Annotated in this window: 44 protein-coding genes, 1 tRNA gene and 1 rRNA gene; 19 read left to right on the forward strand and 27 right to left on the reverse strand. The window is 56.1% G+C overall.

From position 1 onward, the window contains the following. A 23S ribosomal RNA gene (locus D8M41_RS10265) occupies positions 1 to 238 on the forward strand; the annotation flags it as partial. Positions 239 to 516: 278 nt separating this feature from the next. Next, positions 517 to 954, forward strand: coding sequence for a putative immunity protein (locus D8M41_RS10270; RefSeq protein WP_037286124.1), 438 nt, complete (start codon positions 517 to 519; stop codon positions 952 to 954). Between the two features lie 141 nt (positions 955 to 1,095). On the opposite strand, the gene D8M41_RS10275 is transcribed toward D8M41_RS10270, so the two are convergent. Next, complete coding sequence (locus D8M41_RS10275) at positions 1,096 to 1,341, reverse strand: hypothetical protein (protein WP_006886998.1); 246 nt, start codon at positions 1,339 to 1,341, stop codon at positions 1,096 to 1,098. Positions 1,342 to 1,641: 300 nt separating this feature from the next. Between D8M41_RS10275 and D8M41_RS10280 the strand changes: the two genes are divergently transcribed. Beyond that, a complete protein-coding gene (locus tag D8M41_RS10280; protein WP_006886995.1) occupies positions 1,642 to 2,562 on the forward strand; it encodes an ArgP/LysG family DNA-binding transcriptional regulator in 921 nt (306 codons plus the stop codon). A gap of 543 nt (positions 2,563 to 3,105) precedes the next feature. Here D8M41_RS10280 and D8M41_RS10285 read toward each other — a convergent pair. Both D8M41_RS10285 and D8M41_RS10290 read right to left on the reverse strand, forming a co-directional pair. Continuing rightward, on the reverse strand, positions 3,106 to 3,318 hold the full coding sequence (locus tag D8M41_RS10285; protein ID WP_037234061.1) for a hypothetical protein: 213 nt from the start codon (positions 3,316 to 3,318) through the stop codon (positions 3,106 to 3,108). Positions 3,319 to 3,323: 5 nt separating this feature from the next. Beyond that, positions 3,324 to 3,689, reverse strand: coding sequence for a cell division protein CrgA (locus tag D8M41_RS10290; protein ID WP_126926967.1), 366 nt, complete (start codon positions 3,687 to 3,689; stop codon positions 3,324 to 3,326). 138 nt (positions 3,690 to 3,827) lie between these two features. Here D8M41_RS10290 and D8M41_RS10295 point away from each other — a divergent pair, with 138 nt between their 5' ends. From D8M41_RS10295 to D8M41_RS10300, 3 genes are read left to right on the forward strand one after another with little or no spacing between them, the layout of a single operon-like run. Further along, a complete protein-coding gene (locus tag D8M41_RS10295; protein ID WP_037233982.1) occupies positions 3,828 to 4,574 on the forward strand; it encodes a class E sortase in 747 nt (248 codons plus the stop codon). Positions 4,575 to 4,590: 16 nt separating this feature from the next. Then, the gene (locus D8M41_RS11705) at positions 4,591 to 4,752 is read left to right on the forward strand and encodes a hypothetical protein (protein WP_037233979.1); all 162 of its coding nucleotides are present in this window, start codon (positions 4,591 to 4,593) and stop codon (positions 4,750 to 4,752) included. Between the two features lie 21 nt (positions 4,753 to 4,773). Continuing rightward, positions 4,774 to 5,406, forward strand: coding sequence for an aminodeoxychorismate/anthranilate synthase component II (locus D8M41_RS10300; RefSeq protein ID WP_126926968.1), 633 nt, complete (start codon positions 4,774 to 4,776; stop codon positions 5,404 to 5,406). 151 nt (positions 5,407 to 5,557) lie between these two features. Here D8M41_RS10300 and pknB read toward each other — a convergent pair whose 3' ends face one another. The 7 genes from pknB to D8M41_RS10335 all read right to left on the reverse strand — a co-directional run bounded on the left by pknB (position 5,558) and on the right by D8M41_RS10335 (position 15,683). Then, positions 5,558 to 7,762: a Stk1 family PASTA domain-containing Ser/Thr kinase gene (pknB, locus tag D8M41_RS10305; protein ID WP_126926969.1), complete on the reverse strand. Its 2,205-nt coding sequence runs from the start codon at positions 7,760 to 7,762 to the stop codon at positions 5,558 to 5,560. Between the two features lie 76 nt (positions 7,763 to 7,838). Further along, the gene (locus D8M41_RS10310; RefSeq protein ID WP_126854831.1) at positions 7,839 to 9,677 is read right to left on the reverse strand and encodes a protein kinase domain-containing protein; all 1,839 of its coding nucleotides are present in this window, start codon (positions 9,675 to 9,677) and stop codon (positions 7,839 to 7,841) included. Continuing rightward, the gene (locus tag D8M41_RS10315) at positions 9,674 to 11,116 is read right to left on the reverse strand and encodes a peptidoglycan D,D-transpeptidase FtsI family protein (RefSeq protein WP_126926970.1); all 1,443 of its coding nucleotides are present in this window, start codon (positions 11,114 to 11,116) and stop codon (positions 9,674 to 9,676) included. Before D8M41_RS10315 ends, D8M41_RS10310 begins: the two co-directional genes overlap by 4 nt. Next, the gene (locus D8M41_RS10320) at positions 11,109 to 12,572 is read right to left on the reverse strand and encodes an FtsW/RodA/SpoVE family cell cycle protein (protein ID WP_126926971.1); all 1,464 of its coding nucleotides are present in this window, start codon (positions 12,570 to 12,572) and stop codon (positions 11,109 to 11,111) included. The genes D8M41_RS10315 and D8M41_RS10320 overlap by 8 nt, the downstream gene beginning before the upstream one ends. Beyond that, complete coding sequence (locus D8M41_RS10325) at positions 12,565 to 14,331, reverse strand: PP2C family protein-serine/threonine phosphatase (RefSeq protein ID WP_126926972.1); 1,767 nt, start codon at positions 14,329 to 14,331, stop codon at positions 12,565 to 12,567. Before D8M41_RS10325 ends, D8M41_RS10320 begins: the two co-directional genes overlap by 8 nt. 3 nt (positions 14,332 to 14,334) lie before the next feature. Next, positions 14,335 to 14,820 carry an FHA domain-containing protein FhaB/FipA gene (locus D8M41_RS10330; RefSeq protein WP_126926973.1) on the reverse strand — a complete coding sequence of 162 codons (486 nt, stop codon included), beginning with the start codon at positions 14,818 to 14,820 and terminating at the stop codon, positions 14,335 to 14,337. Then, positions 14,820 to 15,683, reverse strand: a complete 864-nt coding sequence (locus tag D8M41_RS10335) for an FhaA domain-containing protein (protein ID WP_006886997.1) — start codon at positions 15,681 to 15,683, stop codon at positions 14,820 to 14,822. The genes D8M41_RS10330 and D8M41_RS10335 overlap by 1 nt, the downstream gene beginning before the upstream one ends. 376 nt (positions 15,684 to 16,059) lie before the next feature. Between D8M41_RS10335 and D8M41_RS10340 the strand changes: the two genes are divergently transcribed. After that, positions 16,060 to 16,146, forward strand: a tRNA-Leu gene (locus tag D8M41_RS10340). 147 nt (positions 16,147 to 16,293) lie between these two features. Here D8M41_RS10340 and D8M41_RS10345 read toward each other — a convergent pair. Then, complete coding sequence (locus tag D8M41_RS10345) at positions 16,294 to 16,557, reverse strand: PLD nuclease N-terminal domain-containing protein (protein WP_052186560.1); 264 nt, start codon at positions 16,555 to 16,557, stop codon at positions 16,294 to 16,296. Positions 16,558 to 17,049: 492 nt separating this feature from the next. On the opposite strand from D8M41_RS10345, the gene D8M41_RS10350 reads away from it, so the two are divergent. Next, positions 17,050 to 17,646, forward strand: coding sequence for a TetR/AcrR family transcriptional regulator (locus D8M41_RS10350; RefSeq protein WP_037234056.1), 597 nt, complete (start codon positions 17,050 to 17,052; stop codon positions 17,644 to 17,646). Between the two features lie 46 nt (positions 17,647 to 17,692). Beyond that, positions 17,693 to 18,253, forward strand: a complete 561-nt coding sequence (locus D8M41_RS10355) for a DUF4865 family protein (protein ID WP_023133946.1) — start codon at positions 17,693 to 17,695, stop codon at positions 18,251 to 18,253. A 338-nt stretch (positions 18,254 to 18,591) separates the two neighbouring features. On the opposite strand, the gene D8M41_RS10360 is transcribed toward D8M41_RS10355, so the two are convergent. Continuing rightward, positions 18,592 to 20,154 (reverse strand): alanine/glycine:cation symporter family protein, encoded by a 1,563-nt coding sequence (locus tag D8M41_RS10360; protein WP_257604835.1) that lies wholly within the window; start codon positions 20,152 to 20,154, stop codon positions 18,592 to 18,594. A gap of 256 nt (positions 20,155 to 20,410) precedes the next feature. Next, positions 20,411 to 23,737, reverse strand: coding sequence for a bifunctional lysylphosphatidylglycerol synthetase/lysine--tRNA ligase LysX (lysX, locus tag D8M41_RS10365; RefSeq protein ID WP_126926974.1), 3,327 nt, complete (start codon positions 23,735 to 23,737; stop codon positions 20,411 to 20,413). Between the two features lie 266 nt (positions 23,738 to 24,003). Here lysX and D8M41_RS10370 point away from each other — a divergent pair, with 266 nt between their 5' ends. Further along, positions 24,004 to 25,125 (forward strand): alpha/beta hydrolase, encoded by a 1,122-nt coding sequence (locus D8M41_RS10370; protein WP_126926975.1) that lies wholly within the window; start codon positions 24,004 to 24,006, stop codon positions 25,123 to 25,125. A 199-nt stretch (positions 25,126 to 25,324) separates the two neighbouring features. Continuing rightward, a complete protein-coding gene (locus tag D8M41_RS10375) occupies positions 25,325 to 26,470 on the forward strand; it encodes an alpha/beta hydrolase (RefSeq protein ID WP_126926976.1) in 1,146 nt (381 codons plus the stop codon). 101 nt (positions 26,471 to 26,571) lie between these two features. On the opposite strand, the gene nhaA is transcribed toward D8M41_RS10375, so the two are convergent. The 3 genes from nhaA to D8M41_RS10390 form a co-directional block, all read right to left on the reverse strand. After that, positions 26,572 to 27,921 carry a Na+/H+ antiporter NhaA gene (nhaA, locus tag D8M41_RS10380; protein WP_006886989.1) on the reverse strand — a complete coding sequence of 450 codons (1,350 nt, stop codon included), beginning with the start codon at positions 27,919 to 27,921 and terminating at the stop codon, positions 26,572 to 26,574. Positions 27,922 to 28,164: 243 nt separating this feature from the next. Continuing rightward, a complete protein-coding gene (locus tag D8M41_RS10385) occupies positions 28,165 to 28,689 on the reverse strand; it encodes a ferritin (RefSeq protein WP_126854879.1) in 525 nt (174 codons plus the stop codon). A 210-nt stretch (positions 28,690 to 28,899) separates the two neighbouring features. Next, a complete protein-coding gene (locus D8M41_RS10390; protein ID WP_006886974.1) occupies positions 28,900 to 29,418 on the reverse strand; it encodes a MarR family winged helix-turn-helix transcriptional regulator in 519 nt (172 codons plus the stop codon). Between the two features lie 2,161 nt (positions 29,419 to 31,579). On the opposite strand from D8M41_RS10390, the gene D8M41_RS10395 reads away from it, so the two are divergent. After that, positions 31,580 to 32,209, forward strand: a complete 630-nt coding sequence (locus D8M41_RS10395; protein ID WP_006886979.1) for a superoxide dismutase — start codon at positions 31,580 to 31,582, stop codon at positions 32,207 to 32,209. A 120-nt stretch (positions 32,210 to 32,329) separates the two neighbouring features. Here D8M41_RS10395 and D8M41_RS10400 read toward each other — a convergent pair whose 3' ends face one another. Both D8M41_RS10400 and D8M41_RS10405 read right to left on the reverse strand, forming a co-directional pair. Further along, a complete protein-coding gene (locus D8M41_RS10400) occupies positions 32,330 to 33,784 on the reverse strand; it encodes an RNA-binding domain-containing protein (RefSeq protein ID WP_232617513.1) in 1,455 nt (484 codons plus the stop codon). A 316-nt stretch (positions 33,785 to 34,100) separates the two neighbouring features. Then, positions 34,101 to 34,937, reverse strand: coding sequence for a bifunctional transcriptional activator/DNA repair enzyme AdaA (locus D8M41_RS10405; RefSeq protein ID WP_126926977.1), 837 nt, complete (start codon positions 34,935 to 34,937; stop codon positions 34,101 to 34,103). A gap of 209 nt (positions 34,938 to 35,146) precedes the next feature. Here D8M41_RS10405 and D8M41_RS10410 point away from each other — a divergent pair, with 209 nt between their 5' ends. Beyond that, positions 35,147 to 35,959: a hypothetical protein gene (locus D8M41_RS10410; protein ID WP_126926978.1), complete on the forward strand. Its 813-nt coding sequence runs from the start codon at positions 35,147 to 35,149 to the stop codon at positions 35,957 to 35,959. A 242-nt stretch (positions 35,960 to 36,201) separates the two neighbouring features. Here the strand turns inward: D8M41_RS10410 and D8M41_RS10415 are convergent, their stop codons facing one another. The 7 genes from D8M41_RS10415 to D8M41_RS10445 form a co-directional block, all read right to left on the reverse strand. Beyond that, entirely contained in the window at positions 36,202 to 37,941 is a 1,740-nt protein-coding gene (locus D8M41_RS10415; protein WP_006886971.1) for an ABC transporter ATP-binding protein, read from the reverse strand. Further along, on the reverse strand, positions 37,935 to 39,794 hold the full coding sequence (locus D8M41_RS10420) for an ABC transporter ATP-binding protein (RefSeq protein ID WP_006886963.1): 1,860 nt from the start codon (positions 39,792 to 39,794) through the stop codon (positions 37,935 to 37,937). The genes D8M41_RS10415 and D8M41_RS10420 overlap by 7 nt, the downstream gene beginning before the upstream one ends. Then, the gene (locus tag D8M41_RS10425) at positions 39,791 to 41,566 is read right to left on the reverse strand and encodes an ABC-F family ATP-binding cassette domain-containing protein (RefSeq protein WP_126926979.1); all 1,776 of its coding nucleotides are present in this window, start codon (positions 41,564 to 41,566) and stop codon (positions 39,791 to 39,793) included. Before D8M41_RS10425 ends, D8M41_RS10420 begins: the two co-directional genes overlap by 4 nt. A 380-nt stretch (positions 41,567 to 41,946) precedes the next feature. Then, on the reverse strand, positions 41,947 to 42,546 hold the full coding sequence (locus tag D8M41_RS10430; RefSeq protein WP_006886982.1) for a class I SAM-dependent methyltransferase: 600 nt from the start codon (positions 42,544 to 42,546) through the stop codon (positions 41,947 to 41,949). Positions 42,547 to 43,151: 605 nt separating this feature from the next. After that, a complete protein-coding gene (locus D8M41_RS10435; protein WP_006886976.1) occupies positions 43,152 to 43,955 on the reverse strand; it encodes an NUDIX hydrolase in 804 nt (267 codons plus the stop codon). 129 nt (positions 43,956 to 44,084) lie between these two features. After that, positions 44,085 to 44,408 carry a putative quinol monooxygenase gene (locus D8M41_RS10440; RefSeq protein WP_006886994.1) on the reverse strand — a complete coding sequence of 108 codons (324 nt, stop codon included), beginning with the start codon at positions 44,406 to 44,408 and terminating at the stop codon, positions 44,085 to 44,087. A 213-nt stretch (positions 44,409 to 44,621) separates the two neighbouring features. Then, positions 44,622 to 45,683 (reverse strand): hypothetical protein, encoded by a 1,062-nt coding sequence (locus tag D8M41_RS10445; protein WP_126926980.1) that lies wholly within the window; start codon positions 45,681 to 45,683, stop codon positions 44,622 to 44,624. Positions 45,684 to 48,026: 2,343 nt separating this feature from the next. Here D8M41_RS10445 and D8M41_RS10450 point away from each other — a divergent pair. After that, positions 48,027 to 48,512 carry an SRPBCC family protein gene (locus D8M41_RS10450; protein WP_126926981.1) on the forward strand — a complete coding sequence of 162 codons (486 nt, stop codon included), beginning with the start codon at positions 48,027 to 48,029 and terminating at the stop codon, positions 48,510 to 48,512. 185 nt (positions 48,513 to 48,697) lie between these two features. Here D8M41_RS10450 and D8M41_RS10455 read toward each other — a convergent pair whose 3' ends face one another. Next, complete coding sequence (locus tag D8M41_RS10455; protein WP_238693522.1) at positions 48,698 to 49,288, reverse strand: TetR/AcrR family transcriptional regulator; 591 nt, start codon at positions 49,286 to 49,288, stop codon at positions 48,698 to 48,700. A gap of 193 nt (positions 49,289 to 49,481) precedes the next feature. On the opposite strand from D8M41_RS10455, the gene D8M41_RS10460 reads away from it, so the two are divergent. From D8M41_RS10460 to D8M41_RS10470, 3 genes are all read left to right on the forward strand, one after another. Beyond that, positions 49,482 to 51,047, forward strand: coding sequence for an MFS transporter (locus D8M41_RS10460; RefSeq protein ID WP_153269376.1), 1,566 nt, complete (start codon positions 49,482 to 49,484; stop codon positions 51,045 to 51,047). Between the two features lie 313 nt (positions 51,048 to 51,360). Continuing rightward, positions 51,361 to 52,656 (forward strand): CoA-disulfide reductase, encoded by a 1,296-nt coding sequence (locus tag D8M41_RS10465; protein WP_126926983.1) that lies wholly within the window; start codon positions 51,361 to 51,363, stop codon positions 52,654 to 52,656. 232 nt (positions 52,657 to 52,888) lie between these two features. Continuing rightward, positions 52,889 to 53,713 carry an S-layer homology domain-containing protein gene (locus D8M41_RS10470; protein WP_006889042.1) on the forward strand — a complete coding sequence of 275 codons (825 nt, stop codon included), beginning with the start codon at positions 52,889 to 52,891 and terminating at the stop codon, positions 53,711 to 53,713. Between the two features lie 128 nt (positions 53,714 to 53,841). Here D8M41_RS10470 and D8M41_RS10475 read toward each other — a convergent pair whose 3' ends face one another. Next, positions 53,842 to 54,393, reverse strand: a complete 552-nt coding sequence (locus D8M41_RS10475) for a hypothetical protein (RefSeq protein ID WP_006889078.1) — start codon at positions 54,391 to 54,393, stop codon at positions 53,842 to 53,844. Positions 54,394 to 54,635: 242 nt separating this feature from the next. On the opposite strand from D8M41_RS10475, the gene D8M41_RS10480 reads away from it, so the two are divergent. Next, entirely contained in the window at positions 54,636 to 56,081 is a 1,446-nt protein-coding gene (locus tag D8M41_RS10480) for a TIGR01777 family oxidoreductase (RefSeq protein WP_006889075.1), read from the forward strand. Between the two features lie 242 nt (positions 56,082 to 56,323). Then, positions 56,324 to 56,464 (forward strand): hypothetical protein, encoded by a 141-nt coding sequence (locus tag D8M41_RS11595; RefSeq protein WP_153269377.1) that lies wholly within the window; start codon positions 56,324 to 56,326, stop codon positions 56,462 to 56,464. Positions 56,465 to 57,671 lie beyond the last annotated feature (1,207 nt).

Genomic DNA, 57,671 nt, shown 5'->3' on the forward strand with positions numbered 1-57,671 from the left:
CCGGGACGGACGAACCTCTGGTATGTCAGTTGTACCGCCAGGTGCATGGCTGATTGGCTACGTTCGGGAGGGATAACCGCTGAAAGCATCTAAGCGGGAAGCTTGTTTCGTGATGAGTTCTCCTGGCACCCTTTTGGGTGTGTGAGGTTCCCTGTAGATGACGGGGTTGATAGGCCGGGTATGGAAGCGCTGTAAGGTGTGGAGTTGACTGGTACTAATAGACCGAAGGCTTACATTATAGTCATATTTGTTTTGTGTGTTTGTGTTCACTGTACAGTTTTGAGGCAACAAGCTATTCTTTACGGGAGGTAATCCCCGTAAAGAGGGTAGGTTGCAACAGGTAAAAGACCCTTCGGGGTCTTTTTCTGTTTAATAGGGTATTGGTATTGCCGCGAGAGATCCTATGGTTTATCTATATATGGAAGGGATTCGCCTCATACCCGTCATATTTCTACTCACCCGAAGATCTTCCTCGATGCACTATTCTGCTGTGGGGTCTGCTGGTACGTTGAGAGTATGACTACTCCTCAAACAGCCCCATCCATGAATGACTTAACGCTTTTAGAAGAAGACCGGAAAGAACTCATTGGCTGGGCCGCACGCTGCGTCCGTCGGCTCCTTCCTATCTTTGAGAAGCATCGCCCTTTGGACCGTCGACTTCATGATGCACTCGAAGCGGTTGAGTATTTTCAGCGAGGAACACTATCTGTTGGTGCTATGCGTCAGCAGGCTTTCCTCTGCCACGCTGCGGCTCGTGAGTGCACAGATCGTTCCGTTCAGGCTGTAGCCCGCGCCTGTGGGCACGCGGTGGCAACGGCCCATATGGGCGCCCATGCACGCAATATTGGGCGCTACACGCGCAAAGCGCTTTCGGGGAAACTCTTGACCGAAGAACTCGAATGGCAACGCGCACATATTCCTGCTCGGTTCCACAGCTATGTTTTTGGGTGCTAAGCATACGTACACACCCCTAGAGAGCAATAAGGGGGCCAGAGAAGCCAAATTATATGGTCTGTACTATATGGGGTCTGTGATGGCTTCCCAGAGGCTTCTCCGTTTGGGGAGCGGCTGTACACCTGGGAAACCGAACACAAATTACCGCTCATCGTCCTCCGAGGGTTGGGCGGTGAGCGCCTCAATCACAATACCTCCAAAACGGGCATTCTTCGCCTCGCAGGTTATTCCATCAACATAGCAGGTTGAACTGGGGTAGATTTCTTGCAGTCCGGTATTGGCGTAATATCCATAAAATCCGCCAATCAGCGTTACACCCGAGCTATTGGGAGCCGGCAGCGCCTGTATATCGTAGAAAACGACCGGGTGGCCAGACCGATCGGTCACCCGTGCAGAACATTGGGAACAGAGCGAGCGAGGGTAACGTTCTAAAGTCTTCACAGGCTTAGAACAAACGGGGCATGTGATTTCAATGAATGGTGGCTTGACCATGTGAGATTCCTTCGGGCAGGTAGGTGACAGCATAGACACGTTGGAGGGCGACAGCCCCACTGCTTTTATCTTAGAGGTGAGTGTCCATGGTGAAAATGGTGTGCACCAAATAGAACATGGCATGAAGCGAGGCATTAAAGATCCGGCAGCCTCATAAGGCTATCTAAGTTATGTGGGTTTACGTAAGATATGCTTATGAAACGTTTTACGACCGACCACCTCACAACCTTCGCAGCAGTCATTGAGTACGGTACCTTCGATGCGGCAGCTGAATCTTTGAGAGTAAGCCCCTCCGCAATATCACAGCGCATCAAAGTCATGGAGCAGCTCGCGGGCAAGGTTCTGCTGCGGCGTACCAACCCGGTAACCCCAACCCAGGCCGGGCAGAGCGTACTACGCATCGCCCGGCAGAGCGAGTTTCTGCAACTGGAACTAGAACGGGAACTGGTGGGTGAGGGCGGATTCCAGACAGTCTCTATAGCCCTGAACGCCGATTCCCTCGCAACATGGTTCCTGGAGGCGGTACGTATGCTCGCCCACGAAGACGAAATATTCTGCGACTTACGCCGTGAAGGTGAATTCCACTCATCGGCCTTGCTTCGATCCGGGGAGGTTATGGCTGCTATTACCTCACGGCCCGGTAAAATCCCCGGATGTTCAGTCGACTACCTGGGTGTGGCACGTTACTGGTGCGTCGCAGCACCGGAATATATGAACCGTTACCTGCCGGGGTTTCCCTCCACTACCACTCGTGAAGAACTCAACCGTGCCCCTGTGGTGGAATACGACCGTAAAGACTTTGTGCAGGAAGCGGCGCGTGTCCTCATAGAGGAAGATATGAAACTGCCGCCAAGCCTCGAACCCGAACAGAGCCCCACCATATATATTCCCTCCTCACCTGATTATGCCCGCGCGGTCTATGAAGGGGTTGCCTGGGGACTGTTACCGCAAGCTCAGTGCAGTGAGCATTTTGCTGCCAATACGCTGGTGAAGCTTTCCACCAAACCTGTTGAATTCCCCCTGTACTGGCAGCACTGGAACATTAACTCACCCGTATTAGAAACCGTAAGCCGCAGGGTCGCTGAGGCCGCCAAAGCAGGACTTTTAAGCTCATAAATGACCGCTGGGTGTCGGGCATCAAAGCGGACTGTATATGCGCATGTCGTTACTTCGGTGCATGTGCCGCAACACTAAGCGGTGCATCTAGGATCCCGGTAGGAGTCACAGCGGCTATTATGCTGCTTGCCCCCATGTTGCACTATGTAGTGATTTCTCAGGTACACGGGAGCAACTACTGTAGTCTGCTTATCTATACCTCAGTGACTATATAGAGTACAAATACTCTTAATATTCACATTGACCAGCATTTATGTATATATTGGAATATTATAAAATAATGGTTTTGGATGTTACTGGAAAGGGCTATTGGAAAGCACTATCACCCAAATTGTCTTCACAATCTCCCCCATCATTAATGCGCTTTCAGACACGCTGCGCACCGTCCATACTCCGCACGCCGTACGCCCGCCGCCGAGCTCACCCACACCGTGGCTGAGCTCCTGATGCTCACCATGCTCATGAGTATCTTTCAGCGTGGAACCGTGTGCGGCAACCTCAACCAGCCTGCGGTGTAACGGTGAGAGGCCTCATTGCCCCGCCCTAACGCTGAAGCAGCAAAGTCACCACCCAAAACAAGGCGCCAGCAGCCACAAACCCAATAAGCGCCCACCGCCGCAGCTTTGTCTCAAAAATGGCGGCGCGAATATCCTCACGCCTCTCCCGCGGCTGCTGCGGATCCACCGGCGCCAGGTTCGCGGGGTTCGTCACCTCCGGCTTGGGGGTCTCAGCGGAGTCAGACGGCTGCTCACCCATACCGGTTACCGCCAACGCGTCATCATCAGCATGCTCACCATCAGTGCACCAATCCCGATTGTGATATTCCACATGCCAATGCCTGCGATCGGGTAAAGACCCTCGAAAATGTAGTACACAACAATCCACAGCAGGCCCACCGCCAAAAACGAGAACATAATCACCCGGTACCACAGCGGAGTCTGGTCCCTCAACGGCTGACCCTGCTCCATCTCCTCCGCAACCTTGCGCAGACGCTCCTCATTCAACGCATCCCGGGCGACTACTTTCTTCTGCTCCGCCTTCTGCTTCTTCTTAACGTCTTTAGTCTTAGCGCCGCTGCTCTTAGAAGCGCTGCCCTTCTTCTTTTTTGCCTTGGCCGAACCAGACATAATTTCCTCCGCATAACACTCAGTGGGTAGCCTTATGATGTACCTTAGAAACTATCTTTGCAGACTCCCGGGATGATTTCACCTTTCACCCGCGTTGAGCCTAAAGAAACACGGAAGACATAAACCACAAAGGACAGCATGAGTCACACCCCCACCAAGGCGCACGCGCCCGGTAAAACACGCCTACAATGGACCGTGCAAATCCTCGGCGAGCTACTGATCACCGCAGGGTTTATACTGCTGCTCTTCGTGGCCTGGCAGCTCTGGTGGACCAATATCGCCGCCGACCGGTCCCAAGCCCAAGCCGTCGATTCCCTCGTTAAAGAATTCGGTGAATCACGCACCGTTACCGATTGGGACCCCAAAAACCCGCCCGAACCGCTCGCAGAACCCGCGCACGGGCAGGCGTTTGGTGTGGTCTACATCCCCCGCTTCGGGGAAGACTATCAGCGCCCCGCCGCCCAAGGCAGCAGCAACGACGTGATCGACGCCCTCGGGCTGGGCCACTACGAAGGCTCCGCCATGCCCGGAGGCGTCGGCAACTTCTCACTCGCCGGGCACCGCCAAACCCGCGGTAAAGTGCTCAACGATATTGACCTGCTCCAAAACGGTGACCACATTTATGTGCGCACCAAAGACGGCTACTACACGTACACCGTGTACGAACAGAAAATCGTGCAGCCCCACGAGGTGGACGTCATCGAACCCGTGCCCGGGCATCCCGGGCAAAGCCCCACCGAGCGGATTATGACACTCACCACCTGCCACCCGCGCTACGGCGACACCGAACGGTACATTGTGCACGCCAAATTTGAGTCCTGGCAGCCCGCATCCGCCGGGGCACCCGCCGAAATCGCCAAAGTAGCCAACAACAACCCTGCTTAAGAGAGGAAAACACACAATGTACGGATGGATCTTCCGCCACCTGCCCGGACCTCTCTGGGTTCGTATTATTACCGCCATTCTGCTGATCCTGCTGGTCGTCTATGTGCTCATGGAATTCATCTTCCCCAATTTCGCGCAGTACGGCCCGTTCAACCTCGACGTCACCATTAACCATTAGCAGCCCACCCGAAAGAAAACCATGACAAGCATCCTCGTTATCGACAACTACGATAGTTTTGTCTTCACCCTTGTGGGATACCTGCAGCAGCTCGGTGCCGAAACCACCGTAATCCGCAACGATGAACACGACCTCGACACCGTGCTCGCACTCGCAGCAGAGCATGACGGGGTGCTCATCTCACCCGGTCCCGGTGCCCCCGCAGACGCCGGAGTCATTATCGACACCATCAAGTGGGCCGCTAACACCCACAAACCCCTGCTGGGTGTGTGCCTGGGACACCAAGCAATCGCTGAAGCCTTCGGCGGCACCGTCACCCACGCCCCCGAGCTTATGCACGGTAAAACCTCCACCCTGGTGCACGAAAACGATTCGGTGTTCAAAGACGTCCCAAGCCCCTTCACGGCGACCCGCTACCACTCGCTTGCCGTCGTCCCCGACACCATGCCCGAGGTGCTGCAGGTTACCTCTACCACCGAAAACGGCATCATTATGGGGCTGCGCCACCGCGAAGCACCCATGCACGGTGTGCAGTTCCACCCAGAATCAGTGCTCACAGAAGGCGGCTACCTCATGCTCGGCAACTGGCTTGAAGAAATCGGGGTACAAGGCGCCGCGCAGCACGCAAAAACGCTTTCTCCACTCATTAGCTAACCCGGCCAACATACAAACACCACAATGCCCCCAGCAGGCTGCTGGGGGCATTTCGTATGCGTGTATGTGTGGTGCAAAGGAATGGGGTGGGCTTCCCGGATAACCGGAGAACCCACCCCACTAGCCGTTTGGCGTTTACACGCCCGGGCGGCTACCGGCGGTTATTGTTGTTATTTCCGTTATTATTCCCGCCATTATTATTGTTATTCCCGTTGTTATTGTTGTTCCCGTTGTTCCCGGTATCACCGCGGTTACCGTTATTATTCCCGCCATTTGCCGGGTTGCTTGCAGGTGCTGACGGGGCCGCCGGAGCCGCAGATGCTGAGGCGCCACTCGTCGGCGCAGCAGTCGGCTGCTGGTTCTGGTTACCGCCGGTGCCGGTGCCAGCATTCGCGCCGCCGCCAGACGTATTCCCGCCGGTGCCGGTGCCGCTATTGGCACCGCCGCCGGACGTATTGCCGCTACCGGACGTGCCCGAACGTGCCGACGCCGAGGGAACCGGTGCCGCCGTAGCAGTCTGCGCCGGGGCCTTCGCCACACGGATAGTGATGGTGCTGTTCTGCTCCACCAAGGTGCCCGCCGCAGCGCTCTGAGCGATCACAGTACCCGCCGGGGAAGCATTCGTCTGCACCTCCTCAACATTCGTGCTCAGGTGCGTACTCGGGTCAGTCAAAGCAGCCACCGCCTGATCCTTCGTCAGACCCACCAGCGACGGAACCTTCACCTTACCGGAAGAAAGCACCAAATCGACGGTCTGGCCCGCCTCAACAGCCGCGCCCGGCTCAAGGACCTCACCGGACTGATTCGTCAGCGACACCACCATACCCGCAGGGACAGTCGGGCTCTCAACGGTCGTCACACGCCCGTCCACAACGCCCATCTCCTTCAAGGCGTTACGCACATACGCCTCGCTCTGACCCTGCAGATTATCCGGAATTACCAGTTTCTTCGGGCCGTTGGAAACCGTCAGAGTCACCTTCGCACCCTTATCAATCATGGTGCCCACAGTCGGGTCGACACTAATCACGTCGCCCTTCTTCACGGTATCCGAGAAGGCGTTCTTATACTCCAGCGTGAACCCCAGGTTACGCAGCTGGGTATCCGCCTCATCCTTCGACACGTTAACCACCGACGGCACCGCAACCTGCGGCACCTCATTCAGCTTATTCTGGTAGTACAGCACCGAGCCCACACTAAAGGCCAGCAAGGCCACAATCAGCGAACCGATCAGCACCTGCAGCCAGACACGCTTGCGGGGAGTCTCCGGCTCAACCTCCTCACAGGCATCATAATAATCCTGCTCAAAGAAATCATTCAGCCCCGCCTCCTCATCAGGCGGCGGCTCCATCGTCCCAGTATTCTCACCCTGGTAAGGTGCAAAAGCTGCCGCACCTAAGGCGGGCTGGGCGACCGTAGCATCATCATCAGCAGAACCGAACGCCGCACGCAGCGCCTGGGCAAATTCATCCGCCGACTGGTACCGCTCATTCGGGTTCTTCGCCAGCCCACGCATAATCGCAGCATCCAGCTGCTGCGGAACCGGCAGCGGAGAAAAAGCGCTCGGCGGCTGAGGAGCCTCCGACAGGTGCTTAGCCGCCAAATCCACATTCGACTCGGCATCAAAAGGGGTGCGTCCGGACACCATCTCATAGATCACGCACGCAGCGGAGTAAATATCGCTGCGGGTATCCACCTCGTGGCCGCTCACCTGCTCCGGCGACATATACCGGGCACTACCAAGCACCACATTCGCCTTCGTCAGGGCCTCGCCCGCCTCCTCAAGGGCGCGCGAAATCCCGAAATCCATCACCTTAATCTTCCCCGACTGACCCAAGGAAATATCCTCATCAGTCAGCGGCAGAACCATAATGTTCGCGGGCTTAATATCGCGGTGAATAATGCCCATATCGTGGCTGTACTGCAGTGCACCCAGCAGCTGATCGGCGTACGCCATAGCCTCACGCACCGGAAGATGCGCCCCCGACGACAGCACCTCACGCAAGGTACGGCCGTTCACCAGCTCCATCACAATATATGGGATGCTCCCATCCTCAGCGCCGGGCTGGGCCCCCTCAAAACCATACTCTTGGGGTGTGGTCGGGGTGGGTGAGTAGGCACCGGTATCATACACCGCCACAATAGCGGGGTAGTTCAGTGACGCGACAGCCTCGGCCTCGCGCTTAAAACGTATACGGAACGTCTGATCTTGGGCCTGCTCCGGTCGAAGAATTTTCATCGCGACCTTACGGCCCAAACGGGTGTCCTCCGCCGAGTAGACAGTAGCCATCGCCCCGGTGCCAATAACATCAAGCACCTTATAGCGATCATCTACCATATCGGGAACCAACAGGTCCATACAATCTCCTGGTCTAGGGTCAGAAGTTAAACTCTTAGCTCATACATGCGCGACACGACATACTGGGCACCATCCACTACTCTGACGGCGTGGCAGCAGCCGCGCTGGCGGAGGAGGTAGCGCTTGTGCTCGCGGGAGCGGAAGTAGGCTGCCTCGGTGGTGTACTTGCACTCGCGCTCGTAGAGGTATTTGCCGATGGGGCTGCTCCTCCGGACCCCTGACCGGAAGAGGCATCAGCGATGTACACATCTACACTACTATGAAGGGGAACCTGAGTGCCAGGCAGCGGGGTAATGCGCAGCACCGTACCCGGGGCCGCCGTATCAGAATGCTCCGATATCTGATTCACATTAATGCCCAATTTCACGATCGCCGCAGAGGCGGTGTCCTTATCCTGGCCAATCAGCCCGGTGGGGATAGTCGCCGTCTTCGGGCCATTCGAGTACTTCACAATAATGCTTGTACCCTTCTCCACCGAACCTGACGGGGAAACCGACAGCACCGTGTCCTTCGCCTCGTTCGAGTCAACACCCTCAGGTTTCACCTGCAGACCCATCTGGGACAGCTCGTTCGTCACCTCCAGCAGGCTACGGCCCACGAACTCGGCAGGGTTCACCGTCACATTATTCTGCTTCTGCGTATCCGGGGTATTCGTAGCCGGGCTGCTCGAAGGCTCCTGCTCCGAGGGGGACGCCGAGGCGCTCACCGACGGGCTGCCGCTTGGGTCGTTCTTAGGGGAACCCTGCAGCGCAGTGGCAGCCCACAGGGCCAGTGCAACCACCAGCAGAATTACCACACCGATAACAACCCACTTAACGATGCCTGAACGCTTCTGCTCCGGCTCGTCCTCATCATCAACATGCTGCACCGGCTGCGCACCGGTGCCAGCGACCGGCGGGATGGGCGCGGTCGTCGGATTCGGCGAGAACCGCCCGCCCGAACCGAACCGGGGTGCAGCCGCGGCAGTGATAGCCCCCGTAGCACCTGTAGCAGCGCTCTGCTGCACCTGAGTCTGGGTTTGCGTCGCTGTCGCAGCTGTCGCCGACTTCGGCATGAACTGTTTAAGTGCGGGCACGGCCTTCAACGCCGCACGCACATCGTTACGGCGGATAGCGTCAATCGCCGCCGCCAGCGCTGTAGCGCTCGCGGGACGCTCTGAGGGATCCTTCGCCAGCAGGCACATAATCAGTGCCCGCGCCGTCGGTGAGACGCTGTCAGGAAGCGGCGGCGGGGTATCATTCACCTGCGCCAAAGCGATAGCGATCTGCGACTCGCCCGTGAACGGGCGGTGCCCCGCCAGCGCCTCGTACCCGATAATACCCAGCGAATACATATCGGATGAGGGGGTCGCGGTCTGCCCGGTCGCCTGCTCAGGGGCCAAGTACTGGGCGGTACCCATCACCTGACCCGTGGCTGTGAGCGGAACCTGGTTCGCCAGCCGGGCGATACCGAAGTCGGTTACCTTCACGCGGTCATCCGGGGTGATAATCAGGTTACCCGGCTTCACATCGCGGTGCACCAGGCCCTGCGCGTGCGCGGCCGCCAGCGCGCGCGCCGTCTGCGCAATAATGTTCAGGATACGATCCGCCGGGATAGTGCTATCACGCTCAATAATGTTCGATAACGGCTCCCCGGGAACCAGCTCCATCACCAGGTACGCCGAGTTATCCTCCTCGCCGTAATCAAACACGTTCGCCACACCCGGGTGGTTCAGCAGTGCGGTGTGGCGCGCCTCCGCGCGGAACCGCTCCAAGAACCCGGGGTCACCCGTGTACTCCTCTTTCAGGATTTTCACTGCGACGATGCGCCCAAGAACCTTATCGCGCGCCTTCCAGACCTCACCCATACCGCCTACAGCGATACGTTCAGTCAGGGTATAGCGACCGCCCAAGGTGACATCAGCCGAAGGCCTCACTTGTTCAACACCGCCTCAAAGAGTTGTTTACCTGCATTAGTCGAAAGCTTCGCGCCCGTGGACACATCAACATCCTCATAGACGACCGCAATAGCAATCTTGGGATCATCCGCCGGGGCGAAACCGGTAAACCAGGAATTGTTCAACCCGGTCGTGCCAATCTCGGCGGTGCCGGTCTTACCCGCCACCTTCACGCCCGACACACCCGCACCGGACGCAATACCATTATCGACCGAGTTAACCATCCATTGTTTCACCTGATCGGCGACTTTTTGGGAAGTTGAGGTGCGCAATTTCTCGGGAGAGAACTCAGACAACGTGCTCAGGTTGCTGGTCTTCACCGAACGAACCAGATTAGGTTTCATCTGCACACCACCGTTCGCAATCGCCGCAGAAGTCATCGCCACCTGCAGCGGCGTGGTTTTCACGTCATACTGGCCCACCGACGCCTGAGCCAGCTGGCTCTTCGTCATATCGGAGGGGAAATCCGACTTGGTCACCTTCAACGGGATCGACAAATCCTGGCCGTACCCGAACTTTGAGGCGGTCTGAGAAATCTTCTCCTGCCCCAAATCGAGGGCGATATTCGCAAACGGAGTATTACACGACTGCGCTAACGCCCACTCAATCGTCGCCTGCGTGCGGGTGGCACACTGACCATTCACAAAGTTCGGCAGGGTCACATTGGTGCCCGGCAGCGGAAGCTGCGCCGGGTTATCAATCACGGACTTCTCGTCATACTTCCCCGACTCCAGCGCGGCCACGGCATCAATAATTTTGAACGTCGAACCCGGCGAGTAGGTGTTACCCGCGATCGCACGGTTAAACAGCGGGGACTGCTGATCCTGGGTCAGCTTCGTGTAGTCGGCGATCACCGACTGCTCACTATGCGCAGCCAACTTATTCGGGTCATACGAAGGCGAGGATGCCATCGCCAGAATTTCCCCCGTTTTCGGGTTCATCGCCACAATAGAACCCTTCCTGCCCTGCAGCAGCTGGTAGGCGAGGGTCTGCAGCTTATCGTCCACAGTCAGCTCAACACTGGCCCCGCGCGTGGAATTACCCGAGAACAGCTGCGCCACACGATCATAGAACTGGCTATCCGAGGTACCCGAAAGCTCCTTATCCAGAGCCGACTCAATACCCGTCGAACCGTACACCGACGAGAAGTAGCCGGTAATACCAGCATACTTCTCAGGTTCGGAATATACGCGCTGATAGTTATACTCGTCGTTAGATTTCACTGAGGAAGCAATCTCAGTTCCGTTCACCACGATCGAACCACGCTGCGAACCGTAGTTATCGTACAGGGCACGGGTGTTCCACTTGTGCTCCATGAGCATCTGCGCATCAAAGAACTGAATATAGCTCAGGGTGCCCATTAGCAAGATAAAGACGCACGCGGCAGACATCCACATGCGGCGAATCGCCCTATCCACGTTGGCTCCCTTCTGTCGATGCCGTAGAAATACGCGCCAGAACACTGGTCGCACCTTCAGGTTCATAATCGTTACTGCCGTAGTCAATACCCCGTGGGGCATCAAAATCAACCACGCCGTGCGGGGCGCGTGCCGAATGCGAAATCGCCAGCCACAGCGCCACAATAATCCAGTTCGCCACCAGCGACGAGCCACCGGCAGACATGAACGGGGTGGTCAAACCAGTCAGCGGGATCAGCCGAGTCACGCCGCCAACCACCACAAACAGCTGAAGCACCATAACGGTAGACAGCCCAGCCGCCAGCAGCTTCCCAAAACCATCGCGGGTGCCCAGCGCGGCACGGTACCCGCGTGAGACCAGCACCAGGTACATCATGAGGATCGCGCCCAAACCCAGCAGGCCCAGCTCCTCACCGAGGGAGGTGATGATCATATCCGAGTTAGCGTACGGCACCAGGTAGGTGCGTCCCTGCCCCCAGCCGCGGCCAAACAGCCCGCCGTAGGAGAGCCCAAAGACACCCTGCAGGATCTGCCGAGAACCACCGTAGGCGCTGTTGTAAATATCGTTGTCGAAGGCGTGCACCCACGCGTAGATACGGTCATGGACGTGCGAAATGGAGTGGTATGCCAAGAACCCACCAGCCACCACACCAATACCACCGGTGACCAGCCACGAGGTTTTACCCGTTGAAAGGTACAGCATCGCCATGAACAGGCCAAAGAACAGGATTGACGACCCAAGGTCATGCTGGAACACCAGCACCCCAATGCTCGCCAGCCACGCCAAAAACACCGGCACCAAATCCCTGAACCGGGGCAGCTGAATAGGCCCGATGCGCCGCCCCGCCACAAGAATCAAATCGCGGTGGGTCGAAAGGTACCCGGCGAAGAAAATCGCCAGGGTAATCTTCGCGACCTCACCCGGCTGGAAGGTGCGGCCCGCAATGGAGATCCAGATGCGCGCACCGTTAATTTCCTGACCAATAATCGGCAGCAGCGGCAGCACCAGCAGAATAAGGGACAATGCCAACGAAATGTAGGTGACCTTACGCAGCACCCGGTGATCCTGCAGGAAGTAGATAACCACGGCGCAGGCCAGCATCGACAGGCCCGTCCAAAACAGCTGCGAGTCACCCACCGGGTACTTCAAATCCGAGTCGATGCGGTAAATCATGGCCAAACCGATACCGTTGAGCACAATCACGATCGGTAAGATAAACGGGTCGGCGTACCGTGCCCGAAGCCCCAGCACTACATGCAGAATCAGCGCTCCCACGCCTAATACAACGGTGCCCATGAGCCAGGCGCTTGACGAGCTGCCAAATGCCTCTTCAGGTTTCCGCAGGTAAAGCGCACCCGAGCTGATGCCCACCGCTAAAACCAGCAGTACAATCTCAATGAACCGGCGTGACTTCGGGGCGTTCGGGTCGCGTCGGGAGAAGAGGGAACTAGCCATGATGCGCACCCCCTTCACCAGTTACGGTACCCACGTCCCCTTCCGTGGTAGCGGCACCCTCGGTGCCGGGCATTAACGGAACCGTGGCGTTACCGGGTTCCTCCGCGCTCGGGGTGGGAGTGGGGGTCACCGACGGGTTGTGGCTCTCGGAAGGCTTCGCACTCCCAGACGGGCTGGCTGAAGAAGAAGGTGAAGGCGAAGGACTCGGGTGCGCGTTCAGGTTCGCCTGCGTCTGCAGACGGTTCACCACCACGCGCGCCTCATCAATATTGTCAGCCGAAATCGTGTCTTTCAGCAGCGCACGGTTATGGTCCGAGAGGTCATTAACCGACACATTACTTTCCTCAACCACATGCGAGAACCGGATAGGCCCAAGGGTCTGCGGAATACCGTTATAGATTGACACCTTGCCGTTGCTGTCGCTCACATAGTAGCGGCCGCTAATCCAGCGCATACCCGTCCACGCGGCAGCCGAGAGCACCCCAACCACCAGCAGCAGCACGAAAATGCGCAGCGGCCAGCGGCGTGGGCGGTGCTTAGCCGCATCCACGGTGAGCATGGCCTCAAGCTCCTCGGGAAGCTGCGCCGTCTCACCCTCAGTAGTCAGCGGCACCCGCTGCGCCAAGGTGGCGCGGTGCTCCAGGGTGCGGTCCACCACGGCCGGGATCATCCCCGTCTCTGTCGCCGAAGCAGCTGAACCCACCAGCTGGTGCGGGCGCTGCCCAAGCTGCCCACGCAGAATCTCAGCGGAGGTATGAATCACCTCAACCGCGCCGCGTTTGTGCAGTTCCTCCTCGTGCAGCAAAGACCCGGTTAAATCGCGTGCACGCCGGAACCGGCGGCGAATATGCGCCGAACCGGGGCTGTCGCCACCTGCAGGGTTCACCTCGGTGGGGTCTTCAGGAGGGATACGCATCGTATCCTCATCCCCGGTGGCATTGGGCACGGCCGGGGCAATAGAAGCCGGCAGGCTGGGCGCATCCGGCACGGCAGACTCGCCCACCGGCTCATCCTCAGGCAGCACGCTGCGGTCAATCACCTGGGCGACCACTACCGTCACGTTATCGGGCGCACCGCGCTCCAGGGTCATCTGGATGAGAACATCAGCAATCTGCTCCAGATCGTCGGTGGAGCGCAAAACCGCCTCAATATCGGAATCGGGAACAACCGAGTCCAGCCCATCAGAAGCCAATACCCAGCGCTCTCCCGGCACCGCATCAAGGGTCTGCAGCTCAAGCTCAGGTGAGGCGTCCACATCACCAAGCACACGCATAATGACGTTGCGGTGCGGGTGGTGCACAGCCTCCTGCGGGGTGATGCGCCCCTCATTCAGCAGGCGCTGCACAAACGTGTGGTCTGTCGAGATCTGCTCGAACTGCCCGTCCGGGCCCGGGCGCAAACGGTAGGCTCGGGAATCGCCAATATGCGCCAGCTCAATCTTGTCACCGTCAATGAGCAGGGCGGTGCAGGTGGTGCCCATCCCCGCCAGCCGCGAATCCTCATGTGCCAGATCGTTAATGATGCTGTTCGCGCTTTGAATCTCATCCGCCAGGTACACGCCCGCGGTGCCGTCAAAATCGGGGTGATCCAGCGGGGTCAGGTTAAGTACCGCTGTGGCGGACGCGACGTCACCGCCTACGTGCCCGCCCATGCCGTCGGCAACCACGGCAAGATACCGGCCCCCGTAGCCGGAATCATCATTTTTGCTGCGGCGCACACCCACATCGGAGCGTGCGGCGAAACGGAAGGCAATCTTCACCGACTACCCCCTCAACTGCATGGTGGTGCCACCCACCCTAAATTCGGTGCCCGGCTCAATGACGGTGGCGCGGCTAAGGCGCTGGCCGTCCACATAGGTGCCGTTCGTTGAGCCAAGGTCTTCAAGGAACCAACGGGAGCCCTGCGGGAACAGGCGCGCGTGGCGTCCCGAGGCGTAGTCATCCTGAAGCGAAACCTCAATATCGTTTGCGCGTCCAATCGTGATGGGCTCATCCCCCAGCTGCATCATGGCACCAGCCTGCGCGCCCTCAGTGATCACCAACTGGGACGGGCGCGCCGGGGGAGCAGCCACAGGGGCCTGCTCAGCCGCCGGCAGGGTAGGGGAGGCGAACGCATCCACCGAGACTGTGCGGAAATTCTTCCCCAGCCCCAAGTCGCGGCGTGCTGCGGCCAACACCAGAAACACGAAGAACCACAGCAGCGCCAAAAACGCGAAGCGCAGGATAATGACGGTAAGCTCAGAGGCCACTAGAGAGCACCCCCGGCGGGCATCATACGGAAGAAGATGCTCGTATCGCCTAGTCGCAGGAGAGAACCGTCGTGCAAAGTTGCGGGGGTGCGCAGGGCGGTGCCGTTGAGCATCGTGCCATTAGTGGAGCCCAAATCGGTCACAATGTACGCCCCGCTCTGGTGCGAAATCTGCAGGTGGCGGCGGGAAATACTCTTACCATCCACACGGATATCAGCCACACTGCCGCGCCCAATAACTACCGGGAACGAGGTCAGCTCAATGGGCTGCCCGTCAATCTCAAGATGCGGTACCAGCGGCTGCGGGGCAGGGGCGGGCGGAGCCTGCGGAGGCTGCTGCGCCGGTGCGGCCTGCGGCTTAGTGATGCGCGTCGGCAGCGACCGTGCACGCGGCGGGCGCACCGGGCTGTAGGAGGGCGCCCCATGCGGGCTTGGCGGGGCGTCATTGACCGGTGTCTGCACCGGCAGAGCACCCTGAGCGGGCGGGGTGGAAAAGTACTCAAACGTGGGCACCACCTGGAAATCACCGGGGTGAACCTCCGGTAAGGAATGGAAGGTGATGCGCACCGCCCCAATGAGCGAGTATCCCTGCGCTCGCGCGTGTGAAATGGCGAGGTCGCAGAGCTCAATAGCAAACGGGTTGCCCCACTCCCGTATCCTGTCAAAATCTGCGGGGGAGAAATTAACCGCATAAATATTGGGGGCCATCAGCATCTCGTTGGGATCGATGTAGGATTCATCGTCCATGACCGTGCGAATACGGTTTGCAATATCTGCTTTTTCGAAGGTGCCGAAGCCTTTGGAGAAGCCAACGGCCTGCCCAATGCCTTGTTCTAGCCGCTCAAGCCTGTCCATAAACTTCATTGCCGCCTCCTCCTAACGATCCGTGCCGATTGTACTGCCGTGAGCCCGCGCGGGCCCGCGAAAGGTACAGTCTAGCGATTTTAACTGTGCATATGCTGTGCGTGCGTTAGATACACACACCCAACGCTATTCTATGCGATAGGCGGTGATTAATGCAGAATCGGGGTTATTTTCGCGGTAAAACCGGGTGCTGAGGAGGCACTACGGTGAATTCTGGTGCACCATGCGTGGATGTTCCATACCGTTACACCCCGATAATAGGGCGTAAAAATCCGTCATGTGATGTGAATAAAGTTACTAAAATTGGATTGGACAGGGGGCCAAGGGGTGCGTATAGTTCTATATGTTGCCTGCAACCACAGGTTGTAAGACACTTGCGCGAGTGGCGGAATAGGCAGACGCGCACGGTTCAGGTCCGTGTGCCCGTGAGGGCGTGGGGGTTCAACTCCCCCCTCGCGCACCAACTAATCCCCGGTTCAGTTGAACCGGGGATTTTTTATACCCGTCATACCCGTCTTTCCTGTGTGTCTGCAGCACCCAGCGGGCCAAACATCAGCATAAACATCCAGCAAAGCCAAACAGTGGTGTGCGCCCTGCGGCGTTTAGCATCCTATGGGGCGTCATTGCTGGGCGGCTGAGTATTCTGCGTATCGGGTGAGGGCCGCTGCGCAGCCTCCCGCTTCTCGGCGCGTGAACGTAAAATCCAGGCGATAGGGCCAAGAAACGGTAGCGCCAAGGTGAACAGGAGCCACTTGAGCTTCTGCACCTCACTAAAGTACGGGCTGCGGTGAATCGTGAGCAGACAGTACAGCGCCAACGCGATACCCACGAGAAACACCGCGGTCCACAGTACATCAAGCACGCCGCTAGGCATGAGGGGCCCTCCAAATAATTGTTATGTAAGGATGATATAGGGGTGATGGTATTCGGCGTCTTCACCCTGAGACGTGACTATATGCCTTGTAGGTCTTAGGAATATGAGTTAAGGTCAAGCGCACGCCGGTAGCATATCTCATCAAGACGAGTATTCCATACTTGATTGTTTACCTGCCCCAGTGTGTAGTACGGTTCATTGGCTTGTACCAACTAAGGGCTTATATATGGGTGTCACTATTGGCCTGTGCATCTTCTAGAGCAGGGTTTATGTCGTTATCTCGTGAGGCAGAATATAGCATCAATATCCTCCCATACCGCAAGGTGTATACAGGCCAAAGCAGTCATGACGTCAACGCCTTGTTAGGGGGCTTCGTTGCTGGTTGCCGTCAAAAGGTTTACGGTGTTTGGCTGAGACCTATGTGTGGACTGGAATTCAGCATGAAGACGCTGAGCTTGAAAATTGTAACTACTAGTATGTACAGTTGTGGTTATGGACAGCAGGACTCGGCTTGTAGAGGCAACCCAGGATCTCCTGTGGGAACAAGGGTATTCAGCGACCAGCCCAAAAGATATCATGCGCCGATCAGGTGCTGGTCAGGGCAGCATGTACCATCACTTCACCAATAAGCAGGAACTGGCAGTAGAGGCGCTAGAACGCAGCGCCTTATCCATGCGTCACGATGCCGAAAAGCTGCTTGCGGCAGATGGTAGTGCTTGCGAAATAGCAACAGCTTATCTGCGTCGACAGCGCGATGTTCTGAAGGGGTGCCGCATGGGAAGAATGACATTCGATGCCGATGTCTTGAACACCCCGGAACTTATTGAGCCTGTCACACGCACGTTTGTGTGGCTGATTGAAGCTCTTACAGTACTCTTTGAGCGGGGCAGAGACCACGGTGAGTTTGCCGCAGATATTGATGCCCGCAATCTGGCTTCACTGGTGGTAGCAACAGTGCAAGGAGGCTATGTGCTAGCACGTGCCACACGAGATGTGGATGCCTTTGATGCGGCGGTTGAAGGGGCTGCTGCGCTCCTGCGTAAGGCCACAGAACCTCTGATTACCGAGGTGTCGGATCATTCTGATTGAGTGACCGTATGGCTCAAGGAGAAATGGGGAAAGACGTATGTATTCAATGCAGTACCGTGTCCAGCTTCCAGCGGACTACGACATGGAGATCATCCGGGACCGCGTCCGTCGCACTGGGCACTTGATGGATGGATATCCGGGACTGGAGTTCAAGGCGTACCTTATCCAGGAGAAAGCCAAAGGAGCCATGGAGAACTGCTACGCACCGTTTTACGTCTGGAACGATGCGGAGGGAATGCGATCTTTCTGCTGGGGAGAGCCCGGGTATTCATCAATTGTGCGCGATTTCGGCCGTCACCCCATCCAAGATTGGACAGTCCACAAACTCATCAAAGGAACTACACCTCTGACCCAAGCACATAGCCTTAACATCCAAACCGTCACCCTGCCCGAGTTTGCCGTACCGTCTGAAATCATAGAGCCCCTGACTGCGGACTTCCTTAACGGACAGAACGCTAATACGCTCTGCCGCCTGGCCGCAGTCGACGTCACAACTTGGAAACTCATCCAGGTTGAGCTCAGTAGTGCCAACTCCGACCACACACAACCGAAAACCACCTCCTATGAGGTCCTCCACGTCTCGACCGCCGATATTGACTCCCGCTGATCAGGAAAACCGTGTTTGATGAGTATCTTAGACGGGATGGTTCGTTGTCACGGCAAGGTGAAATGGTCCAGGATAGACACACAATATGACCTATAGCTCTAAAGTCTTCACTGTAGATATAAAAATCTCGCCAATCCCCAATAAGGGAGGGCGAGGAGCTGTAACCCAAGTTTGTCGATACACATCCATAAGAGCCAAATAAACGATTAACATCATATAAAAGGTGGCTGCCGCACGTTTCTGGAGCGAGATGATTATTTAAAACACCTCTTTAGAAACGTGCGGCAGATTGTAGCAATACCTAGATGCCTCAGTTCTGCACCATACCTAGCGGAACATTAAACACCCGTCTTTTGTGCCCGCTTAGCGGCAGCATCCGAGTCTCGTTTAGCCCAGAACTCGCGGGTGGTCACCTCATCCGTGCCGTCCCAGGCAGCCAAGTTTTTAATCTCGGGCATATCGGATGCCATGAAAATAGGCTCCAGCCCGGCCTTACGCTGCGTCTCATAGTTCTTCAGAACCGCAACCACCTTCGGCGAAAGCCACAGCACCGCCACCAGGTTCACAATCACCATGCCCGCGTTCAGCATATCCGCCGTCGTCCACAGCAGGCTCAGCGATGCGATCGCGCCAAAGAACACAAACCCCAGCACCACCAGGCGGAACACCGTCAGTGCCCAACGCTTTTCGGTCACAAAGCGGATATTTGACTCGCCGTAATAGTAGTTGCCAATAACCGAGGAGAACGCGAAAAGGAAAATAGCGAAGGTTAAGAAGTGCGTGGCCCAACCACCCAACTGGGCGGCCAACGCATCCTGAGTCAGGCCCGCCCCGCGGGTCTTATCGCCATAGACAGGATTCGACAGAAGCACAATAAACGCGGTCACAGAGCAAACCAGCATCGTATCGAAATACACGCCCAGCGCCTGCACATAGCCCTGTTTGGCGGGGTGCGAGATAGTCGCGGTTGCGCCCGCGTTCGGGGCGGTACCCATACCGGCCTCGTTCGAGAGCAGGCCGCGTTTCATACCCCAAATAACGGCACCCATCGTGCCGCCCACCACAAACTCACGCAGACCAAAAGCGCCCTCGAAAATCATGAGCAGAACGTTCGGAATTTCTCCAATATTCAGCCCCACCACCAGAAGGCCCAGAACCAGGTACAGCACCGCCATGAATGGCACCAGAAACTCGGTCACCGAGGAGATCGCACGAATACCACCGAAAATAATGGCCGCCGTCAGGCCCGTAATAATCACGCCTACCAGGATGCGGAACCCCATACCGTCCGTGCCTTCAATGCTGATATTGAACGAGTTCGCGCCCGCCTCAACAATCGCGTTGGTCTGCACCGCGCAGAACACAAAACTATAGGTGAGCACAATAAAGCCCACGAAAATCAGGCCCAGCCAGCGTGCGTTCAGCCCGCGCTGCATATAGTAGGCGGGGCCACCAATATAGGAGTCCTTGCCGCGCTCCTTATACAGCTGACCCAGCAGCGACTCGGCGAAAGCGGATGCGCCGCCCACCGCCGCAATAATCCACATCCAGAACACCGCGCCGGGACCGCCCATCGCAATAGCGATCGCCACGCCCGCAATATTGCCGGTACCCACACGGGATGCCGCCGAAACCGTGAACGCACGGAATGAGGAAATGCTCTTACGGCCGTCAGCTTCGTGACCGGACGGGTCGGTGAGCACGCGCAGCATCTCGGGCAGAGAACGCCACTGCACCGCACGGGTGCGGATGGTCAGGAACAAACCAGCGGCAATCAGCGCCACGAAGAGGAAGTTCTCCCATACCCATTGCTGAATAGAGTCAACCACGCTGGTGGCGCCAGAGGTATAGGTGTTGATGTCTTGAATAAAATGTACGAATCCCTCCACGGGCGCTCCCATCGGGTTATTGGACACAGTAATCCCCCGGTACGAGGCGTCACTGCGGGGGAGGGGCGGGGCTTAAGCACCCGCATACGGAAAAAGATATTTTTCCGGAAGTTACAGGTAACTATTGTTGCGGTACAGTACCCGTGTGAGCAAGCTCAATAAGTGGTTTCAGGGAATTTGTAACGAATAATTAACGCACACCGCAGCGTGTGCCACCCCCGCCAAAAGCGCCCTCGGCTTAGCAGTAATTAGAAGCGGGGGAGAAGGCTCACTGGTAGCGCTTATCGTGCTTTAACGGTTTCACGAAGGGGAACGAAAGCACCCCGCGAATCTGGGTCTGCGCCATGAGCATTACCAGCCGGTCAATACCGATCCCCAGCCCGCCGGTAGGCGGCAGCCCCGTCTCCAGGGCGTACAGGAAATCCTCATCCACTTGCATGGCCTCGGGGTCTCCAGCGGCCGCTTTCAGCGACTGCGCTACCAGACGCTCACGCTGCACCAGCGCATCGGCTAATTCGGAGTAGGCGGTACCCATCTCCATACCGTTAATCACCAAATCCCAGCGCTCCACCAGTCCCAAAACACTGCGGTGCGCACCAGCTAAGGGGGAGGTCTCCACCGGGAAATCCGTGTAAAACGTGGGGAACACGGTTTTTGCTTCCACCAGTTCACCATACAGTTCCTCAATGACCGCCCCTGCACCCATATCGTCCCGTACGTGAATCTCATGCTCACGAGCCAGGGCCAGGAGCGTCTCAAAATCGGTGTCTAAGGTGATGGTGGTGCCCACCGCCGCTGAGAGCGCCTCACACACCGAAACCACCGGCCAGGCACCTGAAACGTCATCCAGCGTACGGTCTGTGCTGCCCTTTGCCCCCAACGGCAGCACGCACTGACCGTACACCGCCTGCGCCGTGTTTTTAATGATCCGCTCCGTTAGGTGGCGCATATCGGTGTAGTCGGCGTAGGGCCGGTATGCCTCAAGCACTGTGAACTCGGGGTTGTGCGTGTTATCTGCACCCTCGTTGCGGAAGTCACGGCCCAGCTCATATACGGCACCCATGCCGCCCACCACCAAGCGTTTGAGGTATAGCTCCGGGGCGATACGCAGTGTTAGATCCGCCCCGTAGGCGTTAATGAACGTTTTGAAGGGGCGGGCGCTGGCGCCACCGTGCACCGTGTTCAGGATTGGGGTCTCAACCTCGGTGAAACCTTCCGTATCCAGGGTGCGCCGGATGGACGTAATAATAGCCGAGCGCATCCGCAGGTTTTGCACCTGTTCAGGGTTAACCAGCAGATCGGTGGAGCGGCGGCGCAGGCGTGCCTCCGGGTCGGTGAATGAGTCGAACGGGATGGGATGCAGGCACTTGGAGACCATCCGCCAGTTACTGGCCAGCACTGAGACGGTGCCGTTACGTGAGGTTCCCATGCTGCCGGTGATGAGCAGGATATCGCCGGTATCGACGGTCTGGCTGAGAAGCCGCAGCGCCTGTGCACCCACAGCGGCGCGTTCAATAACCACCTGGAGGGTGCGGCCGTTCTCTATGAGGGTGAGGAAGACGACCCCGCCATGATTGCGAATAAACCGCACCCGACCCGACAGAGTAAATTCCTCAACCGAAATATTTCCTGAATGTAATATATTGGTGAGCTTTTCCACCGAGTAATCACACCGAACACCCAACGGATACGGCTCCATACCTGCGCTGCGTAATAGCTCAGCGTGCCGGATGCGGTGCCGAGTCTGCTCACTGCGGCGTGTCTGCACTCGCGGGGTGTCTGCCAGAGACCGGCGTTCAATCTCCCGCACCCGCTCACAATCAGCCTCTCCCAATAACAGCACCTGGGATCGCTGCCTCCGCGCCGAAATCGAAATATCCGGCAGGAACCCCTCGGCCACACCCGCCGCAACCACCGTATTAATGAACGCCAGCGTCGGCTCAAAAGCCATATACCGTCCCACCCACTCCGGGGCGAACTTCAGGTTAAACCGGTACAGGCGTTCCAGCTGCCAGAACCTGTCCAGGTACCCCAGTGAACGGGAGGCGAGCCTCTCCCACGGGCTGGCCCCAAACCGCTCGGCGTTATCGTACACGTGACGGAACATCGCAAAATTCAGGGAGACACGGGTGATGCCGTACTCACCAGCCCGCTCCATCAGCCCGGCCACCATGAACTCGATAGTCCCGTTGGGGGCCTCAGGGGAGCGGCGCATTACATCCAGGGAAACCCCTGTGCGGCCCCACGGCACGAACGAGAGTAAACCCACCATCTGCCCGTCGGCAGCGTGCGCCGACACCAGCAGGCACCGGCCGTCGGCGGGGTCACCCAGGCGGTTTAGAGCCATTGAGAAACCGCGTTCCACCCTGCCGTGCCGCCACTGGTCGGCGTACTGCTGCATCTGCTTCAATTCTTGGTCATTGAGGTCACGGTGGCGGCGAATGCGCAGGCTGTACCCCGCTTTCCGCACTCGCTGGCAGGCCTGCCGCACCTGCGTCAGCGACGTATTATTCAGACTGAACCTGTCGGTGGTGAGTACCGCTTCGTCGCCCATGCGGGTAATGCTCAGTCCTTCTTTGGCGAAGGCACGCGCACCCGCCTCGCTCACGCTAATAGCGGCCGGAACCCACCCGTAGGTGCGGGCGGCGCGCATCCACGCCCGGATTGCTGCGCCCCAGGAGGCCGGATCCCCCACCGGGTCGCTGGATGCCAGGCACACCGAGCCCACCATGCGGTATGTGATGGCGGCCCGATGATCTGGGGAGAACACGGTCTGCTTATCGCGGCGGGTGGCGAAGTATGAGAGGGAATCGTTTCCTCCGTACTCTTGAAGCAGCTCACGCAGCCGCACCTCGTGTTCAGCTGTCCAAGTGTTTGGCATACGGTACCCGCGCAGGATGAGGTACACAGCGATCGCCGAGAAAATCCCGTAGAACACCGAGGCGATAGTGCCCACGACTGCCGCAGCATGAGGCCCTTTAAGTTCGGGGACAATGTCAATCCCCAGACCGTGCAGTACCAGGTTTTGTGGGGTGACTCCGGGAAGGTGCCGCCCAAAGTACCAGGTGATGAGTGTGGTCGCGGTGAAACCGCCCACAAACACAAGGGCCGCCACGGCCCACGAGATACGCCCAATACGGGCTGGGAACGCTTTACGAATAGACCACAGGAAGGGGATGGCGATTAGCCCAATAACCACCGAAATCGTGTCTACCCACGAGATGAGGTACTGTTTGGGTCCCATGATCGGGTCGGGGAAGAACACCATCAGGGTGCTGTCAATACCCAGCACAATACCCGCTGCCTGAAAGAAAATCGCCAGGTACAGCCCCAGACGTTTGCGGGCAATCAGACCCCAGGTGATGACGAGCATTGTGACGGCACTGGCCAGTGAGTGGGTGGCGGGGATATTGAGGAGGCTCACCCCCAGCTCCCACCAGCGGAAGCCGCGCCCGCTGCGCAGGGGCGAGATAATCCAAGAGAACACTGTGATGACGGTCAGGAAAGAGTAGGCGCCAATGAGCCACCGGGCTGACACCTCGGCGTATCGTGAGGCTGTATCCGCCGCGTCGCGGCTTCGTTTCTGGCCTGTCATGAATCCCCCTTCGGGCTGTACTGCCTACCTATAACTCTATAAATCTTTTGGGCGTGTGCACCTTAAAAGTTACGGGTAATTTGCTTGTGATCGTGCTGAGAAAACGAAAATGACTTATAGATATAATAGAGCTAAATATATATACAGAAATACATCGTATACCTTATGTAAATATTTATACTTTATATAAAATTAAGCTTAAATATTAAAAACGCTCAAACACACTTAAAGCTTTTAGACAGAGAAGTCTTCCTAAGGAAAACACCATGATTATCGTGAAATGGCGAGTAGTGATCCTGCTGCTCGTGCCTACCATCCTGTGCTACGGGTGGATGATATTTATTCTGCCCAGGCTCATGCGCTCCAACGGGGTGCGCAAATATGTTCTGCAAGCGGTGAGTCTTACCCTCACCTGCCTGCTGACCCTCACCAGTGTTGCCTCGTACCTGAACCTTCAAAACAAGTGGTACCCCACCCTGGAAAGTATCTTTGCCGACCCCAATGCTCCCATTACAGACAGCCACTACGGCGCGCCCCTGACCCCCGTCTCACAGCAGGTCTCTGAGCACACCCCGGAGCAAGAAAATGCGCGAGGCGCTGAATCCGTGAAGGAGGCACTGGCTCACGCCGAGCCGGGCAAACCCCTGGAAATCACGGTACCCGGGCGGGGCGGCACACCGGATATGAAAACTTTCATTTGGCTCCCCGAGGGGTACGCCTCCCACCCGGAACGCACCTACCCGGTTATTCTTGGGCTTTCGGGGTACCCCGGCTGGCCTTTAGGGTTTGAGCAGTTTGCCGCCAAACTTAAACCTGGTGCTTCCCGTCCCATTGGTGATGTCATTCTTGTTGCCCCAGATATTTTCTATAACGGTATCGACACCGAGTGTGTGGACAGCACCAACCCCAAGGGGCCGCAGGTGGAAAGCACCATTGTTGAGTCCCTCATCCCGCTGCTTAAAACCACCCTGAGAGTCAGTACTGAGGCTGACGGGTGGCTCGCCTGGGGGTATAGCTCCGGTGGTTTCTGCGGGCCGATGCTCGCCATCAGGCACCCGGATCTTATTGGTGCTGCCGTCTCATTCGCCGGCTATTTTGCCCCGCAGTACCTTGAGGGTCAGCAGTGGCGCCCCGCAGAAGACACCGAATATGACTTGCTGCGCCTGCTGCGGGAGAAAAAGCCTCCGGTAAAAATCTGGTTTTTTACTGCCGAAGACGACCTGAGTATTCGGGACGAGGTGCCCGCATTCACGCAAGCCGTTCAGGCCCCCACCAGTGTGCAGCTTGCCACCGTCCCGGCGGGTGGGCACAGGTATGATGTGTGGTTCAGCCGCGAACCTGCCGCCCTCCAGTGGGCGGGCACCTACCTGGCGCCGTTTAAACCCTAGATACGCGCTTTCACCTCAACACGCCCACGTGAGTACAACACGTGCCCGCCCCCGCGCAGCTTTGCCTTAATGCCTCAACCGTACGGTGTGTATGGGGCAAAGGTGAAGTGAACGTTAAAAAATCTGCGTATGATTAGGCACAGGAAAGTACATGCAACGGTACTGACCGCCAGGGTAGTACGCGTAGGGGAGGCAGCCGGTGAATATCTCAAACTGGGGTACGGTGCTTCTGTTTGGCGTGTTCACGGTGTTCTGTTACGGCGTTGTGATTGGGGTGCTGCCGCGCATGCGCGGCCCCGGTGCGCGTAAATATGCGGTGCAGGCTGTGGGGATGTTTTTAGCTGCCCTCTTGACCCTGCTGACGGTGGGCGCTTACCTGAACCTGCAAAACCGCTGGTACCCCACGCTTGAGAGTATTTTCGCGGATCCGCACGCCTCTGCCTCAACGAGCACGTACGGGTTTTTCCCCGGTAACCCTTCGAATGCGCCCACGATCGAGCTCAGCGGTGAACAGAAGGATGCGTACACTAATCCGGCGCTGCGGGCGGCCTTTGAGGAGCGCCGCGCCAGCGGGGGCAACGGTCCGCTGCAGCTGTATATTCCCGATAGTGCCGGGCGGAGTATCCGCACGCTGGTGTGGCTTCCTGCTAGTTACCTGGATTCGCCGGAGCGCGTGTACCCGGTGGTGTTGGCGTTCCCAGGGTACCCGGGCATGCCGGATGTGTACGAGAATTTTGTTCCGGCCCTTGATCGTGCGGTCGCTAATGGCACTGTGGGAGAGACGATCCTCGTTGTCCCAGATGTGTTCTATGCGGGGGTAGACACCGAATGTGTGGATGGGGATCCCAATACCAGCCCCACCCCGCACACGGAGAGTTTTCTGACTGATTCACTTATCCCGTTTATGAAGAGGAACCTGCGGGTGCCTACTACCGCCGACGGGTGGGCCACCTGGGGGTATAGCGCGGGTGGCTATTGCGCATTAATGCTGCCGGTGCGTCACCCCGATCTGGTGGGGGCGGGAGTCTCGTTCGCCGGGTATTTTAAGCCTCGGTATGAGCCGGGGCAGCAGTGGCGCAGCGAGGACGATAGCGAATACGATCTGGCACGCATCCTGCGTGAGAAACGACCTGCCGTGAGGCTGTGGTACTTTACCGCCGCCGACGATACAACGGTTACCGCTGAGCTTGCGGATGCGACGCGCGGTATTAGTCAGCCCAGTATGCTCAGCGTGGTGACCATACCGGCTGGTGGGCACAGGTTTGATGTGTGGCACCCGAATGATTGGCGTGCCCTGGCCTGGTTGGGAAAATATCAGTGGTTTAAACCCGGTGGAATGCGTTAGCGGCTTCAGACCCTGCCGGGTGCCCCTTATGAAACGCTAGGTGCCGCCTACCGTGTGTACGGTAGGCGGCACCTGGTACAGGGGCTGCACTGTGTGGGCGGCTAGTCGCCTTTTCCTTCGAAGACGTCGGGAATACCGTCGTGGTTTTCGTCCAGTTCTTCTTTTTCTGCGACTGCCTTGTAGTGCTTATTGCGGCGTGAGAGGATGATCGCACCCAGGATGGCGGCGGTAATGGAGCCGAAGAGAATAGCGATTTTGGCGTCTTCGGTGTGCGGGGAGCCGTGCGGGAACGACAGCTCAGCCACCAGCAGCGAGACGGTGAAACCGATACCGCCGGTGACCGCCAGACCAATGACGTCGATCCATTTCACGTCCGGGTCGAGGTTGGCGTGTTTGAACCGGGTGACCAGCCAGGTGGTGCCTGTGATACCCAGGGTCTTACCGACCACGAGCGCGAAGATAATGCCGATTGCTACCGGGTCGGAGAGGGCCCGGCCCAGCCCGTCGAAACCGCCCAGGGCTACACCCGCGCTGAAAAAGGCGAAAACGGGCACACAGATACTGGTGGAAATGGGCCGGAACCGGTGTTCGAAGACCTCCGCGAGGCCGGAGTCGGCACCAGCGGCTTCGGTGCGTTTATTGAATTTCACGGGTACGCAGAAGCCCAGCACCACGCCCGAGATGGTGGCGTGAATACCTGATTCGAGGAAGAGCGCCCAGGTGATGAACCCCAGTGGCAGCAGAATAATCCAGGCTGCGGCGGGTTTGAGATGGAACATTTTCTCGCCCTTATAGGCGATGAGCGCGAAAAGCCCGATGGGAATAATCGCCGCCAGCAGGTATTCGCCGTGGAAGTTATTGGTGTAGAAGATGGCGATAATGCAGATGGCGATCAGGTCGTCGACCACTGCGAGGGTGAGCAGGAAGATGCGCATCGCCGAGGGCAGGTGGGTGCCCACACCCGCGAGTACGGCCACCGCGAACGCAATGTCGGTGGCGGTGGGGATAGCCCAGCCGTGCACCGCTGTTTCGCTGGCGTGGTTGACAATGAAGTAGAGGATGGCGGGGGTGATGACGCCGCCGCACGCCGCAGCAATGGGGATGATCGCGGTGCCAGGGGATTTGAGATCGCCAATGACGAATTCTTTTTTGAGCTCAAGGCCGGTGAGGAAGAAGAAGACAACCAGTAACCCGTCGGCCGCCCAAGTGCCAACACTCATGTGAAGGTGGTGGAATCCGGGGATTTCCGGGCCGATTTGTGCATCCCGCACCCCGAAGTATGCGGCTGCTAAGGGGGTGTTGGCAAAAATAATGGCGAGGACGGTCGCTATGAGAAGGATGGAGCCGCCCACCGATTCTGTGCGTAGAATATCGGCAATACGCACCGATTCGCGGTAAGAACCTCGCCCGAAAGCCGTATTGTCGGGTTGTACGTCACTCTTCTGAATCATGTTCTCCTCAGGGGTTTTGTGCGGCGTTCCTTATACCAGTGTAACGTCTTTCCACAGCAAAAACTTATTTTATTCCAGTATATGAATTTTTATAAACAAATAGACAGCTTTGAATATTTCCCTGTATATGGTGATATAAACCCACAAAAATAAAGCATAAAATGCAGAAACTCACTCTTAAGAAATATTCCCCACCGCCGGTATAAAGGCGATGGGGAATGCGAAAATATGCGCTATATGTTTTTAGGAGCCAGCAACTGCGGGGGCTGAATCGTCCTCACCGTGGTTTTCATCCAGTTCACGGGCAACGTAGTTCTCAATGTCAAACAGGTTGCCGTTTGCGCGCTTAACAATGGTTACCAGGGTCTCCATGGAGGCGACCTCTTCAACCTGTTCCTTCAAGAACCACAGCATGAACTGCTCGCCCAGCGGGTAGGTTTCGGCGCGGGCGGCAGCGAAAATTGCCTCAATCTGGGTGGTGACTTCCTTCTCCTGCGCCAGCGACATATCAACGATTTCCTGAACATCTGCAAAATCGTTCTGTACTGCCGGAATCGCCGGGATCTGAACCTTGTGACCGCGGTCGAGCTGGTACTGAACCATCATCAGGGCGTGGTCGCGTTCCTCCAGCGACTGTCGGTAGAAGTAACGGGCCAGCTGCGGCAGATCCTCGCCATCAAGCCAAATAGCCATTGCAAGGTACTGGTGGGATGCGGCAAACTCATGGCCGACCTGCTCGGTCAGCAGTTCATAGAAAGACTTGGTCATCATACTCTCCTGGGGTGTGGTTTATGGGCCCAAAAAGTGGGCGTAACTCAACCTGACCAGTCCATAATATGCGCCGGTTCGGTGTGTGTATACACAGAACAGGCTAATCTCGACCGAGAATTAGGCCCTCCTGCGGCGTGTACTAACCGAGCACAACCTATGTTGAGGGTGCGCGAGCTGCGGGGGCTGCCAGTACGGCGTAATACGGGCCTACTCTGGGTACGAGCCGCGGCGAAGACTATCGATTGATATAAGCTTCGAAGGAGTGTCTCCCAGTACGCTGGTGCCAATATTGGCGAGGTCGTACACCTGCTGTTCATTGAGATGGTCAAAGATTTGTCGGCGAACTTCAGCCACATGGCCGGGAGCCACCTGCTGAATCCTTTCAAGCCCTGCCGGGAGCAGATGGCAGATGCTTACACGACGGTCTTCGCGGCTAATGGAGCGTTCAACGAGGGAATCTTTCTCAAGGCGCGCCACCACACGAGACAGACGCGCAGGAAGAGTGTTTGTGGTCAGTGCCAACTCTGTCATGGTTAGGCTGAGCTCGGGTGACTCGGAGAGCATGGCAAGCACCATGTATTCAACATAGCTTAGGTCGGCTTCACGCTGTAATTGATTTTCTAGCCTGCGAGTGAGGTTAAAAATAATAGAGCTTATAAATAGCCACGCCTCCCGTTCTTCGGGAGTAAGCCACCGGGGTTCTTCGGCGTGCGGTGAGTCAGACACAGGATGCTCCTTCCGGGTCCGTCGTCTTAGTGAGCTGTATGTTGTCGTAGTAGTAATCGAGATATAAGGTTGTATTAATTCCCCATTGTATATGTATCATCTCTCATATTCCGGTAACGGCACCAGTAAATGCGGCGCATTCACAAGTTTTGGTTTACCTAAAGTGTGCGCGCAGATATGTAATAGGTTCCAGCTTATAGTAAACGTTTCCTTATTATTCACCGCTGAAAAATAGGGAGCGAGTATTTTTGGGTGTTTACTTCCCGAATCGATAAAAAATTGGTACTTAAGAAGCTGAGCTGTACTTGAAGGTTTTAGAGTGACGAAGGTCAAAAATACGGATTTTTTGGGACTTAGGTCACTTAAAACAACGCTTGAGGGGTGATTTTTCGCCCCTAGTCGAGAGCGTGTTGTCTAGGAGTGCTATCCTCAAGCTGAGGAAAAGCCGCGTAATATCAAGGTAAAATGGGGTATAAAAAAATTGGTACGCTTTTTTCAACCCTACTTCAGGGGAAGATAACAAAACGATTACAAATTTTTCTGAAAAAGTACCATTTTGGGTTTGCAACCGGCCCAAGACCGTGTACACTGGTATACGTAACGGGGTCGAAAGAAGCCCGCGGGGCGAGACCGGAAGCTCAAACCGAATGGGTTCGACTCTCTATTTATCGGTGATTGTCGTCAGTGTGCGGGTAACCCGCATTTCTACTGACGGATGTGCGGTGCGGATGCAGTTCGTGGTTGGGCTGCATTCCGCGCCGTATCTTTTTAACCAGCCCCTTCTGAGGCACTCTCAACCACTCACTCTGAACAACCTCTAGAGATTTCCTATTGGTACCCCTGCGTGCCCTGTCAGGCGTTATCACTTCTAACCGCGGAGCAAACTTGTGGGTACACCCACTAGGCAATGCAGGAATTACCCTGCCAATCCCTGCAAATACAGGCCATAGAGGCTGTTGGGTGGCCCGAACCAGGCTGCAACATCCATCATTCTATGAACTATCAGTAATACAGCATCTAAATCTCTTCTCCGCTCGGTGCATCCCTGCAAACACGCGGAAAAGTCCCATATTTTCTTGTCGCACCCGGGCAGCGACCACCCGCGTGAGGTACTGAGAGTGATCGGCCGCGTAGCGATGAGATAAAGGTCGCCACATCTAAAAAGTCTTTAACTGTTCAGAAAATGACAATGTGTATGGGGTGAATGTGAAGGATTCGGGGATGCTTGGTTTGGGGATGCAAAAATACGTGCACGCGTGGGCGAATCCAGAAGCAGAAAGTGTCAAAAGCAGCGTAGTGGGGGAGAGGCGCCTTCTGGTGCGTGGGGTATATCGGGGTGTACACCAACCAGCAGGTTTCCTGAGCCTGGGGCGCCTTCTGGCGTGTGGGGTATACCGGGACATTTGCGGGGGTGTGTGTTTAATATTGCCGCCGGAGACGCGCCAACAACATGCGGTTATGTCACTCCGCCACTAGCGTATCCACAGGTGTTATCCACAACGTGGAAAACTTACAGGTGTGTTATTCATAGGATCTTAATAACGTGCGGTGTGATAACGAGATGGCATAAAGACCCTTGAAATACCGGGGGATTTCCATCAGATGGACGCGGCTCATCTCACCATCCAAAATATACAGGCGGGTTCAGGTGGCGCACCCCCTCCACAACGCGCCCGTTATACACACCTGTGGAAAAGTCTGTGCACAATATCCACCGTCCACCCTCTGCGCCGTGCATAATATTCACCGCATGTATTACCTCCCACCGTTTGCCCCGCCCCCTGAAGAAAACTCGCAGCAGAAAGACGAAACCGGCCAAAAGTTCTTCCTGCTGGCCGTAATATACTGCCCGCATATTAAGCGTTGAGATGCTATAAAACGGCCCCTTCGCACCCTCCGCAGCGAGTATCCACAGACTTTATCCACAGCGTGGATAACTTACATACCTGTTATTTGCGGGTCTGAACCCCGCAAAAATCCGGCAAATATCCCGAAATCGTGATGAATTTGAAATAAAATCCACGGGTTTATCCACCCCTGTGGAAAACTTTCTCCACCCTATGCACAGCATCCCCGCACAATGCCCAGAACCCACTGAACTCGCAGGCAAACGCTGGTACCCTTGTAACGACGCCATCTTCTGAATGAAAGGGCATACACTATGGCTGAAAAGTACACTCTTCCCGAGCTCCCCTACGACTACGCGGCGCTCGAACCCCACATCTCCGCAAAGATCATGGAGCTGCACCACGATAAGCACCACGCAGCCTATGTTGCAGGCGCAAACGCAGCCCTAGAGCAGCTTGAGGAAGCACGCGCAAACGGCTCCTACGGCAACGTATCCAAGCTGTCCAAGGATCTCGCCTTCAACCTGGGTGGTCACACCAACCACTCCATCTTCTGGAAGAACCTTTCCCCCGAGGGCGGCGACAAGCCCACCGGCGAGCTCGCAGCGGCTATCGACGAGTTCTTCGGTTCCTTCGACAAGTTCCGTGAGCACTTCACCAACGTTGCCCTCACCATTCAGGGCTCCGGCTGGGCAATTCTCGCCTGGGACACCGTGGGCAAGCGCCTCATCATTGAGCAGCTGTACGACCAGCAGGGCAACATCTCGGTGGCACTGATTCCCGTTCTGCAGCTCGATATGTGGGAGCACGCCTTCTACCTGGACTACCAGAACGTGAAGGGCGACTACGTGAAGGCATTCTGGAACATCGTGAACTGGGCAGATGTCGCTGAGCGCTTCGCACGCGCAGTGTCGCAGACCAAGGGTCTGGTGCTTCCCGAGTAGTCCTCAAGGATTAACGTGCGCTCGCACTCAGGGCGTATCGTATACGGGCGGGTGTCCGGTGCCTTCGTTAGAAGAGGCGCCGGGCACCCGCTTTGCGCTATAGAACTCATGGGTTAGTGGCTACACGGTGATGAGATGGTATACAGAACCGCGATGCCCTGAGTGTGCTCGCTGTTCTGCTATACCTCGTTTGACCAATTTGGGCAGTGCATACCGAACCTGCCGTGCGGTTAACTGGGTATCTTCTACGAGATCGGCGACCGTAGCGGGCTTCTGCGCTAAGACAGAATACACCTGTGATTCTGTGGCGGATAGTTCCTGCGGTACGTCAACATGCTGGGAAGACTGTGCCGCCCGTTGATCCCGTGTGGACTGTGCATCGTCCGTGGAGCGGTAAATGATAACGCGTACCTGAATGCCTTCATCAAGGATGCGCGCCTCGCGCAAACCAGCATTGCGTAAGGCCTGCTGTGCCGCCAAAATACCGCCGCCTTCTCCCTCAATGAGCCGACGACCGTCGCTGAGACGAATATTCTGACAGATAGCGTACAGTGCCTCATTCACAGCCGCAGGGCGGTGCACAAGACCAACCTGACTAGGTAAAATACCCCAAAAACCACCGGGGCTGATGATCTCAACACGGCCACGCTTAATAAAAATCTGCACGAACTTTCCCGAAGCATCCCGCTCATAACTGCGGTGCACAAGGGCATTCGCCACGAATTCGCGCAGAGCCACCAGAGGAATTTCGGGTTCATCCACCAGACCCGCCCCATCAGGGGTTGTTACGGTGCGGTTTTTGAGATTACGCACAAGCCAGGCAAGTGCGTCTTCAAGCATGGCAGGAATAGGGCCTTCGCCCCGAAAACGGTCATCATTACGGGCTGTACCGCTCATAGACACTACGCCGATAATACTTGCCCCAGAATAAAACTGCTGCGGATAATCCCCCAGAGCACATAATCCGGCCAAGGTTAAATCGTTCTGCGCGGCGGTGAGAACATTGCGTTTGTGCAGAATTTCCTGGTCAGAGTCATGCCGCAAACGTGCTGAGGAGAGGCGAACCTGACGCAGAAAGTCCTCGGTGTATGGCTCATCTAAATCTTTGATGGACGTGCCAGGAATATTTCGTAGGTCATTCTGTGGTTTATGGCGTTGGGCATACATAAGGCTTAGCGCGTAACTATCCATCGGGTAGTCACCGTCTCCGAGGCGTTGATACGCCACATTACCTTTAAAGCAGGGGCGTTCCTGTACCGGTAACCCTGGAACAGATACGATGAGCACCTGATGATCGCCCAGAACCATATCGGTGGTTTCTACCGCGATTTTTGGTTTGAGATTCTGCGCGGCGTCAATAATTTTTGCTCGTAAATCTTCAAGATCGTAAACGCCCACGGGTGCAAAATCTTGGGATTCGTCCACGCCGCATATGATGATGCCACCGTCAGGAAGATTGGCGAAACTGCAGATAGTTTCAGCAATAGAAGACGGGTAACCGTTATGCGCCGACTTCACCTCAACGGTCAGGCTATCCCGACCAAGGAGGCGTAGCTCATTCAGAGTCTGTGTCACTTCTTCAGGCGTATACATGTAAATATTGTAACTCTGAGAGTGACAATGTGGACGTCTGACTGGGTTGAAAGTTACAAATCTGGTGATTTTGGGTGACAAAATGTAACTTTCAGACGGGTTTTTTGTCACTTTGGCATAAAAAACGGAATGAAAGTGACAAAAATGTAACTCTCGATGGCAATTGTGTAACTTTCACCGAGGAGTCAAACGGGTCCCCTTTGATTTTTGTGGACTTTCGAAGGGGCACACATACTCGCGGGATGCTCTCGAAAGCGTAAAAGCGGGAGCGGGTAAAACTGGGACGGATCGATGTTCGCTAGGCCGCGCCGAGTTCTTGGGCGAGAAACGCCATTTTGCGGCCGCGGCCCCAACGGTAATCCCCGATCACGCCGCTCTCACGAATCACTCGGTGGCAGGGAATAATCAGCGCCACCGGGTTGTGTCCCACCGCGGTTCCCACTGCACGGGCGGCACGGGGGCGTCCAATACTCTCAGCCACAGACCCGTAACTTTGCACGGCACCCTGCGGAATATTCAAAAGCGCACGCCACACCTGCACCTGAAACGGCGTACCCTTCAAATGCAGGGCGATGCGCTCCCCGCCTCCACCGAAAATACTTAACGCCTGCTCGTGAAAAGGATGCTCGCCCTCATGCAGCTGCGCATTCGGGTATTCGGCGCGCAGGTTCGTGAGAGCCGCATCCGGGTTATCGGCGAATGCCATATGACATATGCCTTTATCCGTTGCGGCGATCAGCACCATGCCGAAAGGGGACGCGGCGTAACGCCAGACGATGCGCAGGTTCGCCCCGCCGTTCTTGTACTCGCCGGGGGTCATGCCCTCAATGGTGACGAACGCATCGTGCAGGCGTCCCGTGCCGCTGAACCCGCTCGACCAGGCCGCATCGAGCGTGCTCTGCTGCCCAGCGAGCGCCGCCTTCGCCCGTTCAAGGCTGATATGCTGCAGCATTTTCTTGGGGCTCACCCCCGCCCACTGCTGGAACTGACGCTGCAGGTATTCGGGGCTCACATGAACCGCCTGGGATACCTGCGCGAGCGTGGGCTGATCTGCGGCGTGGTCATACAGGTACTCGATAGCGGCGGCTATGCGCCCGAACTGGACGGTCTGCTCGATCGGGTCTGTGATGCTCAAAGATTCTCCTAGTTCAAGGTCTTAACACTAGAGAATACGGGTGTTCCGGGTGGAAAACGACCCGATTCTTGACCTTGTGCGCATTGGGTGTAGAAGTGATTGTAGAGTTTAGGTGATGAATTAGAGAGACAAATGCGAGGATATTAGGATACGCTCAAAGGGCGGCTGACAGTTAACGCCATAAATCCCTGAATTTTAGGAGAGCCATAATGGAGAATTCTTTTACTCTTGACCGACAGACCCTACGCGATATGCGTGACGTTCTTGATGCGATACGGCGTGAACATGGAGGTTCCATTAACGCTTCTATGACTTTACAGGGAATATCAGATTCGCAGGTAGAGATGCATCTTACGGATACTGACTATATAGATACCCGTGTTAATTTCGAGGTATCTTTTGAGGCTATGCATTTTGCTGTCATGTGTGTTCCGGCTGAGAACTTTGCAGAGGATTTAGGGCCGTATATGATGCGCAGCAGTTCTCAGTTCACCTTCACCTGGGAGGACTATGGCTACGGACCAGAGATTAACGGTATACCACTGTCTGTGGGGCATGCTGGAGGTCTAGACGACATGCGAGACTGTACGGAGTGGTATTTTCCTGAAACACGGTGGATACCGCTGGGGACCATTACTGGTGATGACTACCTGCGTATTGTCGCCCAAGATGCTCCGGTGAAAACGTATAAAGAAGGTACTCTACAGTACGGTGTAGTACATTTTCTTGATGTGTATTTTACGGTGAAAGATGTATTTAGTTTTCTTGAAAATACCCTAGGACTGACACTTCCTGCTGATTCGCACATTATCCAAGATGCATTGAAGGCAGAGTGGAAATTCCCGGTAACCATATTTGAAACAGTGTTTGTACTAGCAGATACCACCAAAGCTAAAAATATTCAGGTGAGCGTTAGTGATCCTGCCCCTAAGGAGCTTGTCCTGAAATTTGAGGGCGAGAACTTTACTCATGGGACACGCGCAGTATCTATTTCGGAGGCTGACGAAGAAGAGGGGTTATAGACCAATGTTTGATTTTCTTACTGAAATCAATAACGTATTCAGCGACCCCCATGGTGAGTAACGGTTCGCAGCTGTTGAGGGATGTCGTCCCTTGCGTGCGAGGAAATAATAACGTTCCGAAGCTGGCGAGGCGTCAGCTTATCTAATTCCGGGAACGGTAAGTTGCAGCGGGAGCGGGGAGCACGCTCCCACTACAAATTACTGCTCCCGGAATGGTGGGGTTGGCTGAAGTGGCCGAGTAATTACCCCGCCTGTGAGGCGAAAAGCCGAGCGAAATAGGAGTCGTGCGCCATTAGTTCGGTGTAAGTGCCGGATTCAACGATTTTACCGGCATCCATCACGTAAATACGATCGGCGTGGCGGAGGGTCCAGGCGCGATGCGAGACCAGAATCGTCATGTGATCCGCCGCAATCTCGCGCAGAGAGGCGAAAATATCTTCCTCCGTTTCGGCATCGATAGCACTAGTTGGTTCGTCCAGAACCCACAGGTCGGTATTGCGCAAAATTAGGCGAGCCAATGCGAGCCGCTGCCATTGCCCACCCGATAGCCCAACGCCGCCCCATTGTTCACCCAGTTGAGCGTCTAAACCGGCAGGCAGGGTGCGAACAAACTCGGCGGCGTGGGCTTTGTTGAGCGCATCCCACAGCTGCTCGTCGGTTGCGGAGCGCCCGAAAATCCCCATGAGGAGGTTCTGTCGAACCGTCAGCTCGTAGCGTCCAAAATCCTGGGTGAGAATAGTTGCCAGCCGGTGCCGTTCGGCGGGATCTAGAGCATTCACCGGGGTGTTGTCGAAAAGAACACGCCCCTCGTGAGCGGTGAGCATGCCCAGAATCCCATGTATTAGCGTGGTCTTGCCCGCACCGTTTGCCCCCACGAGCGCAATTGTTTGACCGCGCTCAATCTCGAAGGATACCCCGCGCACCGCGGGTTTTTCAGCGTTGGGGTAGGTGATGGAAAGGTTCTCGATGCGCACGCGGCTAAGCGGTGCATCAAGAGTGGCGGCCACCTTGCGGGACGGGTTTTCAGAGCCTTCCAGAAACTCTCGATACCGTGTAATTCCGTTAGCCCCGGCGCCGAGCGAGCTCATATCGTGACTCGCTGCAGTCAGTGACATCATGGCGGAAAGCGCGCCCACTATCGCACCAGAGATGATACCCGCGCTCGCCCCGGAGGACACCAGAAAACCTAGCGCACCCACCAGGAATACCGCGCACATTACCCCCGATATTACCTGCAAACGCAGGGCATATGCGGTAAGTTTCACCTCTTCGTCAGCGGCCAGCGCGCGTTGCCGGTTAGCCCGTGCCGCAAAGAACCAGCCTGCTTTCAGGGTCGAAAGTTCTTCGGCGGTATTCGGGTAGGCTATCTGGTTGGTAGCGTACCAGGCCCGGTGATTATGCGCATAAATGCTATCCCAGGCCTGCTCGTTGCGCCGTGTATACAGCCCCGCTACGAACGCCACCGGAATCAGGCACAACAGAAGGCATACCGCCGCCGCAGAACTGACGCGAGCCACCATGACGCAGAGTGAACCCACCATAAGAAACGTGAAGAGAAGTACGCCGGTGCTGGTTACTTGGGTGTGCAGGTGACCGTTGGCGACCGCATCCTGGGCGGCACGCGAGCGCTGCGAAAATGAGCCGCGCGAAATCTGCTCGGGGGTGAGGGAGGCGAGCCTGCGGGCGATCGCCCGGATACCTGTTTGCGCCATACCCGCCCGCAGCGACATATCCAGCGAATTAGACACCTGCTGCAGGGCAAGGTTACCCGCCAGCACGCCCCCGGTTACGCCCGCCCACGTGAGTGCAGTGTGCGCATCCCCGGTGCTGAGCGAGTCGGTGATTGCGGCTATGAGGAACATCTGTACGCTGGGCAGAAACGAGAGCACTGTGAGAAGGGTGAACGAGCTGAGTACAAGAATAGGATGCGCCCGTAGCGCATACCGCAGGGCCCAGAGAGTTTGTCTAATCGTTTTTAACACGATGGTATCCCTTCTTCCGCAGACCCGATGTTTTCCATGGATCCGGCACCGTCAGCAACTGACAAGTTCGACGGCGTGTGTTCCGGCGCATCCTCTATCTGTGAGGCGAAAATTTCGGCGAACCGCCCGCCAGCGCCTAATAGTTCGGTGTAGGTTCCCGATTCGACGATGGTTCCGTGATCCACCACATGAATGACGTCCGCGTGTTTGAGAGTCCAGGCGCGATGCGAGACAAGAATCGTCATATGATCCGCCGCAACTTTGCGCAGGGTAGCGAAAATCTGCTCCTCGGCGTGGGCATCAATAGCGCTGGTCGGCTCGTCCAGAATCCATAGGGCGGTATTACGCAGGATCAGACGCGCCAGCGCTAAACGCTGCCATTGCCCGCCTGATAGCCCGACCCCGCCCCACTGCTCACCCAGTTGAGTGTCTAAACCGGCAGGTAGAGTCTGCACGAACTCGGCGGCGCGGGCTTTGCTGAGCGCATCCCAGAGATGCTGATCGGTGGGCGGTTCCTGGCCCTGCGCGTGCGTGCCCAACAGCAGGTTTTCTCGCACGGTCAGCTCGTACCGCCCGTAGTCCTGACTGAGCAGGGTGGTGTGCTTAAAAACCTGTTGCACGCTTAGCGAGTCGACCGGAGAATCGTCGAAGAGCACGCTGCCCGCGGTGGTGGGAGTCAGCCCGAGAAGTCCGCGCACCAGCGTAGTTTTCCCCGCGCCGCTGGCACCGACCAAAGCCACCATCTGCCCGCGTTGTATATGCAGGTTCACGTGGTGCAGCGTGGGTGCATCCGCCCCGGGATAGGTGACGCTCAGACTGCGTACAGCGAGTTCGCGCGGAGAATCACCGGTTGCGGGCGGATTATGATGCGTTGTCTCTGAAGCAAGCACGTAGCGCGGATTATCCACAAACGCGCGATACTGGGCAATCGACATCGCCCCATTCGAGACCTGCCCGAAGGCGTAGCCAACATCCTGCGTGGCCGCGATACAGGTGAGCGTTCCCACCAGCGCACCGGCAATCTCGCCCGCGCTCGCCCCGGAACCGATCAGGCAGTAGAGTGCACCCATCAGCAACACCGAGCAGATGAGCCCGGCGAACCCCACCACGATGCCGCGCACCGCCTCCAGATTGTATTCCCGCCCGGTGGCACGATCTCGTGCCCGCGCCACACCATCGGCGAAGAAACCACCGGCCTCCAGGGTCGCGATCTCGCGGGCTGTGCTGGGGTGGGTGAGCGCATCCAGAAAATATGCCTCTTCACGGCGGTCCTCATAAACCTGCCCGTAGATGCGGTAGTCACGCTTTGCCAGCAGAACCATCGCGGCAGAGAGCGGAACCATGCACCCCGCCACAAAGAACACAGCCGGAAGGCTCGTGCCTGCAATTGTCGCGCACAGCAGCAGAACCATCGCCACGGCGGCGATGAGAGTCACCACGGAATTTGCCTGAGTGGGAATCTCCTGCTTCGTAAGAGATTCACGGGCTGCACGAAGATGCTTCTGCATCTCGGGTTCACTCATCACCTCGGGATTCACCCGCGCCAGGGTGGTATTGAGCTTCTGATGCGCGGCGGCATTCACGCGCGCCTTCGTCATGGTGAAGAGCGACATGCTTGCCCGCTGCACCAGAAGGTACGCCGCCACGAGGGCACCGATTACCGCGGCCCAGGTGAGTGATGCTGCAGTATCGCCAGAAGCCACCGAACCCACCGCAGCATTCACCAGTACCACCTGCGCGCTCGGCATGAACGTGAGAAGCAGGGTCGTACAAACCGCGGCAAGGAATGGAACGGGTGCTACACGAAGGGTGATGCGGAACGCCCACGGAATAGAACGAAGAATGTTTATCATGACATTTCCCCAAGGGTTTTTGCCGAAAGGCTGAGCGTGCAGTCGATGCGGATACGCTCACAAAAATCCTCGTCGTGGCTAACGATGATCAGCGCGCCGGTATAAGCATCGAGCGCCTGCACCAGCCAATCCACCGACGAAATATCCAGGTTATTCGTGGGCTCATCCAACAGAAGAAGCTGCGGCACCGGGTCAGTGAGCAGAACCGTCGCCAGCGCGGCACGAAAACGTTCGCCCCCGGAAAGGTCCCCAATATGCTGATGCACGCTCTCGCGCCTGAACAGCAGCCGCGCCAGTTGGTCGCGAAGATGCTGTTCGCTCGCCCCTGGGTTCGCCTGCTGCACGGTTTCAAGGAGGGTGCGTTCAGGATCAAGCGTAATGCGCTGCGGCAGATACACGGCGTTGCCCAGGCGGTAGAGCACTCGGTAAGCGGGAGACACGGGGGAGCGGTAGTCGGGGTCATTCGTATGCGCTATCGCGTTGAGAAGCACAGTCTTGCCGCTGCCATTTGCTCCCGTAATGCGCAAATGCTCAGGCCCGGTTAGGACAAGAGCCTCGGGAAAGTCTTGGCGACGAAACGGATAATCAACTTCATGAGATTGTGTTTCACGTGAAACGGTATTTTGGGCGTATGCATTCTTAAGTTCGGGATCCTGTTGTACAGACGCGCAAGGGTCTTTCCCCGCCCGCTGTAATTCCAGCACCTTCCGCCCCGCCGGGAGCGCATCCTGAGCAAGTTCCAGATAGATACGCTCCTGCACGCGCAGGTTCTCTTGGGCTTCACTAACTGCCGCACGCGCATCCGCCACCATGCTTTCGTGTGCCGCGCGAAGTTTCCCGGCAGAGCGCTCTGAACTGTTCTTATCCAGCCCCATCGCCAGCCCAGGTTTCCGCTTCGACCGCTCAAAATCGCGGCCTCGCCGAACGTTGCGATCGAGCTTAATCTGGTTCTCGACGCGCTCGCGTTCAGCCTTACGCGCCTCATTTTTCGCCTCACTCACACGGCGATGTGCGGCGCTCTGCTCGGCCTTCCGCACCGCCCGGTAGGTGTCGTAGTTGCCCTCATATATGCGCAGATGCGCCCGCCCCTCACGGTCGGCGTGCAGCTCGGCGATCGCGTTCATATGCGCGAGCAGATCGCGGTCATGGCTGATGGTCAGCGCCGGGCAGACGAGGGTTTCAAGTGCCGCAAAAAGCCGATTCTTCGCGGCAGAATCCAGGTTATTCGTGGGCTCATCCAGCAGAATAAACTCGGGATTCGAGCGCAGAAGCGCGGCGAGGGCGGCAGTGACCGTCTGCCCGCCCGAAAAGGTGCCGAGGGGGCGCATCAGAAGGTCGCGAATGGCGTGCGGGTCGGCGGCATCCGTGGCGAGCGCAGGACTAAAACCGTACTCGGCAAGGACTGCGAAGGTGCGCTCTTCAATATCCCAGGCGTCGCCGATGGTGTCATAAAGGCTGGGGGAGTAGTCGCCCGATTCCAGAGCATCGAGCGCCCGCAGAATTTTTGTAATTCCAAAAATATCGGCAAGATGCTGATGCTCGCTCAGCCCCAAATCTTGCGGCAGATACGCTATGCGTGGTGGGGTGCTGATTGTGCCGTGACTAGGCTTTATCTCGCCAAGAATAAGCCTGAAGAGGGTAGTTTTCCCGGTGCCGTTATCGCCGATAAGCCCGGTGAGCGGGGCGGAAAATACGACGGAGAGGTCGGTGAAAAGCGGGGGTTCACCCGGATGCGCATACGAAATATGGTCGAGTGTAATGTGGTGTGGCATGGGCCGAGTTCCTTCGAGTCGGTGCTCGGATCCCCGCCAGCGCAGCGCGCGTTAGGTGTGAGGGCATGAAAAACCCGAGCACGGTGTGCAGATACACGTAAGCCCGGGTAGTGGGGTGGGCGCATAAAAGCGCTCTGACCTGGTGTTTTGATCCGGGCTATGCTCGGGAGCCGTTCATGTGCTGGTGCCTCCTCGTGTGCCGATGCGCTTCCGTGCGCCTCGGTGGAATAGATAGGAACAATCCGGAATGTGACCCGGATAACCTCTAGTGTAGGGAGTGGCGATAGCGCCTGTCAATTATAGGGCGCATTAATCTCTGTTTCGACTGGGATACTCACGAGCGGGAGCGGTTTATTCATGCCAACATCAGCACTTCTGTATCACTCTGGCTTGCGTGCCACTATCGCCAGGTGGTCGCGGTGCCTCCCAGTGCGGCGGGTGTGAACTTCTTCCACCGTAAACCCGGCCTTCTCGCACAGTGCGGAAAACTCTGGAACGCTCACATAATAGGCGGTTGTCACGGTGTGTGCGAAGGGCAATCCGTGGTCGCCCAGAAACATCCCCAGAAGAAGGCTTCCTCCCGGAATCAACAGCCGATAGAACTCGGTGAGTGTGCCGGTAAGGTGAGCTGGCGGTGTGTGAATGAGCGAATACCAGGCGAGAATTCCCGCGAAAGACCCGTCAGCATAGGGCGTGTGTGCCATATCCATGACCTCGAAGCTAAGATTTGGGGCGCTAGAGGCGGCGCGGGCATGGGCAATAAATTCGGGGGTTACATCTATGCCGGTGACGGATCGGTCTGCGGAGGCAAGCAGGCGTGCCCAATGCCCGGGGCCGCATCCGGCATCAAGAATACTGCCTGGCACGGATGCGCCCCACGAGGTGATCAGGGCAATATCAGTCGGTTCCATCTGATCGAGCGACCCCAGCGCCTCACAGTATTCCGCCGCCCGCGCCCCATACCTGCTGCTGACTGTCATTGTTTCCTCACATAGTGTTTATTGTGCAATGCGATAGGTCGTGTTCCGGTTTCCTTGGCCGCCTTCGCGCGCAATAAGACCAGCATTGAGTAACTTTGTGATTATGTAGCGGATCTGCTGTTTCGAGAGATTGCTATGAAGACCTGCATATATATCTGCGACGTTTACTGCCCCTTCAGCACCGCGGATAAACTCGTAAACCTGCTGATCCGATTCCCGTTTTAAAGCAGCTCTACGACCGTCTGCAGTTCTCACTATATGCCAGATATGAAAGCTTTTCATGTCTGAAAAAGCCGATATACCGCTGAACTTGTCTTGACGCTGTGCTTTAGTAAGAAGCTCACATGAAAATTTTTCATGTCTGGGCCTGTTATTTATGTGTAGACATAAAAATTTAATGTCTGCTGACCGGGACGTAATGACGCGGAGAGTACAAAAAACGGGGGAGTTCTCTTCATGCGATAGCACTCTACTGCACCCACATGAAGAAAACACCCCCGAATTTAGAGTGTCTGATAATCCACCAGTTTTAAACCTGGTACCAGTACCCCACACGATCGAAATAACGACCCCTGAGCGGCAAAGTTGCCGCTTCCGGAGCTTGCCTAAGATTCGTGGCGCTCGCGGTACATGCCCAGCGGGCCCGCATCCGCATAAGCCTGAGCCGTGTTGTAACGGTACAGGCGCGGCGGGCGGTGGCGGGTACCTTCAATGCGCCGACCGGTATCAATAATCGACTTTGAGGCCGCTATCTGACGGCGGAAATTCGCGGGATCCAGCGGGCGGCCGAGAATTGCCTCGTACACCTCACGCAGCTGTGCCAACGTGAACTCATCGCCCAAGAATGAGTGCGCAATACGCGAATATTCGACCTTATTCTGCAGGCGGTACAGGGCGTACTCCACAATCTCGTTGTGGTCGAAGGCCAGCTCGGGAAGCTCATCTACCGGGAACCAGCGAATATTTTCGTGCACGCGAGTCTGCGAAACCTCAGTCGCCGGGATCGAGGCCCAATAAACTACCGAAACCACGCGCTCATGATCCGCCCCAGGTGCCGGAACCGGTGTGCCGTTGATGCGCGCCGCACGTGCTTCCGGGGCACGCAAAACATCACCGAACGCATACAGCTGCTCAAGGTACCCGGGCTCAAGGCCGGTCGCGCGCTTGAGCGTGTACCCCGCCGCCTGCTCTAGAGACTGCTGGGACTGCAAGGGACCGCCAGGAAGCGCCCACTGACCCTTATAAGGCTCGCGCAGGCGGCGCACCAGCGGCAGCCAAAGACTTGGGTGCGCACTATTCTTTTTGTGGCGTAATGCAAGAATCACGGTAGAAACCGCTAATGAAACCGAACTGTGGTCGGCCTCGTGTTCCTCGGGGACCTCAGCTGCGTAATGTGGTGATGAGTTCATCCATGACTCCTGTACTTATTTTCGTGTGCACTATAACCATTTTAAGGGTAAAAACGGCCTTACACGACTTACGGCGCGCGCATCCGGCGGATACGCGCGCTGCATGGTTGGACTCTTGAAGTAAAGCGGCTAATTCTCGATGTTCAGCTCGCCCATAGCACCCCAACTGTCGCCGTCAATCTGGCGGGAGATAATCTTTGGAGTCTCTCGCAGAGCCGGGCGCATATCGGTCATAGCTTGAGCGAAATGCGCAGAGTTCACATGAGCCGCCGCGCCGTCGTCCTCAAACGCCTCCACCAGCACGAACTCGTTCGGGTCCTCAACGCTGCGCGACCACTCAAACCACTTGTTACCGGGTTCGGCACGGGTCGCCTCGGTGAAGTCGCGGGTTAAATCTAGCCATTTTTCGGCGTATTCGGGCTTAACGGGAAATTTCACAACAATAAAAATCACGGCGGACTCCTTAATAGAATGTTCAGGGACACCTCTATTTTTTCACAAGATGCGCCTGCGCGGGCAGCGCCTAAAGCATCACCTTGTACTGAGGATGCGCGAGCAGCGGGTATTTTGCCTGAAAGCGGAGAAAATACCTCTTCTCGGGCGAAACCCCGTTGCTCGCGGTTAACCGTGGGGTGGGTTCGTTGCAGCCTTCTTATTTATGTGTGATTAGAGGCTTGGCCCGCCACGGTTTTTCCGCTGATTTTGGGTGTTGTGGTGCCTGTGCTGGTGGGTGTTTTGGTTGTCTTGTTGGGGGCTTTTTTGTTGTTGTGCTCGTTTGTTTTCTTGGTCGATAACGTTTTTTAATTTTTTAGTGATGGCTTGGAAAGAGGCGATTGTTCCTTCTGGGATGTTTCCTTCTTTGGCACGTTTGGAGAATTCGTTAATCGCGCCTTTTTGGGTGTTGCTGAGGGTTCCGCGTCCGATGGTCAGATCGGCTGCGTGGTGTGCGTCCATGATCCGGGCGCGGCCAATCCCCTGGGTTTTTCTGTAGAGCAGATCGTCGTGGGCTTTTTCTGGGCCGAGGAGTCGTTGCCCAGGGCGTAGGTTGTCGCGGAGGTTTTTAAGGGTTTCTTCTCTGGCGGCTATTCCTGTGGTTACGTGTGGTAGGTGTTCGGTGCGTAGTTGTCTGGGGTCGGTGGGGATTCCGAGTTTGGAGGTGAGGTTGTTGGTGGGGGCTTTGAGGTCTATGAGTCCGAGGGTTTGTGTGTCGTATATGCTGAGTTGGATGCCGGATTTTTCTTGTAGGGTGAGGTCGCTGCGCAGAAGGGCTTGGGCCATGGAATAGGCGACGGCGTCTGCGGCCCATAGGTTGCGTTCTGCGGTGGAGGATACTTGAACATATTTAATGGGAGGAATAACACCGTTTTGAGTTAAACGGTGTATTGTTTGTCGGTCTTTCTGATTTTCTGTTTCCCGCATGGTTCGTTCAATAACAAAGGCTTTAACCGGATCCTCACGATCTGTTGCGAGTTTTAGGAGCGCGGTAAGAGATTCATTACGGGCGCTGCGCATAATGTGTTGGGTTTCTTCTTCGCTGGCACCGTAGGGTATAGAGGTGTGGACAGCAATAATATTGGTATCTGTGTTGGTGTAACGACTGATTGCGCCAAGCATAGATATATTGTGGAAAGTATCTTCTTCGGTGGCGAGGTTATGTACCACCACTGTGCTCTTTCGGGAAGTTGTATCGGTTTTCTGCGTGGTACTGTTGTAGAGCAGATAAAACAATAATGTCCTCTGCGCTCGTGAGCAACTCTGCCTAGCAAGTATTTTCTTGTTAGGATCTTCATCCTTTGAGGTGAGGGGGTAGCGGAGGTGCGGCCATGGGGGGTATGTCCGGTTTGGCGGGCAGAACCCATGGATCTTGCGTCAAGAGGCACCCTGTAAGGGGTGCCTTCTGTCGTAGAGTTTGTGGCATGTTTCATGTGAAGTAGTGCATGGTATCCTGAGTGAGCGAGATAAAACAATATTGTCCTCTGCGCTCGTGAGCAACTCTGCCTAGTAGCTTTTTGTTGTTAGGATCTTCATCCTTTGAGGTGAGGGGGTAGCGGAGGTGCGGCCATGGGGGGTATGTCCGGTTTGGCGGGCAGAACCCATGGATCTCCATCAAGAGGCATCCTAATATGGGTGTCTCTTGTTGTAGGGGAGTTGTTGGCATGTTTTGTGTGAAGTAGTGCATGATATGCTGGATGGGCGAGATAAAACAATAATGTCTTCTGGCCTTCTGTATGAAGCTTCTGGAGGTGCGGCTGTGGGAGGTATGCCGGGTTGTCCGGCCAAACCCACGGATCTCGTATCAAGGGGCGCCCTAATATGGGGCGCCTTCTGTTTTTTGGGAAGCCGTCAGTATATTTTGTATGAAGGGTTATTCATTAGGGATAGCTCTCCGCGCTTGACATACACAAACAACGAACAACGGTCCCTCACCCGCAAGGCGTATGATGATGGAAGATATTGTCTTCTCATCGTAGATCTGAGCAACCACCACATGAATCTGCTCCTTGGGGCGGGATACCGCTGGCGTTTAATGGTCCTGCTGTGGGTGCACGTCACGACAGATATTACGTGACAGTACACAACCTGGATAGATTCTTAGATCCGAAGGATACGCGCAAGGACCAAGGCTCCTAAGGATTACACGTTGTTAGCCCGGCCAAAAACCGCACCGTAAAAACCTTCACCACTGAGGGCAATGAGTCTGGCCGGCAGAGTAACCACTATCGGACGGTGGCAGAGCGAGTTATCGTGTCCCTCAAGTGCTGGTGGATACTGCCCACAATATCCCGCAGACCTCTCATTTTCTACTTCAGGGTGTTCTTGGTAGTGCAGGGCGGGACAGCCCCACATAAATAACCCTCGTGGTATTCTGGGTGGGCGAGATAAAACAATAATGTCCTCTGCACTCGTGAGCAACTCTGCCTAGCAAGTATTTTCTTGTTAGGATCTTCATCCTTTGAGGTGAGGGGGTAGCGGAGGTGCGGCCATGGGGGGTATGCCGGGTTGTCTGGCCAAACTCACGGATCTCGCATCAAGAGGCACCCTAATATGGGTGCCTTTTGCTATAGGAAGCAAGGACAGAGGATATGACAACTTTATCCCAGCCGTGTATATAGTGCAGGTATGACTAGTATCTTGTGTGATTGGTATACCTCCATACTGCGTTCATGAGTTTTCAGTTAGGGAAGTCCTCCATTATTTATGGCCCACATATTTTGAGGTGGCGATTTGGGTGGCTAATTTATATTTCAAAAATAAGGAGCGTTATAGGCATGTTTTTAAGCTCAAAATTTGTGTGTATGCCGCGTGTTATTCTAGGCATGTGAGATAAAACAATATTGTCCTCCGCTCCCGTGAGCAACTCTGCCTAACAGTTATTTTTGTTAGGATCTTCATCCTTTGAGATGAGGGGGTACCGGAGGTGCGGCCATGGGGGGTATGTCCGGTTTGGCGGGCAGAACCCATGGATCTCGCATCAAGAGGCACCCTGTAAGGGGTGCCTCTTCCTATAAGGAAGTGGTGGACGCAGATATATTTTGTGTATGTGTCACGTGTTATTCTAGGCATGTGAGATAAAACAATATTGTCCTCTGGCCTTCTGTATGAAGCTTCTGGAGGTGCGGCCATGGGGGGTATGTCCGGTTTGGCGGGCAGAACCCATGGATCTCGCATCAAGAGGCATCCTAATATGGGATGTCTCTTGTTGTAGGGGAGTTGTTGGCATGTTTTGTGTGAAGTAGCGCATGATATGCTGGATGGGCGAGATAAAACAATAATGTCCTCCGCTCCCGTGAGCAACTCTGCCTAACAGTTATTTTTGTTAGGATCTTCATCCTTTGAGATGAAGGGGTACCGGAGGTGCGGCCATGGGGGGTATGTCCGGTTTGGCGGGCAGAACCCATGGATCTCGCGTTAAGAGGCACTTTTAAGGTGCCTCTTATTTTTATTCCGAAAACATATTGGATGCGAAATATGATCTAGAAAGCGTGGGTAGAGGGTATTTTCTCCGTTTTTCGGGCGAAACCCCGTTGCTCGCGGTTAACTGTGGGGTGGATTCGGCGTAGGGTTAAAGGTATGACTACTGCACAGATAAAGTTCCTTGAGACGGACCCCGCCATGATCTCCGCCGAAACTACTCTGCGGGCGGCAGCGAGCGATGTGTACGCCCTAATTGCCGACCCCGCCCGCCACGCCGAGCTTGACGGAGGCGGTTCGGTGCGTGGGCTGATATCCGGCGACACCCCCGAATTGCGTGAGGGCGATACCTTCACCGAAAAAATGTTCCTGGGTTTCCCATACCGCATGTCTCCCACGGTCGTGCGCGCCGAGAAGAACCAGGCCCTCTCCTGGCGCATGCCCGCCGACCACTACTGGACCTGGGAGATTGCAGATAACCACGACGGCACCGTGACCGTGCGTGAAACCTGGGATGCTTCCGAGGCGAAAATTTTTGGGTTTATCCCCGCTGCGCCCGTATTCCGTACATTTGGTGCGTTCGCGCGTAACCGCCGTAATATTGCGCTGTCTCTGGCGAAACTGCATCGCACCTTCGAGGGGTAGAGTGTAACAGGCCGCTTTTCGCATGTTTCTCTGACTATCGCGCCCCTAGCTGATACAGCGAGAAGCGGATTTTTGGCTGAGAAGGCGATATTTTCTACCTTTTTGACCCAAAACCCGCTTCTCGCGATAAATGTCTGAATACGTCCCGCACAGGCGCCAACACAAAAACTACCGCGCCGCACGAACTACTGCGCTGCGCGCCTGAGAATGTCGAGCGCATCCAGCAGGATATCCCGATCGGCCTTGATGCGTTTGCGTGCCGCCGGGTTCGCCATGCCTCCCGCAAACGCCGCGCTGTAATACATGCCGTCCCCCAGCAGAAGCACGGTGCGCGCCATCTTATCGTCCCCAATATCCGCGCGAATCAGCTCGTACCACTGCCCCTGAATCTCGTCCATGAGTTCGCGTGCCGCCGGGTTCTTATCCTGCGCCAACCGCGAGAGGGCAACTAGGCATATATCGAATGGGGTGCCCTGAAAGGTTGAGGTGTTGATGTAATAGGCGCTGGCCCCCTCGGGTGCGGCGCGCATCTTCTCAAGGTCTTCGTCTGCGTAGGTGCGGGTGCGGTCTAAAAGCGCTTGGAAGAGCGCCTTTTTCGAGCCGAAATGATAGAGCAGCCCGCCCTTAGAAACTTTCGCTTGGGCGGCGACCGCATCAAGGGTGGCGGCACGTTCACCGGCCTGTACCAGCAAATGTTCATAAGCGTCTAGAATCTGCTCGCGCGAGTTGTTGGCGCGGGTCGCACGGGGTTCGGATGCGCTGGCTGGGGTAGTCATAATCACCATTCTACGGATTAGAAACTTTACCGTCTAGTTGGTATAGTTAGTGTGTCCGTGGTTGTCTGCGCGGCGCATCCTTACTACCCGAAGCAAAGCCCCTGGCAGCAACCCCTCTGCGGGCTATGAGCACTTGCCGCCCGGCGCATCTGCCGCAAGTGCCGAAAACTCCCAGATGCGTGTGAACACAACGATGAACAACTTATACCCCGTCACCGAGGCGCTGCCTATTCACGCGCCCGATCAGAAAATCAAACGGTGGGTTGCCCTGACCGTGCTCATGCTGCCGGTGCTGCTTGTCTCGGTCGATAACACCGTGCTCGCATTCGCCGTGCCCTCAATTGCGCAGGCCCTCGAACCATCCTCCAGCGAGCAACTCTGGATCGTAGACGCCTACTCGCTCGTGCTCGCCGGGCTGCTCGTGCCTATGGGAAGCCTGGGGGACCGCATCGGGCGGCGTAAAATCCTACTGATCGGTTCCGTCGGGTTTGCAGTTATCTCAGCACTCGCCGCTTTCGCACCCACCGCTCTGCTGCTTGTCATCGCGCGCGCCGTACTCGGATTCTTCGGCGCCATGCTCATGCCCGCCACGCTCTCACTCATTCGCAACATCTTCCGTGACCCGAAAGAACGCCGCACCGCAATCGCCGTGTGGGCGGCTGGCTTCTCCGCCGGTGCAGCGCTCGGCCCCATCGTGGGCGGACTCCTGCTGAGCCATTTCTGGTGGGGGTCGGTGTTCCTCATGGCGGTACCCGTACTCGTACCGTTCCTTGCCCTCGCACCCATGACCGTGCCCGAATCGAAAGACCCAAACCCCGGCCCGCTCGATATGGTGAGTATCCTGCTGATTATGATCGCCATGATCGGCATAACGTTCGGACTCACCCATATTTCTGAGGCAGGCGTGGATGCGCTCGCAGTCAGCACCGCGTTTATTGGCGCCGTGTTCGGGTTCTTCTTCGTGCGCCGTCAGCTGCGCCGCGGGCGTGCGGGAACCACCCCCATGCTCGATGTTCGCCTCTTCAAAAACACCGTGTTTACCGGGGGGATTCTGGCGAACCTGTTCGCCATGTTCGTAGATGTTGGGTTCCTTTTCTTCGTTTCGCAGCATTTGCAGCTGGTTTCGGGGTACTCTCCCATGCAGGCTGGACTGTTCCTGATTCCCGGGCTGGCGTGCACCATTATTGCGGGCCTGTACGCCGCTAAGCTCGTTTCGCGGTTCCACCCGGCGGTGATTGTGTCTTCGGGGCTTGCCTTGGGTGCGCTCGGGTACCTGTTTGTGGTGTTTTTCGGTTCGCGCAACGACCTTCTGCTCATGACTTCCTTCATGTTCTTAGGGTTGAGCGTGGGTGCGGCGCAGACCATCTCGAATGACCTGATTCTTTCCAGCGTTCCGGCGAATAAGGCGGGTGCTGCGTCGGCAATTTCTGAGACCGCCTACGAGTTCGGCACCGTGCTGGGTACCGTGGTGATCGGCGGCATGCTGACCGCAATTTACCGTGCACAGGTCACGGTTCCCGCCGGTCTTAATGCGGATGCGGCCCATGCGGCGGGCGAAACCCTCGGCGGCGCGACCGCAGTTGCCGGGCAGCTTCCCTCGGATCTAAGTGCCGAGCTGCTGCATTCGGCGCATGCCGCATTCGATTCGGGCGTGCTGGTGACCGCAACCTTTAGCGCCGTGCTTTTGGCGGTGCTGGCGGTCTTCACTTACCGGATGCTCCGCTCGGCACCCGCCGAACTGGAGAAAGCAGAGCACTAGAAAAACTCCGGTGCTAAAAAGAGCCTTTATGTAAATAAAGCGGTAAAAAATACTCTTTATTCACATAAAGGCTCTTTTTATCGCGGAGGTAGGCGCCGGAAACACACCGAAGGGGAAACAAAGCACCAGGAAAACACCTTTCGCAGGTTGAGAACCGTCCCGGCCGCTCACACCCGCGGGTGTTACGGTAGAAGCATCAGCTTCAGCAAGCACGCGCCCCACAGGCACCACCGGGCACCTGAATGTGCGCCGCTCCTCACACTGGCGGGGTGCAGGGATAGCCGGTGGGGCGTGAGGGGACGGGAGGGACACTGTGGACACCAAAGACTGGATTGCGCCTATAGTTACGCTGGCAATTGGTGCCAGCACCATTTTTATCTCCTATAAGAACTACCAGTCGCAAACCCAGGCGAAGCCCTCCGAGCTGGCCCGTCTGGAGCTGTGGAGCAAGCTGCTTTCAGAGTCGGGAATCGATGTTGGTAATCTGCCGCCTGACGATAAAATCACCGCTGAACAGCGCGAGATTCTGGAGAACTACCGGGTATTCCTCAAACGCGCATCCCTGGAGTCAAAGCTGCGGAAGGTGGGTATCGAGAATAACCGCCTGTTCAACCTTCTGATGAAACGCGCCCATTCTCCCGTAAAACCTACCCCTATCGGGTTTGGCGACTCCATTATTTACTATCGTCTTATTCTGTGGCTTTTTGCATTTATTTGGATTCCCATAGCCACTATTTTCCTGGGTATCCCGGTGCTGTATTCGTTCGGGGCGTATCTGTACCGCATGTTTGTAACGCGCAGCGCCGATAATTATGTGGACTACTCAATGCCTGTTGGGTCGCTCGTCATTATTATTATTGGGCTTCTCGCTATTGGTGGGCTCTGGTATTTGCAGAACAAAATTCGTTCGGCGATTATCGCCAGTAACGTGTACTTCTATTTCTGGGATACGTACGGTGCGCGTAAGGGAAGCCGCGACTCGGCGCAGGCGTACGCTGAGAGGCTGACCGCGAAAACCTACTCCGATCTGCTCTTTATTGGGCAGTACGAGTTCGCCCAGCAGTTCCGCGAGAACATGTACATGGCGGGCATTCAGGAGATTGACGAGTACCCGCGTGTGCTCAGCGATGCGGGCATGATTCCGCGCAACCACCAGGTGGTTGAGACGACCGCCGACTATAACTGGCTGGACCGCATCATTAACTGGGGACGCACCAAGATTGGTATGGAGCCAAGGCCAGCGCGCATTATCTACTCCCTGGAACGTAAGCCCCCGAAAGATAAGGGGCAGCCGGGGTTCAACGAAGACCCCCAGCCGCAGGAGCAGCCGGTGAAGAAGAAACGGTTCGGTCGCAAACGGAAGCGGAAGGAAGGCCGGGTGCTCATGCAGGCTGAACCGGCGACGGAGACGATACCCGTACCCTCCGAACAGCCGCATGATGCGGCGGGGCAGGGCTCTGCTGCAGCTGCAGAACCCCAGCCGAAGGCCGCCCCACCCACGGACGGTTCGGCAGCATCGCCCGATAAGGCGGCAAATACTGCTGAGGAGGCTCCCGCAGGGACGAAGCGCAGCCCCTCAAATCCTCAGTCGAAAAACACGGCGGAGTAAAACCAGCACCCCAAATACTAAAAGTCTCTTCAGGTAGAGCGTGTATGCAGCGCTTTATCTGAAGAGATTTTTGCGTCAGAAATATGCCGCGAAGCGTTAGGGGTGAAGTGGCTAAGGCCTGTTATAGGCTTGTGGGGCAACGGTCTGACCGGTTTGGCTTTGAGAATATTTGTGATGATTTATCCTCAATTTTTGCCGCTGGTGAGCCAGTGGGGTTTCTACCCGTAAAAAGGTGACCGATGATCAGCAGATTACCGTCGCTATCCCGTCATTCTTGCTCGGCGGTGGCGATAACTTCCGCACGCTGTCACAGGGTATGGACGCGAAAGACACCGCACTCGTTGATTCAGACGCTTTCCAGTCGTACCTGAAGGGCGAGGGCACCATTTCACCACGCTTTAACAAGCAGGCAGTGAAGATCTCTGATGTGGCTGACTCCTACGATGCGAGCGGCAACCTGACCTTCACCGCATCCGAATTGAACGTTGATTCTTTCAAGGCACCTGCCGTTGAGAAGTTGAGCGTTTCGGTAGACGGCGTTGAGCTGGGTACCGCGTCCGTTGAGGGCGGCACCGCTAAGGTTGATGTGCCGCTGGCGGGCAAGGTTGCAGCCGGTGAGCACGTTGTGATGCTCAAGGACGCGGCAACCGGCACCGAAGCGCACTTGACCGTTACGGTGGGCGGCAAGAAGGCTGTTGCGTTCCCCGATGTTCCGGCAGGTTCACTGTTCTACAACGAAATCACCTGGATGCAGCAAAGCGGCATCACCACCGGCTGGGAGGACGGCACCTTCCGCCCCTACGATTCTGTGAGCCGTGAAGCGATGGCTGCCTTCTTCTACCGTGCAGCGGGCTCACCGCAGTTTGAGGCGCCGGCGGTGTCACCGTTCAAGGACGTCGCATCCACCAGCCCCTTCTACAAGGAAATCGCGTGGATGTCATCAGCCAAGCTCTCTACGGGCTGGGCGGATGGCAACTACCGCCCCTACGACGAGGTAAGCCGAGAAGCAACCGCCGCGTTCTTCTACCGCGCAGACCAGAACGGCGTGAAGTTCTAGACGGTTCTCTCATGTAGAAGCCAACGCTAAAGGCTCTGGCACGCACTTCAAGTGCTTGTCAGAGCCTTTTTTATGGGTGAATTACCCCAATTTCAGTCACCCTATTTCCGGGGCATAGACCAAAACAACTAACGTTCAAAGAGCTTTCGGTGCTCATCTGAAACGTCTGCATTTTTGCGTCGCTCTTCGACAATGTCATCTTTGATGAATTGCTTAGTTTCTTCGTATTTGCTTCTAACCTCGGCACGAGATAACCCGCGCTCCCAAGGCTTTGTCAAAAATGCCACTAGGAGGCAGGCGACAAGAAAGAGAGCAAACATCGTTCCACCGATTGCAATACTCTGAAAAGCCAAAAACGCCCCAATACCTGCAACTACAGGAGTAACTATTACCTCATAGGCAGCATACAAAGCACCACCAGGTGAGCCATGACGTGCCTTGATAACTAACGGACGCTGAAGAAGAGTAACGATGAGCTCTGAGCCAATAACCACTAAAACTATGAAAATAACAAAATCTTGAAGATTAACCTTTAGTGCCGAAAAAGGTATTGATAACAGCCAATAGACAATTCCCACAGTCACAGCAACAATTCCGCCGGTCATCACATGCCCAATATAGGCATTAGAGAAAGGAACATATTCTGGATGCGATGTATTAAATTCTGGTTCCTGTGTCATCTGTGATTCCTTGCAGTAGATTACAAAAGGGCAATTTGTGACCTGCACCCTAATTTTAGGGTACGCGATAGAGGAAACTATCTCCTTGCGGTAACAGCGAACGTGATCTTGCAGCCACCCAAACCGTCATATATAGTCAGTAAAACTAACTTTTTGCGGTGTGGTGAACCACGTTTCACGCTAGCCCTGCTAGGTTGAGAGAAACACTGAAACCAGCGCCGCTGTTTTGACAAGGAGCTCCCATGGGCACGTTCTCGCACACCTCCACCTACACGCATCCGGTAGAGACCGTCACCGCCTGGCACATGCGCAAGGGCGCGCTCACCCGCGCCACTCCCCCGTGGTCAGGCTCCGTCGAATCAGACAAAGGCGTTGAAGAAGGCGTACAAGCTAAGCTCAAAATGGCAATACCCGGTTCTAAAGGCCTAGCCAACCGCGCATGGACGGCACTCATCACGGACGTCCACGACTCCGGTTTTTCCGACATCATGCTGGAAGGCCCGCTCAGCACCTGGAAGCACACCCACAAGTTCTTGGGCACCGCCAACCAGACCGTTATTCGCGATGACATTGAATTCACGATTGCAGGCGGCGAAGACCTCAAATCACGCGCCGTCGAAAAGAATTCAGGTGCCCTCGAATTCGCGGGCAACGTGCGCGGTGGCACCGAAATCGTCGCATCCAAGGTGGCAGCACGCCACCTCGAAAAAGTCTTTGCCGACCGCGCACGACGCGTTGAAGCCGACCTCAATTTTCAGGCACGCTACGCGGATGTCGCGCCGCAGACCATCGTCATTGCAGGCGCATCGGGCATGGTGGGCCAGCAAGTTTCTGCTCTGCTCACCACCGGCGGCCACACCGTACGCGCCCTCGTGCGCCGCAACCCCGAGGGCGAGAACGAGTACGCGTGGAACCCTGATAAAGGCGAGATTGATGAAACCGCGCTCATTGGTGCGGACGCGGTCATCCACCTGGGCGGCGCGTCCATCAACACGCGATTCAACGAGAAAAACAAGAAGAAAATTCTCGAATCACGCACTACATCCACCGGGCTTCTGGCTCGCACTATTCAGCGTTTGAAGGGTAGCGGTAAGGGCCCGAAGACTTTTGTGGTTGCATCAGCTATCGGCTACTACGGCGCCGACCGCACCGGCGAAACTCTGCACGAAGACTCAGCTGCGGGTAACGCCTTCCTCGCTGAAGTCTGCCAAAAGTGGGAGGCAGCTGCCGACCCCGCACGCGAGGCGGGCGTTCGCGTCGTACATGTACGCACCGGCATTGTGCTTACCCCGCTGGGCGGTTTCTTAAAACTGCAGATGCCGCTGTTTTTGAGTGGTACCGGCGGAACCATCGGCAAGGGCGACAACATTCAATCGTGGATTTCGCTGGACGACATTGCCGGCATCTACGTGCACGCCGTACTGCGCGATTCTGTGGAGGGCCCGGTCAACGCCGTTGCCTCATCACCGGCGAGCGCACGAAAAGTAGCGCGCCTGATAGGGCAGACGCTCAAGCGTCCGGCGCTGATGCGCGCACCAAGGGTCGCATCCGACGCTCTGCTGGGCAAAGAGGGCACCGACCAGCTGGCACTGGCAGACCAGTTTGTGTCTAACGACAAGCTGCTGAAGAGCGGGTACGTCTTCTTTGACAACCAGCTTAGCAGCGCGCTGAAGCACGCGCTGGGGTAGTTTCTTTTTCCGTTTCTCCGCCGAGATCCTGATTTAAATCAGGATCTCGGCGCGTATGAGGTGGGCGACGCGCGTTGGGCAGGTAGCGCGCGAACGCAGCCCCGTACACTGGTGCGTATGAATCTTTCGCTGGTTTTTCAGGTGCTGTTTACGGTTGTTTTCGTGCTGAGTGTGGTGTTGGCACTGTACTGCGTGTTCACGATTCACAAAAACCCACACGTTAGCCAGACCGAGAAACTCATGTGGCTGCTACTGACGTTGGCGCTACCTATTTTGGTCCTATTGCGTGGATTTCTAAGATGCGCATGGAAAAGAAGTACGCGCAGAGGCAGGCTACTCATCGAGGGTACCGCGCTCCTGATACCGCCGCTGATTCGGATTAAAGACGTGAGCACCGCTTTCACCTTTTGCGTGGGTGGTTGTGCTCAGCGGTTATTGACGGAAGCGGGACATACTTTTTCTGCCGATAGCAACAAAATGACCCTCGCAAGAACGTGAGAGTCCTCTTAAACACGATTTACAGAGGGGTATTCATAAGGGGTGCCCCGCCACTAAAAACACTTACTCCAAACTAAGCAGTTACACCCCTACATCCTCAACACACCAGAGCACACTCTCACCCCAGGGCAATCAGCTAACCCCTGTAACGGGGAACGCAACGGAGTCACCAACACCACCGGCACGCCAGCATCCAACGACGAGGCCGCCCCACCCACGGACGGTTCGGCAGCATCGCCCGATAAGGCGGCAAATACTGCATCAGGGTACTCTAGTGGCTATTCAGCTGATCAGGGTTATTCTGGAGTCGCTCCCGCTTGCACTTTTGGTGGTGGTAATAGTTTCATCATTTTTCAGAACGTACGGTCCTCCTCAGGCAAACATCATCTTACTAATATTTATAATCTTAATCCCTTATGAGGCTCATCTTGCTCTACAATTTATAGCAGTCCCGCAGCTTATCCGTGGAGTACGGTTATCGTGGGTGCGGAATATTAATATCTGTAGTCTGGTATTAGCGCCTATTATGGCTTTTTATGTATATATGTTTATGGGGTTTATGTTCCTTCTGGGGGCAATCTCGGCGATATGGAGAAGAAATCGCAGTACTGCCTGCTGTCGCTGTTTTAGCCGTTGAAGTTGCCCTGTGTGTCATTATGATTGTGGCGGCGCAGAAAACTTTGAATAATCGTACTGTAGCTAAAGCAGCAATTTACTACAGTAATATATAGGAGTTTATGTATAGCGGTTCCAGAAGAATCACCTGGGCAGATATAGAAAATAACTAAATATTATTTATGCCTCTACAAACGGTGAATACGGGTCTCTCGCATGGGGATTTGTGCTTGTTTTTACTATTATTGCATTACCCTATTGCATCTACGTTATCTTGCAGATTATCGCATTGAAGCGGTTTAGGAAATCAGTCATGTTCCGGTGGATACGGGGTGTCAATATTTACAGTCTCATTATTGGCCCTATTGCTGCGGCTTTTTATGTTCCGGCTCTTATAGGGGGTCTTTTTGGGTCATTTGTGATTTACGAAAGTTCATATTATTATATAGGGGCACTTTTTACAGCAGCAAACACTAT

Origin of the sequence: Rothia sp. HSID18069, from assembly GCF_003989155.1 — a bacterium.
GTDB lineage: Bacteria > Actinomycetota > Actinomycetes > Actinomycetales > Micrococcaceae > Rothia > Rothia aeria.

Excerpts from the sequence above, each read along its gene's own strand:
- D8M41_RS10420 (WP_006886963.1), bottom strand. The coding sequence starts at position 39,794 with ATGATAAACATTCTTCGTTCTATTCCGTGGGCGTTCCGCATCACCCTT.
- D8M41_RS10280 (WP_006886995.1), top strand. The coding sequence starts at position 1,642 with ATGAAACGTTTTACGACCGACCACCTCACAACCTTCGCAGCAGTCATT.
- D8M41_RS10300 (WP_126926968.1), top strand. The coding sequence starts at position 4,774 with ATGACAAGCATCCTCGTTATCGACAACTACGATAGTTTTGTCTTCACC.
- D8M41_RS10410 (WP_126926978.1), top strand. The coding sequence starts at position 35,147 with ATGGAGAATTCTTTTACTCTTGACCGACAGACCCTACGCGATATGCGT.
- D8M41_RS10320 (WP_126926971.1), bottom strand. The coding sequence starts at position 12,572 with ATGGCTAGTTCCCTCTTCTCCCGACGCGACCCGAACGCCCCGAAGTCA.
- D8M41_RS10395 (WP_006886979.1), top strand. The coding sequence starts at position 31,580 with ATGGCTGAAAAGTACACTCTTCCCGAGCTCCCCTACGACTACGCGGCG.
- D8M41_RS10425 (WP_126926979.1), bottom strand. The coding sequence starts at position 41,566 with ATGCCACACCACATTACACTCGACCATATTTCGTATGCGCATCCGGGT.
- D8M41_RS10450 (WP_126926981.1), top strand. The coding sequence starts at position 48,027 with ATGACTACTGCACAGATAAAGTTCCTTGAGACGGACCCCGCCATGATC.
- D8M41_RS10290 (WP_126926967.1), bottom strand. The coding sequence starts at position 3,689 with ATGTCTGGTTCGGCCAAGGCAAAAAAGAAGAAGGGCAGCGCTTCTAAG.
- pknB (WP_126926969.1), bottom strand. The coding sequence starts at position 7,762 with ATGGACCTGTTGGTTCCCGATATGGTAGATGATCGCTATAAGGTGCTT.
- D8M41_RS10355 (WP_023133946.1), top strand. The coding sequence starts at position 17,693 with ATGCAGTACCGTGTCCAGCTTCCAGCGGACTACGACATGGAGATCATC.
- D8M41_RS10370 (WP_126926975.1), top strand. The coding sequence starts at position 24,004 with ATGATTATCGTGAAATGGCGAGTAGTGATCCTGCTGCTCGTGCCTACC.
- D8M41_RS10345 (WP_052186560.1), bottom strand. The coding sequence starts at position 16,557 with ATGCCTAGCGGCGTGCTTGATGTACTGTGGACCGCGGTGTTTCTCGTG.
- D8M41_RS10295 (WP_037233982.1), top strand. The coding sequence starts at position 3,828 with ATGAGTCACACCCCCACCAAGGCGCACGCGCCCGGTAAAACACGCCTA.
- D8M41_RS10475 (WP_006889078.1), bottom strand. The coding sequence starts at position 54,393 with ATGACACAGGAACCAGAATTTAATACATCGCATCCAGAATATGTTCCT.
- D8M41_RS11705 (WP_037233979.1), top strand. The coding sequence starts at position 4,591 with ATGTACGGATGGATCTTCCGCCACCTGCCCGGACCTCTCTGGGTTCGT.
- D8M41_RS10270 (WP_037286124.1), top strand. The coding sequence starts at position 517 with ATGACTACTCCTCAAACAGCCCCATCCATGAATGACTTAACGCTTTTA.
- D8M41_RS10435 (WP_006886976.1), bottom strand. The coding sequence starts at position 43,955 with ATGAACTCATCACCACATTACGCAGCTGAGGTCCCCGAGGAACACGAG.
- D8M41_RS10480 (WP_006889075.1), top strand. The coding sequence starts at position 54,636 with ATGGGCACGTTCTCGCACACCTCCACCTACACGCATCCGGTAGAGACC.
- D8M41_RS10455 (WP_238693522.1), bottom strand. The coding sequence starts at position 49,288 with ATGACTACCCCAGCCAGCGCATCCGAACCCCGTGCGACCCGCGCCAAC.
- D8M41_RS10285 (WP_037234061.1), bottom strand. The coding sequence starts at position 3,318 with ATGGGTGAGCAGCCGTCTGACTCCGCTGAGACCCCCAAGCCGGAGGTG.
- nhaA (WP_006886989.1), bottom strand. The coding sequence starts at position 27,921 with ATGATTCAGAAGAGTGACGTACAACCCGACAATACGGCTTTCGGGCGA.
- D8M41_RS10335 (WP_006886997.1), bottom strand. The coding sequence starts at position 15,683 with ATGAAGTTTATGGACAGGCTTGAGCGGCTAGAACAAGGCATTGGGCAG.
- D8M41_RS10385 (WP_126854879.1), bottom strand. The coding sequence starts at position 28,689 with ATGACCAAGTCTTTCTATGAACTGCTGACCGAGCAGGTCGGCCATGAG.
- D8M41_RS10350 (WP_037234056.1), top strand. The coding sequence starts at position 17,050 with ATGGACAGCAGGACTCGGCTTGTAGAGGCAACCCAGGATCTCCTGTGG.
- D8M41_RS10460 (WP_153269376.1), top strand. The coding sequence starts at position 49,482 with ATGAACAACTTATACCCCGTCACCGAGGCGCTGCCTATTCACGCGCCC.
- D8M41_RS10360 (WP_257604835.1), bottom strand. The coding sequence starts at position 20,154 with ATGGGAGCGCCCGTGGAGGGATTCGTACATTTTATTCAAGACATCAAC.
- lysX (WP_126926974.1), bottom strand. The coding sequence starts at position 23,737 with ATGACAGGCCAGAAACGAAGCCGCGACGCGGCGGATACAGCCTCACGA.
- D8M41_RS10430 (WP_006886982.1), bottom strand. The coding sequence starts at position 42,546 with ATGACAGTCAGCAGCAGGTATGGGGCGCGGGCGGCGGAATACTGTGAG.